Consider the following 57,671-nt stretch of genomic DNA (forward strand, 5'->3'; position numbering starts at 1 on the left):
GATCCTGGGACGGGGCAGCGCCGGCACGGTGTGGCTGGGCGAGGGACCGGACGGACCCGTCGCCGTCAAGCTGCTGCGCGAGGACCTCGCCTCCGACGAGGAGCTCGTGGGCCGCTTCGTGCAGGAGCGCACGGCACTCCTCGGCCTGGAGCACCCGCACGTGGTGTCCGTACGGGACCTGGTGGTCGACGGCAACGACCTGGCCCTGGTCATGGATCTCGTGCGCGGCACGGACCTGCGCACCCGCCTCGAACGGGACAGGCGGCTCGCGCCCGAGGCCGCCGTGGCGATCGTCGCGGACATCGCCGAGGGACTGGCCGCCGCGCACGCGGCCGGGATCGTGCACCGCGACGTGAAGCCCGAGAACATCCTGCTCGACATGCAGGGTCCGCTCGGCCCCGGCGGCTCGCACCGCGCGCTGCTGACCGACTTCGGCGTCGCGAAACTGATCGACACCCCCAAACGGACCCGCGCCACGAAGATCATCGGCACGCCGGACTACCTGGCGCCGGAGATCGTGGAGGGCCTGCCGCCGCGCGCCTCGGTGGACATCTACGCCCTGGCGACCGTGCTGTACGAGCTCCTCGCGGGCTTCACACCGTTCGGCGGAGGCCACCCCGGCGCGGTGCTGCGCCGTCACGTCACGGAGTCCGTCGCCCCGCTCCCCGGCATCACGGACGAGCTCTGGCAGCTCATCGTGCAGTGCCTGGCGAAGGCGCCGGCGTCCCGGCTGCGGGCGTCCGAGCTGGCGGCGCGGCTGCGGGAGCAGCTGCCGACACTGGCCGGGATGCCGCCGCTGGACGTCGACGAGCCGGACCCGGAGCAGGAGGAGGGCGAGCCGGCCGAGACCGCGCCCTCCGCGTCCTCTCCCGCGGCTCCCTCGGGGAAGGCACGGCGCGGGTCGGTCCCGCTGGTGCCCGGCGCGAAGCCGGACTCCAACCGGGACACCCATACCTCGATGCGGGTGCCCGCGCCGGACGAGCTGGCGGGCGGGGCACACGGCACGGCACGGGTGCCGAGGGCGGCCGGCGCGCCGCGCCCCGGCTCGGCACGGAACCGTTCCGCCACCCGACGGCGGCGGATCACGCTGAGCGTGGCGGCGGTGGCGTTGGTCGCCGCGGCGGGATTCGGCACCTGGGCGGCCACCTCCGGCGACGACGCGGGGGCGACCCCGCAGGACACGAAGAACTCGGCGCCGACGTCACCGTGATCCCGGGGCCGCCGCCCCCGGACCTCCGTTTCGGCCCTGAAGGGGCCTCGTCCTCGGGCTCCCCCGGAGGGGGCGCCCCCGGACGGGCGGTGGGTGGGCACAGGCCGGGGATCCGGGGGCGGGGCCGGCAGGGACCGGCCGCGGGCGGTGCCCGGCACTCCCCGGTTGGCGGAGCCGTTACGCTGGAGGCGTGGCAGTCGTCGATGTATCCGAAGAGCTCAAGTCCCTCTCCTCGACCATGGAGTCGATCGAGGCCGTTCTGGACCTCGACAAGCTGAGGGCAGATATCGCCGTGCTCGAGGAGCAGGCGGCCGCGCCGTCCCTGTGGGACAACCCGGACGAGGCGCAGAAGATCACCAGCAAGCTGTCCCACCTCCAGGCCGAGGTCAGGAAGGCGGACGCGCTGCGCGGCCGGATCGACGATCTCTCCGTGCTGTTCGAGATGGCCGAGGAGGAGGACGACCCGGACACCCTCGCCGAGGCCGAGTCCGAGCTCACCTCCGTCAAGAAGGCGCTGGACGAGATGGAGGTCCGTACGCTGCTCAGCGGTGAGTACGACTCCCGCGAGGCGCTCGTGAACATCCGCGCCGAGGCCGGTGGCGTCGACGCCGCCGACTTCGCGGAGAAGCTCCAGCGGATGTACCTGCGGTGGGCGGAGCAGAAGGGCTACAAGACCGAGATCTACGAGACGTCGTACGCCGAAGAGGCCGGCATCAAGTCGACCACCTTCGCCGTGCAGGTCCCGTACGCCTACGGCACCCTCTCCGTGGAGCAGGGCACCCACCGGCTCGTGCGGATCTCCCCCTTCGACAACCAGGGGCGTCGGCAGACCTCCTTCGCGGGTGTCGAGATCCTTCCCGTGGTGGAGACCACCGACCACATCGAGATCGACGAGTCCGAGCTGCGGGTGGACGTCTACCGGTCCTCCGGTCCCGGCGGCCAGGGCGTGAACACCACGGACTCCGCGGTGCGCCTCACCCACCTCCCCACCGGCATCGTCGTCTCCTGCCAGAACGAGCGGTCGCAGATCCAGAACAAGGCGTCCGCGATGAACGTCCTCCAGGCCAAGCTGCTCGACCGGCGCCGGCAGGAGGAGCAGGCCAAGATGGACGCGCTCAAGGGAGACGGCGGCAACTCCTGGGGCAACCAGATGCGTTCGTACGTCCTGCACCCGTACCAGATGGTCAAGGACCTGCGCACCGAGTACGAGGTCGGTAACCCCGAGGCCGTGTTCAACGGTGAGATCGAGGGTTTCCTGGAAGCCGGAATTCGCTGGCGCAAGCAGCAAGAGAAGTAGTTTTGTCGACAAGGCAACCGCCCCTGATTCAGGGGCGGTTGCCTTTTTATGTCACATTCACAGTACCAACATCGCGCAAAGCGCCCCGACTTGGACATTGCGTACGCAAACGACCTTGACGCTGCTTTGAAAAATGGGGAAGGTGCAGTGTGGCATGCGTATCTCTGGGGCGCATGTGAACCGGGGCTTCAGCTGCTTCTCAGCTACCTCCGTCGATCACAACCCCGGGCGCGGCCTCATCGACGATTCAGCTACTGGGGGTAGCAGCTATATGACCAAGAAGACGCGGATCCGTTTCGCGCGCATAGCCGCCGGCGCCGTGATCGCCGCGGGCGCCTCGCTGACGGTGGCCGGGGTCGCCTCGGCCGCCGGTGACGAGGGTGGCCTCAGCGGCCTTGTGTCGACGTCCGGCGAAGTGACCCCGCAGACGGGCGAGGAGCCCTGCCCGATCGGGATCTGCACCGACGGCGGCACGTCGACGGGTACGTCGGAGGGTACGTCCGCCGGTACGTCGGAGGGTACGTCCGCCGGTACGTCGGAGGGCACGTCCGCCGGGACCTCGACGGGTACGTCCGCCGGTACGTCGGAGGGCACGTCCGCCGGGACCTCGACCGGCACGTCCGCCGGCACCTCGACGGGTACGTCCGCCGGTACGTCGGAGGGCACGTCCGCCGGCACCTCGACCGGCACGTCCGCCGGCACGTCGGAGGGCACGTCCGCCGGGACCTCGACCGGCACGTCCGCCGGCACCTCGGCGGGCACCTCGAGTGGCAGCACCACCACGGGTGGCAGCACCACGACCGGTGGCAGCACCACGACCGGTGGCAGCTCGACCACCGGCGGTTCCAGCACCACCGGCGGCGACGACTCCACCGGCGGTTCGGGCACGACCGGTGGTTCGAGCACCACCGGCGGCGGCTCCGCCACCGGTGGTACCGACACCGACGGCACCTCCACCCAGGAGGAGGGCAGCTCCGCGCTGACCGACACCTCGGACGCCGTCGACACCAGCGCGCAGGGTGGCGGCAAGGAGCTCGCCGAGACCGGTGCCGGTGAGACCACGTTCCTGATCATCGGTGCGGCCACGATGATCGCCGGCGGCATCGGCTTCCGGGTGCTGCCGCGCCTCGCGGCCGGCCGCGGCGCCGCTGCCTGACGCCAGGTAGTCGCGTCCGTACGTGACGTACGCGCGAAGGGGCCCGGAGCGATCAGCTCCGGGCCCCTTCACCTATGTGTTCCAGGGGTCACGCGGTCTGGTGGGCCAGCAGCGCCAGCGCCGCCACCAGCACCGCGAGCAGCGCGATCAGCGCCATCGGGTTCAGCCCCGCGAAGAAGTTGTCCTGTTGCTGCAGCCGCTCGCGGTTCGCGCGGCACACCGGGCACCGGCCCTCGCTCACGGGCGCGGCGCAGTTAGCGCACACCAGCCGGTCGTACGTCATGCGCTCGCCCTCCTTGCACCGGTTCCATGTACACAACGCCTCGGGGAACGGGAACGTTCCCCCTCCACTGTGCCAGGTTCCTCCGGGGGCCGCGCGGCTCACCCGGAGAGCGGGGGGCGTACAAAGTCCCGCACAAAAACGCACAAGCCCCACTCAACCCCTCCCGACGCCTGCGCCGCCCTCCCCGGTTCGCGTATGGTCACGCTCATCTACCCCCGGCGACCCGTGGTGCATCCGTGATCCGATTCGACAACGTCTCCAAGGTCTACCCCAAGCAGACCCGCCCCGCACTCAGGGATGTCTCCCTCGAGGTGGAGAAGGGCGAGTTCGTCTTCCTCGTGGGATCCTCCGGCTCCGGCAAGTCCACCTTCCTGCGGCTGGTCCTCCGCGAGGAGCGCACCAGCCACGGTCAGGTGCACGTTCTGGGCAAGGACCTCGCACGCCTCTCCAACTGGAAGGTGCCGCAGATGCGCCGCCAGCTGGGGACGGTCTTCCAGGACTTCCGGCTGCTGCCGAACAAGACGGTGGCGGAGAACGTCGCCTTCGCGCAGGAGGTCATCGGCAAGTCGAAGGGCGAGATCCGCAAGTCCGTGCCGCAGGTGCTCGATCTCGTCGGGCTCGGCGGCAAGGAGGACCGGATGCCCGGTGAGCTGTCCGGCGGTGAGCAGCAGCGCGTCGCCATCGCGCGGGCCTTCGTGAACCGGCCCAAGCTGCTGATCGCGGACGAGCCCACCGGCAACCTCGACCCGCAGACCTCCGTCGGCATCATGAAGCTGCTCGACCGGATCAACCGGACGGGCACGACCGTGCTGATGGCCACGCACGACCAGAACATCGTGGACCAGATGCGCAAGCGCGTCATCGAGCTGGAGCAGGGCCGCCTCGTCCGCGACCAGGCGCGCGGCGTCTACGGCTACCAGCACTGACCGCCCCCGCCATCGCCTCCGCCCTCGCGGACGTCCCCGGAAAGGCCTGAACAACTCGCCATGCGCGCCCAGTTCGTACTGTCGGAGATCGGTGTCGGTCTCCGCCGCAACCTGACGATGACCTTCGCCGTCGTCGTCTCCGTCGCCCTGTCCCTGGCGCTCTTCGGCGGGTCGCTCCTGATGAGCGACCAGGTCACCACGATGAAGGGCTACTGGTACGACAAGGTCAACGTCTCGGTGTTCCTCTGCAACAAGAGCGACGCCGAGTCCGACCCGAACTGCGCCAAGGGCGCGGTGACCGCGGACCAGAAGAAGCAGATCAAGTCCGACCTCGACAAGATGGGGGTCGTCGAGAAGGTGACGTACGAGTCGCAGGACGACGCGTACAAGCACTACAAGGAGCAGTTCGGCGACTCCCCGCTGGCCAGCTCCCTCACCCCGGACCAGATGCAGGAGTCGTACCGCATCAAGCTGGAGGACCCGGAGAAGTACCAGGTCATCGCGACCGCCTTCGACGGGCGGGACGGCGTGCAGTCCGTGCAGGACCAGAAGGGCATCCTGGACAACCTCTTCGGGCTGCTCAACGGCATGAACTGGGCGGCGCGGGCGGTCATGGCGCTGATGCTCGTCGTGGCGCTGATGCTGATCGTCAACACCGTGCGCGTCTCGGCCTTCAGCCGACGGCGTGAGACGGGGATCATGCGGCTCGTCGGCGCCTCCGGCTTCTACATCCAGGCGCCGTTCATCGCCGAGGCCGCGGTCGCCGGGCTGATCGGCGGCACGGTCGCCTGCGGATTCCTGGTGATCGCCCGGTACTTCATCATCGACCACGGCCTGGCCCTGTCCGAGAAGCTGAATCTGATCAACTTCATCGGCTGGGACGCCGTGTTGACGAAGCTTCCGCTCATCCTCGCCACGAGCCTGCTGATGCCCGCGTTGGCCGCGTTCTTCGCGCTGCGCAAGTACCTCAAGGTGTGACGTACGCCCCGAGGGCCGTACGGTCAACCGACCGTGCGGCCCTTCGCGTTCCCCTAGACTCACCGCCATGTCAGGCCGTGACCTGTTCTGCCAGCCCCGCCGTTTCGGCCGCGGGGCCGCCCTGACATTGGTGTTCGCGAGCGTGCTCGTCGCCGGCGCCGCCACCGGATCCCTGCCGGGGGACCCCGGAGAGGGCGGGCGGAGCGCCTCGGGCGCGGCCCCCTCCCCGGCCCCCGCCGGCCACTCCGAGGACGTGACGCGGGCCGCCGAGGAGGCCGCCGCGGACGGCAAGTCCCCGATGGAGGCCGCCGAGCGCGCCGTCAGCCGCAGCGGGGACCGCTGGGCGGCCGTCTACTCCGAGGGCGAGTACGAGGAGTTCGAGGCGTCCCTCGACGGCCGGTACACCGGCGTCGGCCTGGAGGCGCGGGGCGACCGGGACGGCCGGATCGAGGTGACCAAGGTGCAGTCGGGATCGCCCGCGGCCGCCGCCGGGGTCCGCGCGGGCGACCGGCTGCGCAGCGTCGACGGACGGTCCGTCGAAGGCCTCCCGGTCACCGACGTCGTCTCCTTACTGCGCGGTGACGCCACGGGCGCGACCGCCGGCAGCACCGTCCGGCTCGGCCTGGAACGCGCCGCGCGCGCGTGGACCGAGACCCTGCGCCGGGCGCTCCTGTCCACGGACTCCGTCACCGTCCACCGGCTTTCCGACGGCACCACCGTCATCACCGTCGCCGCGTTCACCAAGGGCGTCGGTGACAGTGTGCGCAGCGCCGTCCGCCGGGCCCCGGCCGGCGCCGGGATCGTCCTCGATCTGCGCGGCAACTCCGGCGGCCTGGTCACCGAGGCCGTCTCCACCGCCTCCGCCTTCCTCGACGGCGGCCTCGTCGCCACCTACGACGTCGACGGCGACCAGCGCGCGCTGCACGCCGATGGCGGCGGCGACACCACCAGCCCCCTGGTCGCACTCGTCGACGGCGGCACGATGAGCGCGGCCGAGCTGCTCACCGGCGCCCTCCAGGACCGTGGCCGCGCGGTCGTCGTGGGTTCCCGCACCTTCGGCAAGGGCTCGGTCCAGATGCCGAGCAGGCTGCCCGACGGCTCCGTCGCCGAGCTGACCGTCGGGCACTACCGCACCCCCTCCGGTCACGGTGTCGACGGCCGGGGCATCACCCCCGACCTGGAAGCGGACGACGGGGCGCTGGAGCGGGCCGAGACCGTGCTGAGCGGACTCGGGGACGTGTCCTGAGCATCCGGTAATCGACTTTCCCTTCGGCCCCCTCGGGGTGCGAAACTGGCTGCACTATGAGCAAGGGAATGTACGTACCGAAGGAGTCCCAGCCGAAGCAGGGCGGGGCGGCCGTGTCCGGCAAGGTCAAGGACGGCAAGCGCAAGATCGTCGCGCAGAACAAGAAGGCCCGGCACGACTACGCGATCGTCGATGTCTACGAGGCCGGTCTCGTCCTCACCGGCACCGAGGTGAAGTCGCTGCGCGAGGGCCGCGCCTCGCTGACCGACGGCTTCGTCCAGATCGAGGGGAACGAGGCGTGGCTGTACGCCGCGCACATCCCCGAGTACTTCCAGGGCAGCTGGACCAACCACTCCGCGCGCCGCAAGCGCAAGCTGCTGCTGCACCGCGAGGAGATCGACAAGCTGTCGGTGAAGTCCGAGGAGACGGGTCACACGATCGTGCCCCTCGCCATCTACTTCAAGGACGGCCGGGCGAAGGCCGAGATCGCGCTGGCGCGCGGCAAGAAGGAGTACGACAAGCGGCAGACCCTGCGCGAGCAGCAGGACCGCCGGGAGACGGACCGGGTGATCGCGGCGGAGAAGCGCAGGCAGCGGCACGCGTAGCCCCTGCACACGTGGCGGCGGGGAACACAGTGGCATCGACGTGCGTTGGTCACGTACGATGGCACTCGTGCTCCACAGCGGGCACGCGGTTTGAAAAATCAACATGGGGATGATCGGTTTCGACAGCGACTGTTGAAGCAGGGGAAGCGTGTCGAGGAAGCGGCAATGATCTCGTAAACCATATGTCGCAAAAAATAATCGCCAATATCAAGAGCGATTCCCAGTCCTACGCCCTCGCTGCCTAATAAGCAGTGAGTGTAGGACCCATATGGGTGTCAGCCCGGAAGTGTTCCCGATCCGGATCCTGGCATAATCTAGGGGACTAAACCATCGAGCCCGGTCACGGGGTTCGATGGGAAATCAAACAGTGACTGGGCCCGTCGGCGACTTGTTCGCGTGATCACCGGGGCCGAGAAAATCACAGCGAACTGCACACGGAGAAGCCCTGATTCTGCACCGTTGGACGCGGGTTCGATTCCCGCCATCTCCACTCATCCCATGTGAACAAGAACCCCGTCGCTCCCGAGCGGCGGGGTTCTTGCCGTAACGACAGAAGGAGGGCCCGGTGGACGACTCGCTGCACATCACGCTCCTGGGCGAGTACCACGCGCGCCCCCTCCGCAGGGGCAGCGGCTCCTACGACGACTTCGCGCCGGACGACCCGGGGGCCGCCCTCGGCCTTTCCGACGTCCTGGCCGCCGATCTGTCCGCCTGGGCGAGGGACATCGACGCCGCCATGAACACCTGGCTGGCCGACCGCGACGACATCCGCTGGGACGCCGCGCGCCTGCGCCTGCACGAGGAGGGCGAGACGCTGGCCGAACGCCTCGCCCGGGAACTCGCCCCCGGTCGGACCGTGGGCTACGAAGGCGTCCAGGGCGTGTCCTGCGCGCTCCTGGGGACCCGCCTCGGCAACCCGGTCAGCGTGGACTGACCGTCCGCGGCGCCGTGCTCGCCCGCCGGGTCATCGTCGGCGGCAGCAGCGTCGCCTCGGGCACGGTCTCGCCGTCGAGCTTGCGCATCAGCAGCCCCACCGCCCGCTCGCCGACCTCCGCCGACGGCAGCGCGACGGAGGTGACGGGCACCCGGAGCCCCGCCGCGAGCCCGTCCGGGCAGATCGCCGTGACCGACAGGTCGCCGGGGACCCGCAGCCCCAGCTGCTCGAACGCGTCGATGAGGGGCTCCAGGACCGCCTCGTTGTGGACCACCACCCCCGTCAGTGCGGGTTGCTCGCGCAGGAGCTGTTCCGCCACCCGGCGGGCCGCCGCCGGGGTCGCCTCGCAGGGGTGGACGGCGGAGGCGAGCCCCGCCCGGTCGGCGGCCGCGGTGAACCCCTGGACCACGCGCTGCGCGAAGGCCGTCCCGCGCACGTACACCTCCGGCGGCGACCCGACCAGCCCGACCACCCGGTGCCCGAGCTGCGCCAGATGCTCCACGCACCGCTCGCCCGCCGCCCGGAAGTCGAGGTCGATGCAGGTCAGCCCGTCGGCCTCGAGCGGGAAACCGATCATCACGGACGGCCGGTCCAAGGAGCGCAGCAACGGCAGCCGGGGGTCGTGGAGTTGGACGTCCATCAGGATCAGGGCGTCGACCAGGGCCGTGTCCGCGACCCGGCGCAGCCCCTCCTCGCCCTCCTCCTGGGTCAGCAGCAGAACGTCGTGGTCGTGCCGGCGGGCCGCCGTCACCACCGACACCGCGAACTGCATGACGACCGGGACATGGATGCCGGTCCGCAGCGGCACCACCAGTGCCAGCACGTTCGAGCGGCTGCTGGCCAGCGCGCGGGCGCCGGCGTGCGGCCGGTAGCCCAGCGCGCGGGCGGCCTCCTCGACCCGCCGCCGGGTCTCCTCGGAGATCGGCCGCTTGCCGCTCAGCGCGTACGACACCGTGCTGGGGGAGACCCCGGCGTGCCGCGCCACATCGGTGATCTTCGCCATCAGACCGGCTCCCGGTCGTCCTGGGCCTGCGGGGCCGGGGTCTCCAGGGTCAGGAACCCGGTGCCCGCCGCCGCCCGCGCGACCCGGTCGCCGGCCGCCAGCGCCCATGGCGCCGAGGGGTCGCTCGCGGACGCCCGCAGCGTGTCCCCCTCCCGTACGACGGTGAAGGTCACGTCGCCGATCCGGACCGTCACCTGGGCGCCGCGCTCCAGGCCGTACGTGCGCAGGGTGACGCCGTCGGCGTGCGGGTAGTCCGGCCGGTCGGCGTGGGCGCCCACCGGGAGCACCGCGCCCGGCCGCACCAGCAGCGGAGCGCTGAGGAACCCGTGGCGTTCGCGTACCCAGCGCGGCCCGGTCACCGTCCGCCCGGTGAGGTAGTGGGTCCAGGCGCCTTCGGGGACGTAGTACGTCACGTCCCCCTCGTCGTCGAACACCGGCGCGACCAGCAGGTCCGGGCCGAGCATGTACTGCCGTTCCAGGTGCGCGCACCCGGGATCCGCCGGGAACTCCAGCACCATCGCCCGCATCATCGGCGTGCCCTCCTCGTGGGCGGCGCGGGCGGCCTCGTACAGGTAGGGCATGAGCCGCAGCTTCAGCCGGGTGAAGTGCCGGGCCACGTCCACCGACTCCTCGTCGAACAGCCAGGGCACCCGGTACGAGGAGCTCCCGTGCAGTCTGCTGTGCGAGGACAGCAGGCCGAAGGCCAGCCAGCGCTTGAACAGGGCCGGCGTCGGTGTGCCCTCGAAGCCGCCGATGTCGTGGCTCCAGAAGCCGAACCCGGACAGGCCCAGGGACAGCCCGCCGCGCAGCGACTCCGCCATGGACGCGTACGTCGCCTCGCAGTCGCCGCCCCAGTGCACCGGGAACTGCTGGCTGCCGGTGGTCGCCGACCGCGCGAAGACGACCGCCTCCCCCTCGCCCCGGTGCCCCCGCAGCACGTCGAAGACGGTGCGGTTGTACAGGTAGGTGTAGTAGTTGTGCATCCGCTCCGGGTCCGAGCCGTCGGACCAGGTCACGTCGACCGGGACGCGCTCGCCGAAGTCGGTCTTGAAGCAGTCGACGCCCTGCGCGAGAAGTGCCTCCAGCTTGGCCGCGTACCAGTCGCGCGCGGCGGGGCTGGTGAAGTCGACGAGGGCCATGCCGGGCTGCCACAGGTCCCACTGCCAGACGCTCCCGTCCGGCCGCCTCAGCAGATGACCGAGCGCCCTGCCCTCCTCGAAGAGCGGTGACCGCTGGGCGATGTACGGGTTGATCCACACGCTGACGTGCAGGCCCTTCGCCTTCAGCCGGGCGAGCATGCCCTCCGGGTCGGGGAACACCCGTGGGTCCCAGCGGAAGTCGCACCAGTTGAACTCCCGCATCCAGAAGCAGTCGAAGTGGAAGACGGAGAGCGGGAGTTCGCGCTCGCGCATGCCCTCGATGAAGGAGGTCACCGTCTCCTCGTCGTAGGAGGTGGTGAACGACGTCGAGAGCCACAGGCCGAACGACCAGGCGGGCGGGAGCGCGGGGCGGCCGGTGAGGGCGGTGTACTTGCGCAGGATGTCCTTCGGGGTGGGGCCGTGGATGACGTAGTACGTCAGCTCCTGGGTCTCGGCGCTGAACTGGACCCTCGAAACCGCCTCCGAGCCGACCTCGAAGGACACCTTGCCCGGGTGGTCGACGAAGACGCCGTAGCCCGCGTCCGTGAGGTAGAACGGCACGTTCTTGTAGGCCTGTTCGGTCGCCGTGCCGCCGTCGGCGTTCCAGATGTCGACGACCTGGCCGTTCCTGACCAGTGGTCCGAAGCGTTCGCCGAGGCCGTAGACGGAGGTCCCCACTCCCAGGTCGAGCTGCTCGCGCAGGTAGTGGGCGCCGGTGCCCGCGTCCCGCATGATGCCCATGCCCTTGGGGCCGCTGGACGTGAGGGTGCGGCCGTGGGCGAGGAACTCCACGTGCCAGGGGCCGGAACGGGCGACCTTCACGGAGAGCGCGCCGGAGGTCAGGGTCGCGTAGGCGTCGTCGTAGGAGAGCTGGGGGGCCGGCTCCGCCTCGGTGAGGCCGAAGGCGGGCTCGCGGGGCCGCTCGCCCGTGAAGTGGGTGAGGGTGAGGCCGACGACGTCGGGCATCGGGGTGTGGGCGGTGATCGTCATGACCGGTCCCGTCATCAGGTCGCCGCGGCTGCGGATGGGCCGGGTCGGCGCGTGGATCTCCAGGCCGCCGTGCGACTCGGTGACGTCGAGGACCTCGGCCGGGTGGGCGGCCGTGATGCCCTCCCGCAGCAGCCAGTAACCGTCGGTGAACTTCATGGGTGCGGGGTCCTTACTGCTCGGTCCTCACTACTTCACGGCACCCACGGCGATGCCACGGGTGAGGGTCCGCTGGAAGACGAGGAAGAAGACGAGGGCCGGGAGTACGCCGAGGAGGGCGGCCGCGTTGGTCATCGTGGCGTCCATCAGGCGCTGCCCCTGCAGGACGCCGAGGGCCACCGACACGGTCTGGTTGTCGTTGGAGATCAGCATGACCAGCGGGAGCAGGAACTCGTTCCAGGTCCAGATGAAGAAGAAGACCAGCAGCACGCCGAGGGTGGGGCGGCTGACGGGGACGACGATCCGCCACAGGACCTGCCACTTGTCGGCGCCGTCGATCCGGGCCGCCTCGATGATCTCGCGCGGGAACCGGCTCAGCACGGACGAGAGCAGATACGTGCCGAAGGCCGCCTGGATCACCGTGAAGACGATGATCACGCTGAGCCGGGTGTCGTACAGGCCGGCCTGCTTGCTCAGGTAGTACACCGGGTAGACCAGCGCCTCCTGCGGAAGCATGTTGGCCAGCACGAAGAAGGCCAGGATCCAGGTGCGGCCCCTGATCCGCCCGATGCCGATGGCGTACGCGCTCAGCACCGACAGGACGACCGCCCCCACCGCCACCGAGCCGCTGATCAGGACCGAGTTCAGCAGCTTGCGGCTGTAGTCGACGCGTTCCCAGAAGTCCTTCAGACCGTCCAGGTACAGGCCGTCGGGCAGGCTCAGCGGGCCGTTGCGGGAGTACTCCGCCGGGGACTTGACCGCGTTCACGGCGACGACCAGAAACGGCACGATCATGAAGAGGGCGGCCAGGCAGAGGGCCAGGAGGACCGGGTAGCGGCGCAGGGCTCGGGCGGCCTTCATGTGCGCGGTCCTTCCTCCGCGTCCTCCGCCCTGGTCTGCAGCCTCAGGCCGACCAGGGAGAGGGCGAGGATGATCACGGTGAGCACGGTGGAGATCGCGGCGCCGTAGCCGACCTGCGTCTTCTCGAAATACGTGGCGAAGGAGAAGTAGGAGGGGACGTTCGTCGCGCCGCCGGGGCCGCCCTTCGTCAGGACGTACACCGCGCCGAACACCTTCAGCGCGGCGATCGTGCACCAGGTCAGGACGACGTAGATCTCCGGGCGGATCTGCGGCAGCGTGATGTGCAGGAAGCGACGCCACCAGCCGGCGCCGTCCAGCTCGGCCGCCTCGTACAGCTGCGGGTCGACGCGTTCCAGCCCCGCCATGAAGACGACCAGCGGGAAGCCGAGCTGTACCCACACCATCACGCCCATGACGCTGTAGAGCGCGAGGTCGGGATCGCCGAGCCAGTCCTGCCGCCAGGAGCCGAGACCGACGGCCCGCAGGAGCGCGTTGAGCGAGCCGTCGTCGGGCGCGAGGATCCAGCTCCAGACGATGCCGGCGACCGCGATCGGCAGCACCTGCGGAAGGTAGAAGCAGGCGCGCAGGACGGCCGCCGTGCGGCTGCCGAAGTGCTTGCCGACGTGATCGAACAGGGCGGCGGCCAGGACCAGTCCGACGGCCGTGGGGAGCGCCGCCATCGCGACGACCATGAAGAGGCTGTGCCGGAAGCTCTCCCAGAACTCCGCGTCGTCCATCAGCTCGCGGTAGTTGGCGAGCCCGGACCACCGGGGGCTGCCCACCCCCTGCCAGTCGGTGAAGCCCACCCAGGTGTTCATCAGGAACGGGACGACGATCACGGCGAGGAAGGCGAGAGCGCCGGGGAGCAGGAACAGGGTGTAGGAGTTCCGGGCGGGGCGCGGGGAGACGGCCCTGTGCTGCTTGCCGCTCACCCGCCCGCCGCGTTCGACGGTCACCGTCATGTCTTCGGTACGCCCTTGTCGTACGCCTTCTGCAACGCGTCCAGATAGCCGTCCGGCTGCTCGCTGCCGGTGATCAGCTTCTGGGTCTCGGAGACGAGGACGTCGTAGAAGCCGGGGACCGGCCAGTCCGGGTAGAAGGCCAGGCCGTCGCGGCCGGACAGGGTGTTGAAGTGGGCGATGAGTTCCTTGGCCTTCGGGTCGGTGACGGCCGCCGTGTCCGCCGCGACCGGGACGCCGCCCTTGTTGCCGAGCAGGTTCTGGATCTTCTTCGACATGGTGATGTCGATGAAGTCGTAGGCGAGCTCCTTGTTGTGGGCGCTCTCGGGGACCACCCACAGGTTGCCGCCGGAGCCCGGGGTGAGGTTCGAGCCGGGCCACAGGGTGGTGCCCCAGTCGAACTTCGCCTCGTCCTGGAAGCGGCCGTACCACCAGCTGCCGGAGAACAGGATCGGCGCCTTGCCCTGGAGGAAGGAGACGCCCGCGTCCTCCGCCTTGGCGCTGGTGGAGCTCTTGCCGATGTAGCCCTTGTTCACCCAGTCGGCGAAGGTGTCGGCCGCGTACGTCCAGGCCGCGTCGTGGAAGTCGGTCTTCTCGCCCTGGTACAGCTCGTAGGAGTCGACCCAGGAGCGGTCCGCCTTGGACAGGGCCAGCTGGTAGACGTACTGCTGGGCCGGGTACTCGGCGCCGGAGTTGGCGAGCGGGGTGATCTTGTTGCTGGCGAAGGTGTCCATCGCCGTGACCAGGTCGTCGAACGTCTTCGGCTCGGCGAGGCGGTACTTCGCGAACAGGTCCTTGTTGAAGTAGACCATCGTGTACTCGGCGTAGTTGGGCACCCCGTACCACTTGCCGGAGCCCATCACGCCGTTCGCGTCGTACCGGCTGGTGGTGCGCACCCCCGGGCTGAGCAGCTTGTCCCAGCCGCGCTTCGTCACCTCGGCGGACAGGTCGGTGAGGAGCCCCTGCTTGGAGAGCAGGCCCGCCGTCGCGTTGCCCTTGTTGTACTCCATGAGGTCGGGCGCGTCGGAGGAGTTGAGGACCATCGGGGCGGTCTTCTGGATCTGGTCGAAGCTCTTCTCCTCGAACTCCACCTTCACGCCCGGGTGCTGGGCCTCGAACTCCTTGACCGCGGCTGTCCAGGCCGCGCCCATCGCGCTGTTCGGGGCCTCGTAGTGCCACAGCCGCAGGGTCCTGGCGTCGGAGGTGCCGCCGTCGTCCGAGCCGCCGCAGGAGGCCAGGAGCAGTGACCCGGCGACGACCGCTGCCGCGCACGCGGTTCCCCGTCGTGCCTTCACACGCCTTCGTGCCGTCAACATCCTGTTCCTCCAGGGGAGTCGGATGGATCTGAGGGCGTCACGGTGCGTCCATCGAATCGATTCGATGGGTGACGTCGAAGCGCTTCGACGGGGGAAGTTATGTGGCTGCTGTGGTCACGTCAATGGGGCGGGTGAGGAAAACGGGCAATCCGGTGTCGGCGCCGATGAACTTTCCGGCCATGCCTGGAGCGGATCTCCGCCCGTTCCGCAGAGCTTTCGCTTTGTCGTCCTATGTCACTGATGTGATGAAAGGCTCACATCACTTCGATCTTCGATGTGCATCGGGGGTCACTTTCGGGATCGGGGTGATCGGAGTGCGACCGTCAAGGCTCAGGGAGGGTCGGTTTCCAGCCATGGACATAGGCGTGATTTCTGTCCATGTATGACACATCGCGAACGCAGGGCCCAAGCCTGCGCTAGATTCGTGGACCTGAGCGCAATGGGATAAATGGGGCGCTGGAACCGGGTGGGGGCCTGGTTTCGCCGACGTGTGCTCAGGGTCGTCGGCGCACCCGGAACAGTTCCGTGGGGGGAAGTACGCACATGAAGAATTGGCGAGAAGACGCCCAACCGACCTGGCCGGAGGCGGCATCGCCGACCCGGGATGCGCCGGTCGTGGGGGCAGGGTCCCAGGGCTTTCCCGGAGCCGGACGGCAGCCGCTGACGTCCATGGCGGGAGAGAGCACCAGATACCGGTCATTAATGGATGTACCGCGTGACAGCGGCCTGCTGCCGGCCTCGGACGCCTCGAACGGTCTTTCCGAAAACGAACGGTCGAGCGATCTCCGCGATCCCTGGGGAGAGCAGCCCGGCGGCGCGGACGGGAAGGGGAGCGACCCGGGTGAGGTGACCGTCCAGCTCGACCCCCTGAAGAAGGGGCGGCCCGACGGTGCGGAGGCCGCCTCCGACGTCCCGGTGTTCGTCGACGAGTCGGGCCGGCGCAGTCGTACGTTCCGCCGTATCGGCATCGTCGTGGGGATCGCGTGCGGGGCGTACGCCGTCGTCATCGTGGCCGCGCTGCTCTCGGGCAACGCGGGCGCGCCCTGGCTGCCGGTTCCCGTGCCGGGCCAGGCCGACGACAAGCCGGCGGCCGGCAAGGTGGACGGCACGTCGGCGCCCGACGAGTCCGCGAGCCCGCGCCAGGGGGTGCCCGGCGGCAAGGTTCCGGGCGGCTCGGGTGCCACCGCCACCGCGTCCGGCGGCGTTTCGGGCAAGCCGGGCGCGAGTACGGCGCCGGGCGCGTCGGGGAGCGCGGCTCCGTCGAGCGGGACGTCCCCGGCGGCGCGGCCCTCGGCGACCGGGTCCGTCCGTCCCAGCGCGGGCCCCACGCCCACGGCCCCCTCGACGTCCGGCCCGAGCAGTCCGGTGGTCGCACCGACGCCGTCCACGCCGCCGCCGGCCTCCTCACCCGCCGCCTCTCCTTCGACGCCTTCCTCGCCGTCCCCGGCCGGAGGAGCCTCCACCACGGTCGCCGACGGTCCGCCGGAACCGGTCCCGGCGGCATCGAGCCCGGCAGCCTGAACGGGTTCCCGTGAGAGCCGCCGGCCGCCAGGCCTCACGGGCGTCACCGGCCTCGGCGCGCGTGCGGACCCCGCCGACGGCGACCGGCGACCGGCCTCGGCGGACACGGCTTCGCCGGCCATGCCGGCGGCTGCGCCTTCGGACACCTGGGCCGACGGGCCCCGGCACGCCTTCGGGCGCGCCGGGGCCGCGACCGGGCCCGGGCCGGGGGCGGCGCTTCTCCAACACCGTCACCGGGCTGCCCGAGTCCGGTCACCGGGCGGGGGAGGGCGTCCGCCACCGAGCCGGAATCCCGGGCCCCGCGGCGCGGAGCCCGACGCAACGGGGCCCGACGCAGGGGGCCTTGGCAACGAAGTCCCACCTTTGTCAGCGACGTCTCGATAGCGATGTCTCGATACTCGCTCCTCGCCGCTTCAGCTCGCGGCGCGTACCTTCGCCCGACCTCGTCCCCGGAGAACCACCTCTCATGGCACCACGCACCAGCCGCCGCTCGACCCGACGGTCAGCTGTCGGGCAGCCCGCGCACTCGTCCGGCGGCCACGCCGCGTCCGCTCCACCGTCGACGGGGGACGCGCCAGGAGGTGAGTCGGCCGGCGGGCCGCGCGGCAGTGGGCGGCGGTCCTCCGGCCGGCGGTCCGGCCCGAGGAAGGGCCGGGGCCGGGCCCCGGGGCGCGCCGCAGGCGGCTCCGCGCACGCCGCGCCGCCGTCACCCGACCGCCGGCGTCTGGTCTCGCTCCGGCTGCGTCATCTGCTGCCGCTCGTCGTGCTCCTCGCGATGATGGCGATGCTGATGCTGCGCGGCTATGTGCACAGCGAGATCCTCGCCGACTACCGCATCCGCCCCGAGGCCGCCGCCGACAAGGTGCCGCAGAAGGTGCTCGAAGGCGGGCCGGTCGTCGACACCCGGCACGGGCAGCAGACCACCCTGGACGTGCCGGACCACCGGATCGTGCTGACCTTCGACGACGGGCCCGACCCGAAGTGGACCCCCGAGGTCCTCGACGTCCTGAAGAAGCACCACGTACATGCCGTCTTCTTCATCACCGGCACCATGGCCTCCCGCTACCCGGACCTGGTCCGGCGGATGGTGGACGAGGGCCACGAGATCGGGCTGCACACCTTCAACCACCCCGATCTGTCCTACCAGTCGAAGAAGCGCATCGACTGGGAGCTCACCCAGAACCAGCTGGCCCTGGCGGGAGCCGCGGGGATCCGGACGTCGCTCTTCCGGCCGCCCTACTCCTCCAGCACGGACGCCCTCGACAACGCCTCCTGGCCGGTCACCCGGTTCGTCGGCACCCGTGGCTACCTCACCGTCTTCACCACCGCCGACAGCGAGGACTGGCGCAGGCCCGGGGTCCGGGAGATCATCCGCAACTCCACGCCGCAGGGCGGCAAGGGCGCGATCGTCCTCATGCACGACTCCGGCGGCGACCGCCACCAGACGGTCCGGGCCCTCGACACCTACCTTCCCGAACTCCAGCGCAAGGGCTACACGTTCGAGAACCTCACCGAGGCCCTGAAGGCCCCGAGCGCGCACACCCCGGTCACCGGGCTCGACCTGTGGAAGGGCAGGGCCTGGGTCTTCCTGGTCGAGGCCTCCGACGACATCACCGCCGTCCTGGTCGTGGGCCTCGCCGTCATCGGCGTCCTGGTCTTCGCCCGCTTCGGGCTGATGCTCCTGCTCTCCGCGATCCACACCCGCCGTACCCGCCGCAAGGGCTTCGCCTGGGGACCCGACGCGCCCGTCACCGAACCGGCGTCGGTGCTCGTCCCGGCCTACAACGAGGCCAAGTGCATCGAGAGCACGGTGCGTTCGCTGATGAAGAGCGAGCACCCGATCGAGATCCTCGTCATCGACGACGGCTCCAGCGACGGCACCGCCCGGATCGTCGAGGATCTGCACCTGCCCGGCGTCCGCGTGGTCCGCCAGCTCAACGCGGGCAAGCCCGCCGCCCTCAACCGGGGCATCGCCAACGCCCGGCACGACCTCATCGTGATGATGGACGGCGACACGGTCTTCGAGCCCTCCACGGTCCGTGAACTCCTCCAGCCCTTCGCCGATCCGCAGGTCGGCGCGGTCGCCGGCAACGCCAAGGTCGGCAACAAGGACACCCTGATCGGCGCCTGGCAGCACATCGAGTACGTGATGGGCTTCAACCTCGACCGCCGGATGTACGACGTCCTGCGCTGCATGCCCACCATCCCGGGGGCCGTCGGGGCGTTCCGCCGCACCGCGCTCGACCGGGTCGGCGGCATGAGCGACGACACCCTCGCCGAGGACACCGACATCACGATGGCCATCCACCGGGACGGATGGCACGTCGTGTACGCGGAGAAGGCGCGCGCCTGGACCGAGGCGCCCGAGTCCGTCCAGCAGCTGTGGTCGCAGCGGTACCGCTGGTGCTACGGCACCATGCAGGCGATCTGGAAGCACCGCCGCGCCCTCGTCGAGGGCGGACCGTCGGGCCGCTTCGGCCGCGTCGGACTCCCGCTCGTCTCCCTCTTCATGGTCGTCGCCCCGCTCCTCGCCCCGCTCATCGACCTCTTCCTCGTCTACGGCCTGCTCTTCGGCCCGACCGGCAAGACGATCGCGGCCTGGTTCGGCGTCCTCGCCGTCCAGGCGGGCTGCGCGGCGTACGCCTTCGTCCTGGACCGCGAACGCCTCGCCCCCCTCATCTCCCTCCCGCTCCAGCAGCTCCTCTACCGCCAGCTGATGTACATCGTCCTGCTCCAGTCCTGGATCACCGCCCTCACCGGCGGCCGGCTGCGCTGGCAGAAACTCCGCCGCAAGGGCCAGGTGGCGGCCCCGCCCGGTGCGACGGCGGCGACCGCGGACGGAGGAGCGGCCTGATGAGCACCCACCCGACGGACGCCACGGCCGAGTTGCCCGAGCTGCCCCACCCGCCGGCCCGGAACGCCGGGCCGGAGCAGCGGAGTCTGGAGCAGCAGGGTTTTGATCAGCAGGGTTCCGAACCGCAGAGTTCCGAGAAGAAGGACGCCGGGAAGAAGGGCGGGGGACGGGACCGCTACTTCGACCTGCTCCGGGCCATCGCCCTGTTCCGGGTCGTCTTCTACCACCTGATGGGCTGGGCCTGGCTGCCCGTCGTCTTCCCCTCCATGGGCGTGATGTTCGCGCTCGCCGGCAACCTCATGGCCCGCTCGCTGGCCAAGCGCCCCGCGCTGGGAGTCGTGCGCGGCCGGCTGCGCAGGCTGCTGCCCCCGCTGTGGCTGCTGGGCGCGGTCGGTGTGACGGGCATGCTGGTGGCGGGCTGGAGCCCGGACGACGAGGGGCACCCCGGCTGGTGGTGGCTCCACCTCGCCTACTGGATCCTGCCGCTGAGCGACCCGCCGTACGGCGAGGGCCTGCCCGGCGCGCACGGGCTGATCAGCGACGGCTGGGCCGTCGACCTGGGCGTACCCCTGTGGTACATCCGCGCCTACCTCTGGTTCGTGCTGCTCTCCCCGCTCCTGCTGCGCGCCCTGCGCCGGCTGCCCTGGCCGACGATCCTCACGCCCGTCGCGCTGTCCGCCGCCCTGGAGTTCGGCGCGCTGTCGGTGCCGGGCTGGCGGCTGGAGGCCCAGCTCAGCGACTTCGGCGCGTTCGGCGCGTGCTGGCTGCTGGGCATGGCGCACCAGGAGGGCGTCCTGCGCCGCCTGCCCCGTTACGTGGTGCCGTCCCTGGCGCCCGCGGTGGCGGGAATCGGCCTCTGGTACACCCTGACCCATGACCTCAGGGAGGGGCACGACCTGGACGACATGCCCTTCGCCCAGTCCCTGTGGTCCTTCGCCGCGGTGCTGCTGCTCCTGCACATCAGCCCGTCGTGGTCCGAGTGGCCGGGCCGGCTGCGCCGCTGGGACCGGCTGATCACCCTGCTCAACTCCCGGGCCGTGACGATCTACCTGTGGCACAACGTGTGCATCGGAGTAGTGGAGGCCCTGTGGGACCGGCTGTGGGGCATCTCGTGGCTGGAGACGAACGGGACCTGGGTCCTGGAGAGCCCGTGGCCGCAGCTGCCGGCCGTCTGGCTGCTCACCGCGGCCTGCGTGGTCTGCTTCGGCTGGGTCGAGGATCTGGCGGCCCGCCGCAGGCCACGCCTGTGGCCGGACGGACGGGTCGGCGCCGGAACACACCGGTCCTGAACGGCGCCCTCGGCCCCGAACCGGATCTCGTGCGCGCATTCGTACGCCGCTGTACGCCGCCGTACGCCGTTCGCCCGGTTCGGGGTGCGTCCCTCCGAAGCCCTGGTGAGTATGGCCCGGTATACCCGTCGATCGGACGGGGCGGAGCCCAGGGTTTCGGGATGGAGGAACGTGAGCAGGATGCGCCGGACCATCGTTGTGGCCATGACGGGAGTGCTGACCGCGGCGCTCTCGGTCGGGACGGCCCTCGCGGGGACCGCGTCCGACGGCGGAGGGCCGAAGCCGCCGGGGGCGAGCTCTCCGCCAGGGACCCCGCCCTACGGCGAAGGCCCGAAGCCGCCGGGGCCGACCCCTCCGCCACCAGGGACCGGTAACCCCAACGGTGAGGCATGGGCATGGACCCAGCTGACCAGCCGGGGTGCCCAGGTCCGCTATGTGACCACCGACACCTCCGGCACGTGCCCCTCCGTGCGGTACACCATGGGCACCGTGAGGACCGCCTACCGGATGCGGCTGCTGAGCCGTCCCGCGCTGCCGCAGTTCCCCACCACGGTGTGCGAGTTGGTCGTGCCCCTCGGGGCCTATGACGCGGTGCTCGCGCAGTCGACGGTCGCCGCGGCCGTGGTGCACCCCGCGAACCGTCAGCTTCCCCTGCCGAACTGGACCGCGAACACCCGTCCCGGCACCATCGCCGTCATCGGCGACTCGGGGTGCCGCGTCACGACGGCGGGTCCCGATCAGGACTGCGCCAACCACCAGACCGGCTGGCCGTTCCCGCAGATCGCGAACAGCGCGGCCAAGGTGACACAACCGGACCTCGTGATCCATGTCGGCCACTACCTCTACCGTGACGACCCGGCTCAGGCCAACGACAAGGCGGCGAATCCGGGCTGCACGACCTCGGCGGACAGATTCACCTGGGCCTGTGTGGTCGCCGACTTCTTCAGGCCGGCGGAGAAGCTGCTGGCCATGGCGCCGGTCGTGTTGACGCGGGGCAACCACGAGGACTGCCGCACCCCACCCGCGACGGGCGGCGCGGGGGCCGCGTGGTTCCGCTACCTCGCCGACGAACTCAGACCCAACGGATCGTGCTCGTTCTACCCCGATCCGGTGGAGATCAGGGCAGGTGTCCTGCACCTTCTCAACGTGGACTCCTCGTTCGCCGACCCGGCCGACAGCGGAAGCCTCGCGCAGCAGGCGATCTACACCCGGCAGTTCGAAACCGTGAACCAGGTCGCGGCGCAGCAGACCGGCCACGACTACTTCGTCGTCACCCACAAGCCCGTGTGGATGGTGAGATCGGTCGGCCCACCGCTGGAGACGTTCACCCCGGTCCTCGAAAGGGCCGTCGCCGGGACGACCCTGGGGCGGCTGGCGGACAACATCCGCATGGTGGTCTCCGGCCATGCGCACCTCTACCAGATGATCGATTTCAACACCACGCGGCCACCGCAGGTGACGGTGGGCTTCTCCGGGGGAGCCCCTCTGGAGCAGGGGCCGAACGACGCCGGCGTCATCGGGAAGACAGTCGGGACGCCGCTGCAGCCCGTGAATCACTCCGTCACCCAGGGAGGGGTCTTCGGGTACGCGGCCCTGAGCCGCAACGCCGGGACCTGGGACCTCACCGCTCACGACCCGGCCGGTGCGGTCCGCGGTCAGACCTGCACGTTGAGCGGGAGCACCGCCAACAAGGAGTTCGTCTGCCACTGAAGGGCCCCGCGGGCCTCGACGGATGCGCCCCCACCCCCGGTCCGGCGGGGGGTGGGGGCGCTTCGGGTACGCGTACGCGGCCGTCCCGCGCGCCGCCTCACGCAACAGCACCCCCGTCCCGGCCCGTACGCTCAGGCTCGGGCCACAACCTCTCACCGGCCCTGCGCGCAAGGTGAGAGCAACGTTCCTTTCCGGTCACCCACAGCCACAGCGTGGAAACGCGCCCTCCCTACCTTCGGGACTCATCACCGCTCATCCCCCCGAATCACCCGAGTCCCGGAGCACCGTGGAGGCGTCATGACAGCCCCGAGTACAGCCCCCGCATCCCCGCCCCCCACGAAGAAGGGGAGCCACTGGATCGAGGAGTGGGACCCGGAGAACGAGGCCTTCTGGAACGAGAAGGGCGAGAAGATCGCCCGCCGTAACCTCCTCTTCTCCGTCCTCTCCGAGCACATCGGGTTCTCGATCTGGACGATGTGGTCCGTGCTGGTGCTCTTCATGGGCCCGGAGTACGGCCTCACCCCGGCCGACAAGTTCCTGCTGACGTCGATGGTGACGCTGGTCGGTGCGGTCGTGCGGGTGCCCTACACCTTCGCTGTCGCGATCTTCGGCGGCCGGAACTGGACGATCATCTCGGCCGGCCTGCTGCTGATCCCCACGATCGCCGCGTTCACGGTGATGGAGCCGGGGACCTCCTTCAACACGTTCCTCCTGGTCGGCCTGATCGCGGGCATCGGCGGCGGCAACTTCGCCTCCTCGATGACCAACATCAACGCCTTCTTCCCCCTCCGCAAGAAGGGGTGGGCGCTCGGGCTCAACGCGGGCGGCGGCAACATCGGCGTGCCGGTCATCCAGCTGATCGCCCTCGCCGTCATCGGCGCGAACGGCGGGCCGCGCGTGCTGCTGGGGATCTACATCCCGTTCATCGTCGCCGCCGCCACCCTCGCCGCGCTGTACATGGACAACCTGGCCTCCGTGAAGAACGACACGGGCGCCGCGATCGACTCCGCGAAGGACGCCCACACCTGGATCATGTCCTTCCTCTACGTCGGCACCTTCGGGTCGTTCATCGGCTACAGCTTCGCCTTCGGGCAGGTCCTGACGAACCAGTTCGGCCGGACGCCTCTCCAGGCGGCCTACCTCACCTTCATCGGCCCGCTGCTCGGCTCCCTCATCCGTCCCGTCGGCGGCTGGCTCGCCGACCGCTACGGCGGTGCCCGCATCACCCTGTACAACTACGTCGGCATGGCCGCCGCGACCGCCGTCCTGGTCTTCGCCAGCATGCAGAAGTCGCTGCCGCTCTTCGTCTCCGTCTTCGTGGTGCTGTTCGTGCTCAGCGGCCTCGGCAACGGGTCGACGTACAAGATGATCCCCGGCATCTTCCAGACGAAGGCCGTCGCCAAGGGGCTGGCGGGCGAGGAGGCGGCCGCCTACGGCCGGCGTCTCTCCGGTGCCTCCATGGGACTGATCGGCGCGGTCGGCGCGCTCGGCGGTGTCGGGATCAACCTGGCCTTCCGTCAGTCCTTCCTCTCCTACGGTTCCGGAACCGGCGCCTTCGTCGCCTTCCTCGCCTTCTACGCGGCGTGCTTCGGGGTCACCTGGGCCGTATACCTTCGCCGCCCGTCCGGCAGGATCACTGCTGGAAGCACCGCTTCCGAGGCGAAGCAGCAGCTCAGCTACGCCGAGGTGTGACGTAACACCGGCGACACGTGGCCGAACCGAGCCTGTCACGCACCGTTGACAGGCTCGTCGGCATGTAGGTGCAAACGCGACTCGAGCGGGACGAGAGTGATGTACGAGCAACAGCAGCGATCCGACGCCGGTCCCCAGGGTGTTGTCGAACACGGGCCCCTCGCGGGCTTCACCGTGGGCGTGACGGCCGCGCGCCGGGCCGAGGAACTCAGCGTGCTGCTCCAGCGGCGGGGTGCGGCGGTGCTGCACGCGCCCGCACTGCGGATCGTGCCGCTCGCCGACGACGGTGAGCTGCTCGCCGCCACGAAGGAACTCATCGAGCAGGTGCCGGACGTCGTGGTCGCCACCACGGCCATCGGTTTCCGCGGCTGGATCGAGGCCGCCGACGGCTGGGGGCTCGGCGAGCAGCTGCTCGAGCGGCTCGGCGGCGTCGAGCTGCTGGCCCGCGGCCCCAAGGTCAAGGGCGCCGTACGGGCCGCCGGGCTGAAGGAGGACTGGTCGCCGTCCAGCGAGTCCATGGCCGAGGTGCTCGACCGGCTCCTGGAGGAGGGCGTCGACGGGCGCCGGGTCGCCGTCCAGCTGCACGGTGAGCCGCTGCCGGGGTTCGTGGAGTCGCTGCGGGTCGCGGGCGCGGAGGTCGTGGGGGTGCCCGTCTACCGGTGGATGCCGCCGGAGGACGTCTCGCCGCTCGACCGGCTCCTCGACGCCGCCGTCTCACGCGGACTGGACGCGATCACCTTCACCAGCGCGCCCGCCGCCGCGTCCCTGCTGTCGCGCGCGGAGCAGCGCGGGCTGCTGCCCGAGCTGCTCGCCGCCCTCTCCCACGATGTGCTGCCCGCCTGCGTAGGGCCGGTCACCGCGCTGCCGCTCCAGTCGCGGGGCGTGGACACCGTCCAGCCGGAGCGGTTCCGGCTCGGGCCGCTCGTGCAGTTGCTGTGCCAGGAGCTGCCGTCGCGGGCCCGGGCGCTGCCGGTCGCCGGGTACCGGGTGGAGATCCGGGGGCACGCGGTGCTGGTGGACGGGTGTCTGAAGCCGGTGCCTCCGGCGGGGATGTCGTTGCTGCGGGCGCTGTCCCGGCGGCCGGGATGGGTCGTGCCGCGCTCCGATCTGCTGCGGGCGTTGCCGGGCGCGGGGCGCGACGAGCACGCTGTCGAGACGGCGATGGCCCGGCTGCGGACGGCCCTCGGGGCGCCGAAGTTGATCCAGACGGTGGTGAAGCGGGGGTACCGGCTGGCGCTGGACCCGGCCGCGGACGCGAAGTACTCGGACGAGTAGGCGGGTTCCGCCCCGTCGTCCCTACCCGTCCCGTCCCCGGGGGCTGCCGCCCCCGGACCCCCGCTTCGGCCTGGACGGCCTCGCCCTCAAGCGCCGGGCGGGCTGGTTATTGGCACCCTGCGCTGGCACTGTGAAGGGACGGTTTCCTCGAGCAGTGCCTCTCGGCAGGCGGTGACGCGCGCATGGACGAGCTCCGGTTCGACGCCGGGCGGATCTGTCTCGACCTGCTCGCGACCGCGCATCCCCTTGAACGGCTCGACGCCGTCGGGCCGTTGTGCGCGTGGATCCGCGGTTGCGGACTCGTCCCGCCGGACACCCCGCTCGCTCACGCCGACGCCTCCTGGCCGCCCGCCTTCCGCGAACTGCGGCGGAACACCGGACAATTGGTGCACGGGTGGCTCGCCCGCAACGAGGCCGGGTCGTACGACCTCGCCCTGACCCGGGTCAACGACGCCGCCCGGGCCGTGCCCCCGGCCCCCCGTGCCGTGCGGGGCGAAGACGGTGGGCTCGTGCGCGAGTTGGCCGGGCCGCCGGCGTGTGCCGCGCTGCTGGCCGCCGTGGCCCGGGACGCGGTGGAGCTGCTCACCGACTCCGTCGCGCGGGCGGGGCTGCGGCAGTGCGCGGGGGACAACTGCCCGATCGTGTATGTCGACATGTCCCGGGGGCGACGGCGGCGCTGGTGTTCCAGTGAGGTCTGCGGGAACCGGGAGCGGGTGGCGCGGCACCGCCGGCGGGCGGCGCTCGCCTCCCGGTCGTAACTCCCCTGCCTGGTATGCGGCTTTCGTAGAGGTGTCACCGAGTGATTGTCGAAGTGATTTCGATTACACGCCGTTTACCTGCCCCGCTCGCCGGGCAGTCGGCCCGATCTTGTCGATGTGGCGAAAGTGTAAAGAAAAAGCGGTGGGAATGTGCCGTCATGTCCCTGCTCGTCATGACACTCCGAAGAAAAGTGTCTCCCCGGTTTGAACGCTCAACACCCCGCTTCCGTACCCGTCGTCGAGCGACCGACTGGGGGAACCCCCGGACACCGGAGGTGGGCGTGCGCAAGGATGCGGCCGTGGCCAATGAACGTGGATCGAGGGCCCGACATCGCATGTCCCAGCCCTCGGAACCTGACGAGGAGCTGATGCGTGCTCTGTATCGGGAGCATGCCGGACCCCTGCTTGCGTATGTCCTGCGCCTGGTTGCCGGAGACCGGCAGCGCGCCGAGGACGTCGTGCAGGAGACGCTCATCCGTGCCTGGAAGAACGCCGGTCAGCTCAATCGTGCGACCGGATCTGTACGCCCCTGGCTGGTGACGGTCGCACGCCGCATCGTCATCGACGGCCACCGCAGCCGGCAGGCCCGGCCGCAGGAGGTCGACCCGTCGCCGCTGGAGGTCATTCCTGCGGAGGACGAGATCGACAAGGCGCTGTGGCTGATGACGCTGTCCGACGCGCTCGACGACCTGACCCCGGCCCACCGGGAGGTGCTCGTCGAGACGTACTTCAAGGGGCGTACCGTCAACGAGGCGGCCGAGACGCTGGGTATACCCAGCGGCACCGTGCGCTCACGGGTCTTCTATGCCCTGCGGTCGATGAAGCTGGCTCTGGAGGAGCGGGGGGTGACGGCGTGATGAGCGTTTACGGGGGATTCGGAGCAGGTGGTTCGGGTATGTCTGGACCCATGCAGGGATCTACGGGATCTCCGAGCCCGAGCGAACACGAGACCGTCGGCGCCTACGCCCTCGGGATTCTCGACGACGCCGAAGCAACCGCTTTCGAGACGCATCTCGCCGGCTGCGAGTGGTGCGCCCAGCAGCTCGACGAGCTCGCCGGCATGGAACCCATGCTGGCCGCCCTCGCGGACCTGCCGGGCACCGGCACCCCCGCGATCGGCGAGTCCCTGTCCGCCCGCCCCAGCCCGCGGCTCGCGGAACGGCTGGTCGACGAGGTGTCCGAGCGCCGCGCGGTCAAGCGCCGCCGCTCCTTCTTCCTGGTGGCGGCCGCGGCCGCGCTGATCATCGGCGGCCCGCTCACCGTGCTGGCGGCGACCGGCGGCGACAGCGGGACCAAGGGGACCGAGGCGAGCTCCACCAAGTCCGCCAACTCCGCCAAGACCACCTTCGCGACGCTCACCGACCGGGTCTCCGCGACCGACTCCGCGAGCAAGGTCTCCGCGACCGTCGCCATGGGCGAGAAGGCGTGGGGCACGGAGATCGGCGTCGAGCTGAAGAACGTGACGGGCCCGGAGAAGTGCTCGCTCATCGCCGTCGGAAAGAACGGCGAGCGCGAGACGGTCTCCTCCTGGTCGGTCCCTGAGTGGGGCTACGGCATCGCGAACGCCAAGACCGAGCAGGCCAAGAACCCGCTCTACGTCGTGGGCGGCGCCGCCTTCAAGACCAATGAGATCGACCACTTCGAGGTCATGACCTTCGATGGCAAGAAGCTCGTCCAGATCGACGCGTAACTTCCTACAGCGGGTCCCCTTCGCGTACGGTTGACGGCTGCCCAGCACGTCAGAAGGGGGCCCGGTGGCCGTTCAGGCACAGCAGGAAACCGCGGTCGGATCGGTTCGGCATTCCGCGCCGGATTCGGTGCGGGACCGAGAGATCGGCATCGAACAGGAACACCTCGACCGGGTGTACCGGCGTCTCGAGGAGAAAATCCACGAGGCGGAGTTCCTCATGCACGACGCGGCCAAGCGCGGGCAGGTCGGCACGCCCGGCGCCCTCGCCGAGCGGGACGCCCAGGTGTTCCGCGCGGGCGTCCACCTCAACCGTCTCAACAACGAGTTCGAGGACTTCCTGTTCGGGCGGATCGACCTGCTCGCCGGGAAGGACGGCAAGAAGGGCCCGGACGGCGCCTACACCGCCGTGGAGCCCGCCGAGGGGGCCGTCCGCCCCGACAACACCGCGGACATCGCCGAAACGCTCCACATCGGCCGTATCGGCGTCCTCGACTCCGACTACTCCCCGCTGGTCATCGACTGGCGGGCGCCGGCCGCGGCGCCCTTCTACCGGTCCACCCCGGTCGATCCGGGGCGCGTCGTACGGCGCCGGGTGATCCGCTCGAAGGGGCGTCGCGTCCTCGGCGTCGAGGACGACCTGATGCGTCCCGAGCTCACGGCGGTCCTGGACGGCGACGAACTGCCCGTCATCGGCGACGGCGCCCTCATGGCCGCCCTCGGACAGGCCCGCAGCCACACCATGCGCGACATCGTCGCCTCCATCCAGGCCGAGCAGGACCTGGTCATCCGCGCCCCCGCCGCCTCCGTGACCTACGTCGAGGGCGGGCCGGGCACCGGAAAGACCGCCGTCGCGCTGCACCGGGCCGCCTATCTGCTCTACCAGGACCGGCGCCGGTACGCGGGCGGCATCCTGATCGTCTCGCCCACGCCGCTGCTGGTGGCGTACACCGAGGGCGTGCTGCCCTCGCTCGGCGAGGAGGGCCAGGTCGCCATCCGCGCCATCGGCTCCCTCGTCGACGGCGCCGAGGCCACCCTGTACGACTCCCCGGCGGTGGCCCGGGCCAAGGGGTCGCACCGGATGCTGAAGGTGCTGCGGAAGGCGGCGCGCGGCGCGCTGGAGAACGGCGGCCGGGCCGCGGCGCAGCTGACCCTCGGCGAGCCCGACGAGGTCCCCGCGCCCTCGGCGACCCCCACCCGGCTGCGGGTCGTCGCCTTCGGCCGCCGGCTGGAGCTGGAGTTCGCCGACCTGGACCGCGTCCGGCAGAGCGCCCTCAGCGGCACCGCCCCGGTGAACCTCCTGCGCCCCCGCGCCCGCAAGCTGCTGCTGGACGCCCTGTGGGAGCGCTCCGGCGCGGCCGGCCGGCACAGCGACCCCGAGCTCGCCGCCGAGCTGCGCTCCTCCTTCGACGAGGACGTGACCACCGAGGACTCGTTCATCGCGTTCCTCGACGCCTGGTGGCCCGAGCTGACCCCGGAGGCGGTCCTCACGGCCATGGCCGACGAACGGCGGCTCGGCCGCTGGGCCCGGCGCATCCTCAACCCGGGCGAGGTGCGCAAGGTCGCCCGGGCCCTCAAGCGGGACGGCCGCTCGGTGCACGACATCGCCATGCTCGACGAGCTCCAGGCGATCCTCGGCGCCCCGCTCCGCCCGCGGAAGCGGCGCGAGTACGACCCGCTGGACCAGCTCACCGGTCTGGAGGAGCTGATGCCGGTGCGCGAGGAGACGCAGCGCGAGCGCGCCGAGCGGCTCGCCCAGGAGCGCACCGAGTACGCGCACGTCATCGTGGACGAGGCGCAGGACCTCACCCCGATGCAGTGGCGCATGGTCGGCCGCCGCGGCCGGCACGCCACCTGGACGGTCGTCGGCGACCCGGCCCAGTCCTCCTGGTCCGACCCCGACGAGGCCGCCGAGGCCCGTGACGAGGCCCTCGGCACCCGCCCGCGCCGCCGCTTCGAGCTGACCGTGAACTACCGCAACCCGGCCGAGATCGCCGAGCTGGCCGCGAAGGTGCTGGCCCTGGCCATGCCCGGCGCCGAATCCCCGTCGGCGGTCAGGTCGACGGGGGTCGTGCCCCGCTTCGAGGCCGCCACCGGCACCCTGGGCGCCACCGTGCGCGCGGAGGCCGGGCGGCTTCTGGAGCGGGTCGACGGCACCGTCGGCGTCGTGGTGGCCATGAACCGCCGCGAGGAGGCGAGACGCTGGCTCGCCGGGCTCGGCGACCGGGTGGTGGCCCTCGGCAGCCTCGAGGCCAAGGGCCTGGAGTACGACGCCACGGTCGTCGTCTCACCGGCGGAGATCGCGGACGAGAGCCCGGCCGGCCTGCGGGTGCTGTACGTGGCCCTCACCCGGGCCACGCAGCAGCTCACGGTCGTCTCCGGGGACCGTGACGAGCCGGACGCGAACGGGGTCCCGGACCTTCTGAGGGACTGAACAGCTGACGGTTTCCTGTGAAGTCCCCGGACGGGAATGGTCTTCGGGCATCCGTTTGTTAGCCTGGTCGTGACACCGGCTCGATCCAAGCCCCCGGGCCCAACCTTCGTCGCTACGAGCGACCACTTGCCGCGAGGCGAGCATGGCGGGTCGGTGTCATGAACACGAGAGAGGCCCACGTCACCTGTGATGTGGGCCTCTCTCGTTGCCTTCTCCCGGGTGCATCCCGGTGCCCTCGGCGACTTGATTGAGAACAAAACGATCGCAATCCGGGGCGGCTTTCACGTACTCGTGGGTAGGTGCGACGATCGGACGGCAAACCCGCGACCCAGCAGTGCAGAGGAAGTCGGCCATGGCAACGGCGCCCAGCGTCTCCTACTCGATCACGGTCCGTCTGGAGGTGCCCGCGAGCGGAACGGCGGTCTCCCAGATCACCACGGCCGTGGAGTCCCACGGAGGCTCGGTGACCGGCCTCGACGTCACCGCGTCCGGCCACGAGAAGCTCCGCATCGACGTCACCATCGCCGCCACCTCCACCGCCCACGCCGACGAGATCGTGGTGCAGCTGCGCGGCATCGAGGGCGTCACCCTCGGCAAGGTCTCCGACCGTACGTTCCTGATGCACCTCGGCGGCAAGATCGAGATGGCGTCCAAGCACCCCATCCGCAACCGTGACGACCTCTCGATGATCTACACGCCGGGCGTGGCCCGTGTCTGCATGGCGATCGCCGAGAACCCCGAGGACGCCCGTCGCCTCACCATCAAGCGCAACTCCGTTGCGGTCGTGACGGACGGCTCGGCCGTGCTGGGCCTCGGCAACATCGGCCCGAAGGCCGCGCTGCCGGTGATGGAGGGCAAGGCGGCCCTCTTCAAGCGGTTCGCCGGCATCGACGCCTGGCCGCTGTGCCTGGACACCCAGGACACCGACGCGATCGTCGAGATCGTCAAGGCCATCGCCCCCGGCTTCGCCGGCATCAACCTCGAGGACATCTCGGCCCCCCGCTGCTTCGAGATCGAGGCCCGGCTGCGCGAGGCCCTCGACATCCCCGTGTTCCACGACGACCAGCACGGCACCGCCATCGTCGTCCTCGCCTCCCTCACGAACGCCCTGCGTGTCGTGAACAAGGGCATAGGGGACGTGCGCGTCGTCATGTCCGGCGCCGGCGCGGCCGGCACCGCCATCCTCAAGCTGCTGCTCGCGGCCGGCGTGAAGAACGCGGTCGTCGCCGACATCCACGGGGTCGTGCACGCGGACCGCGCGGACCTGGTCGACGCGGCCCCGGACTCGGCCCTGCGCTGGATCGCCGACAACACCAACCCCGAGGGCCTCACCGGCACCCTGAAGGAGGCCGTGCGCGGCGCGGACGTCTTCATCGGCGTCTCCGCCCCGAACGTCCTCGACGGCGACGACGTGGCCGCCATGGCCGACGGCTCGATCGTGTTCGCGCTCGCGAATCCGGACCCCGAGGTCGACCCGGCGATCGCCCGCCAGACGGCCGCCGTCGTCGCCACCGGCCGCTCCGACTTCCCCAACCAGATCAACAACGTGCTGGTCTTCCCGGGCGTCTTCCGCGGCCTGCTGGACGCGCAGTCCCGCACCGTCAACACCGAGATGATGCTCGCGGCCGCGAAGGCCCTCGCGGAGGTCGTGAGCGACGACGAGCTCAACCCGAACTACATCATCCCGAGCGTCTTCAACGACAAGGTCGCCGGCGCGGTGGCGGGTGCGGTGCGGGAGGCCGCGAAGGCGGCGGGAGCGTCGGCCTCGTAGGCTCGGGGCACCGGGTGCGGGGGTTGTGAGGCTCGCCACGGCGGCCCCCGTCACGGCGCGTCGCGGAACCTCGCGCCGCGGACGGCCCTCTAGGGTTGCGCCCGACCCAACCGCCCATCGTGTGACTCCCAAGGGTTGTCATACGACTCCGTGCGGGTGCCGGATTGGCTTTCGCGCCGCTGGTAGGGGCAGGATGCGTCTCTGGGCGCGTGCACAACGACTTTCGCTGTGCCCAACATGCGGCTCCGCCGCGTGGCACGCCGCAACGGCAAGAAGAACACGGGAGTAACAACATGAACCGCAGTGAGCTGGTGGCCGCGCTGGCCGACCGCGCCGAGGTGACCCGCAAGGACGCCGACGCAGTGCTGGCCGCGTTCGCCGAGGTCGTCGGCGACATCGTCTCCAAGGGCGACGAGAAGGTCACGATCCCCGGCTTCCTGACCTTCGAGCGCACCCACCGTGCCGCTCGCACCGCCCGCAACCCGCAGACCGGCGACCCGATCCAGATCCCGGCCGGCTACAGCGTCAAGGTCTCCGCGGGCTCGAAGCTCAAGGAAGCGGCAAAGGGCAAGTGACCTTGCCGTCTACGCCTCACCGGACGGTGCACGGCGCGTAGGCAACGTGATGGGGCGGCACCCGGTTTTCCGGGTGCCGCCCCATCGTTGTGCGCTGACAGACGGCCTCGAGCGCCGGCCGGGCCGGTTTCCGCCGGCCCGGCCCGACGCGTGCTAGCCCAGTGCCTTCCCCGGCAGCTCGACCTTCGCGCCGAGCTCCATGAGTTTCTCCATGAAGTTCTCGTAGCCGCGGTTGATGAGGTCGATGCCGTGGACCCGGGAGGTGCCCTGGGCCGCGAGGGCGGCGATCAGGTACGAGAAGCCGCCGCGGAGGTCGGGGATGACCAGGTCGGCGCCCTGGAGCTTCGTGGGGCCGGACACGACCGCCGAGTGCAGGAAGTTGCGCTGCCCGAAGCGGCAGTTCGAGCCGCCCAGGCACTCGCGGTACAGCTGGATGTGGGCGCCCATCTGGTTGAGCGCGGAGGTGAAGCCCAGGCGGGACTCGTAGACCGTCTCGTGGATGATCGACAGGCCCGTGGCCTGTGTCAGGGCGACGACCAGCGGCTGCTGCCAGTCCGTCTGGAAACCGGGGTGGACGTCCGTCTCCAGCGCGATGGACTTCAGCTGGCCGCCCGGGTGCCAGAAGCGGATGCCCTCGTCGTCGATCTCGAAGGCGCCGCCCACCTTGCGGTAGGTGTTCAGGAACGTCATCATCGAGCGCTGCTGGGCGCCACGGACGTAGATGTTGCCCTCGGTCGCCAGCGCCGCGGACGCCCAGGAGGCGGCCTCCAGACGGTCCGACAGGGCGGCGTGGTTGTAGCCGCCGAGCTTGTCGACGCCGGTGATGCGGATCGTGCGGTCGGTGTCCATCGCGATGATGGCGCCCATCTTCTGGAGCACGCAGATGAGATCCTCGATCTCCGGCTCCACCGCCGCGTTCGCGAGCTCGGTGACGCCCTCCGCCAGGACGGCCGTCAGCAGCACCTGCTCGGTCGCGCCGACCGACGGGTACGGCAGCACGATCTTCGTGCCGCGCAGCCGCTGCGGGGCCTCCAGGTACTGGCCGTCCTCCCGCTTCTCGATCTTCGCGCCGAACTGCCGCAGCACGTCGAAGTGGAAGTCGATGGGCCGGCCGCCGATGTCGCAGCCGCCCAGGCCCGGGATGAACGCGTGGCCGAGGCGGTGCAGGAGCGGGCCGCAGAACAGGATCGGGATCCGGCTCGAGCCCGCGTGGGCGTCGATGTCGGCGACGTTGGCGCTCTCCACGTAGGTCGGGTCGAGCACCAGCTCGCCCGGCTCCTCGCCCGGCCGGACCGTCACACCGTGCAGCTGGAGCAGGCCGCGTACGACCCGCACGTCACGGATGTCCGGAACATTGCGCAGCCGGCTCGGCTCACTGCCCAGCAGGGCGGCGACCATGGCCTTGGGTACGAGGTTCTTCGCACCGCGGACACGGATCTCGCCCTCGAGCGGGGTGCCGCCGTGGACAAGCAGTACGTCGTCAGAGCCGTTGACGGTCATGTATCTCGCGTTCCATGGATGGTGGATTGGGGCAGGGGCCGTTGGTGTCGGGGGCAGGGCCAGATGAGACAGGGTAATCGCCGCCGCCCCCTGTCCCGTAAGCCCAGGGACCGCCCAGGTAGGTCATAGCTGTGTCACAACACGAACCGTTTCCCACCGGGCACATGGGGTCACCACCGGCCGCCCGGCGGGCCTGTGCGCCCGGCCCGCGCCCGTGCGCGACCCGTGTGCCCGCATTGCCTCCCCACTTCGCGGGAAGATGCGGGATCATGTCTGGCATGACCGAGGTGTCCTCGCTCACAGGGCGGCTGCTCGTGGCAACGCCCGCCCTGGCGGACCCGAACTTCGACCGTGCGGTGGTGCTCCTTCTCGACCACGACGAGGAGGGCTCCCTCGGCGTCGTCCTCAACCGGCCCACGCCGGTGGGCGTGAGCGACATCCTGGAGGGCTGGGCGGATCTCACCGGTGAACCCGGCGTCGTCTTCCAGGGCGGCCCGGTGTCCCTCGACTCGGCCCTCGGGATCGCCGTCATCCCGGGCGGCGCGGCCGTCGACGGCACCCCGCTCGGCTGGCGCCGGGTGCACGGCGCGATCGGCCTCGTCGACCTGGAGGCCCCGCCGGAGCTCCTGGCCTCGGCCCTCGGCTCCCTCAGGATCTTCGCCGGATACGCCGGCTGGGGTCCGGGCCAGCTGGAGGACGAGCTGGGCGAGGGCGCCTGGTACGTCGTGGAGTCCGAGCCCGGCGACGTCTCCTCGCCGGCCCCCGAGAGACTCTGGCGCGAGGTGCTGCGCCGCCAGCGCAGCGAGCTCGCGATGGTGGCGACGTATCCGGACGACGCCTCGCTCAACTGACGGGTGTGAGCTTCGGGACCCGGCTTCAGTACCCTTGGCGCCATGAGCACTCTTGAGCCTGAGACCCAGCCCCAGCGAGGCACTGGGACGGGAACCCTCGTAGAGCCGACGCCGCAGGTGTCGCACGGCGACGGGGACCACGAGCGCTACGCCCACTACGTCCAGAAGGACAAGATCATGGCGAGCGCCCTCGACGGGACGCCCGTCGTGGCGCTGTGCGGCAAGGTCTGGGTGCCCGGCCGCGACCCGAAGAAGTACCCCGTCTGCCCCATGTGCAAGGAGATCTTCGAGTCGATGGCCGGTGGCGGCGACGGCAAGGACAAGGGCGGCGACAAGAAGTAGCCGTAGGGGCTTTCCGAGGCCCCCGGGGCGCGCTGCGACGCGTCCCGGGGGCCTTCGCGCATTTCGAGACCTTTCGGCCGCCTTTGTCGTCGCACGGGGTGCGTCCGATGGTCACGCAGTGGTCGAGACCTCTTGTCGGCGTGTTCCTGTAGTCCCTAGCCTCCGATGTGTTGTGCAGAGCGAAACAGTCATTGCGTATGTTGCAACGCTCGGAGGATCGCGCCATGAAGCTCCCCACCCGACCGGCCGCGCTCGCGGCCGCCGCCCCGGTCGTCACCGCCTGCGCCCCCAGGCAGCCGACAACTCCTCTTCCGGCACGGACGACAAGACGGGCACTCTGCGCGTCCGGCTCTTCCGGGAAGTCGGCAACAAGCCCAAGGAGCAGGTCGTCGACTCGGCCGTCGCCGCCTTCGAGAAGGCCCACAAGGGCGCGAAGGCCGACGTCGAGTACATCCCGATCGACACCCGCGCCCAGCGCGTCAAGGCGGCGTTCAACGACGCCGGGTCCGCACCCGACGTCATGGAGTACGGCAACACCGACACGGCCGGCCACGTCCACGACGGCGGACTCCTGGACGTCACCGAGGACTTCGGCGACTGGAGCGAGGCCAAGGCGGCCGACCCCACCGCCGAGCAGTCCGTCACCGACGACAACGGTCCCGACGACAACTGCGCGGGCACGGGCGGCAACGACACTTCAAGGTCTTCACCCAGATCTACCTGATGACGAACGGGAGCGGCATCGCCGGGCAGAACCTCGTCCTGAACGTCTACGCCTACCGACAGGCCTTCGCGTCCTCGCGGTACGGCCTCGGCTCGGCGATGGGCGTCGTGATGCTGCTGATCCTGCTCGCCGTGACGCTGGTGTACCTGCGGCTGCCGCGCCGGCAGGGGAGGAGCTGTGAAGGGAAGAGGCGGGAGTTCCGTGCGGGGCCTGGTGGCCCGTCCGTGGCGGCATCGCCGTCGAGGCCTGCGCGCTGCTGGTCGCGGTGGTCGTCGCCTTCCCGCTCTACTGGATGGCGCTGGGCGCCTTCGAACCGGCCGGGGAGTTCCGCTCGAGCGAACCACGGCCGTGGTTCGCTCGCGCCCTCTCCGGATTCTTTCCGGCGCGTCTTCGGGCAGCAGGAATTCGGCCGCTACTTCCTCAACAGCCTTGTCCTGGCAGGCGCGGTGGTGATCGCCTCCGGGGCGATCGCGTTTCTCGCCGCGACCGCCATGACCCGATTCCGGTTCCGCTTCCGGACCACCCTGCTGATCATGTTCCTCGGCTCGGACGGCGTCCGTGGAGGCGCTCACGATCCCCTTGTTCTTCCGCATGCGGGACTTCGGCCAGTTGAACACCCTGGGGTCCCTGATCCTGCCTCACATCGCCTTCTCGCTGCCCTTCGCGATGTGGATGCCGAGAGGGTTCGTGAAAGCGGTTCCGGAGGCGCTGGAGGAGGCCGCGTACCTCGACGGGGCGAGCCGCGCACGCTTTCTGTGGCAGATCCTTTTCCCGCTCGTCCTGCCGGGTCTGGTGGCCACGAGCGTGTTTTCCTTCGTCTGCGCCTGGAGCGACTTCCTGTTCGCCGAGTCCTTCGTCATCAGCGACACCTCGCAGTCGACCCTGCCGATGGCCCTGCTGGTCTTCTGCAAGCCGGACCACCCCGACCGGGGCGGTGTGATGGCGGGCTCCAAGGTCATGACGATCCCGGTTCTGGTGTTCCTCGTACTCGTACAGCGACGGCTGGTCTCCGGGCCGGGCGGAGCGGCAAAGGACTGACATGACTTCACTGATCCCGGTGCCGCGCCGCGTCGTCGCCGGCTCCGGCGAGGTACGGCTCACGGTGCGCTCCCGGCTCTACGCCGGCACCGCGACAGAGGGCGTCGGCCGGTGGCTGCGTGCCGTGCTCTGGCAGGCGACCGGCCTGCCGCTCCGCGAGGGGCGCGAGCTCGACGACACCGACGGCGATGGCATCGGGCTCCAACTGGACCCCGGGCTCGGCCCCGAGGAGTACCGCCTCGTCAGCGACAGGACCGGCGTCCTCATCGAGGGCGGCAGCGCGGCCGGGGTCTTCCGGGGCGCCCAGACCCTGCGGCAGCTCCTCGGTCCCGACGCGTACCGCAGGGCCCCGCTCGGTCGCGACCGCCCCTGGGTCGTGCCGCACGTCACGATCGAGGACGCCCCCCGCTTCCGCTGGCGCGGCCTGATGCTCGACGTCGCCCGGCACTTCATGCCCAAGGACGGCGTCCTGCGCTACCTGGACCTGATGGCGGCGCACAAACTCAACGTCTTCCACTTCCATCTGACGGACGACCAGGGCTGGCGGATCGAGATCGAGAGGTACCCCCGGCTGACCGAGGTCGGTTCCTGGCGGGCGCGCACGAAATTCGGCCACCGGGCCTCACCGCTGTGGGAGGAGAAGCCGCACGGTGGCTTCTACACGCGCGACGACATCCGGGAGATCGTCGCCCACGCCGCCGAGCGGCATATCACCGTGGTCCCCGAAATCGACGTCCCCGGCCACTCGCAGGCCGCGATCGCCGCGTATCCGGAACTCGGCAACACCGACGTCGTCGACACGACCGCCCTCTCCGTGTGGGACACCTGGGGGATCAATCCCAACGTACTCGCCCCCACCGACAACACCCTGCGCTTCTACGAGGGGGTCTTCGAGGAACTGCTGGAGCTGTTCCCCTCGGAGTTCGTTCACGTGGGGGGCGACGAATGCCCCAAGGACCAGTGGCGGCGGTCGCCGGCCGCACAGGCCCGCATCAGGGAACTCGGACTCGCCGACGAGGACGAGCTCCAGTCCTGGTTCGTCCGGCACTTCGACGAGTGGCTCTCCGCGCGCGGGCGCCGGCTCATCGGCTGGGACGAGATCCTGGAGGGCGGGCTCGCGGACGGGGCGGCCGTGTCGTCCTGGCGCGGCTACGCGGGCGGGATCGCCGCCGCGCGGGCCGGGCACGACGTCGTGATGTGCCCCGAGCAGCAGGTGTACCTGGACCACCGGCAGGACGGCGGCGCGGACGAGCCCGTGCCGATCGGGTTCGTGCGCACCCTGGAGGACGTCTACCGGTTCGACCCCGTTCCCGCGGAGCTGACATCCGAGGAGGCGGAGCATGTGCTCGGCACGCAGGCCAACCTGTGGACGGAGGCGATGGAGGACCACGCGCGCGTGGACTACCAGGCCTTCCCCCGGCTCGCGGCCTTCGCCGAGGTCGCGTGGAGCGCCCTGCCCGCCCCGGAGGAACGGGACTTCGCCGACTTCGAGCGACGGATGGAGGCCCACTACGAGCGGCTGGACGCGCTGGGCGTCGGCTACCGCCCGCCCACCGGCCCCAGGCCGTGGCAGCGGCGGCCGGGCGTCCCGGGGCGTCCGATCGGCGGCCCGCCCCCGAACCGGTGATACCGCGCGTCCTGGACCAACCCCGCCATATTCACCGAAGAGTGGCAATTCGCCTGCACCGGTGATGCCGTACAAAACGGACCATCTCCTCGGTGAGGTGGGCGAATGCCTCCTAGCGGACCCCCGCGTTCGGGTGTTGCGAAGATGTGCCAGAGTTGCCACGTCCGCCCTGTCAGCACGTACCGTACGGCAGCACAGGTGGGACCAGGTGGGGCAGCGGGAAGGGGCAGCCGGTTTTGACCACGCACGCACCGCAGGCGGGGCAGGCCGTCACCCTGCCCACGACGCTGGACGAGGCCGTGGCGGCGCTGGCCGCCATGCCCGCCGCCGTGCCCGTCGCCGGCGGCACCGACCTCATGGCCGCCGTCAACTCGGGACAGCTCAGGCCCACCGCGCTGGTCGGTCTCGGCCGCATCAGCGAGATCCGCGGCTGGCAGTACCAGGACGGCCACGCGCTGCTCGGCGCCGGACTCACCCACGCGCGCATGGGCCGCCCCGACTTCGCCGCCCTGATCCCGGCGCTCGCCGCGGCCGCGCGCGCCGCGGGCCCGCCGCAGATCCGCAACGCGGGCACCCTCGGCGGCAACATCGCCTCGGCCGCTCCCACGGGCGACGCGCTGCCCGTGCTGGCCGCGCTGGAGGCGACCCTGATCATCGTGGGCCCGGGTGGAGCCCGCCGTGAGATGCCGGTGTCGCACCTGCTGGCCGGCATGGAGATGCTGCGCGGCGGCGAACTCATCGGGTACGTGCGCGTGCCGCTGCTGCACGCGCCGCAGATCTTCCTGAAGGCGACCGGCCGCACCGGCCCGGGCCGTGCGATGGCCTCCGTGGCGCTGGTCCTCGACCCCGCCCGGCGTGGCGTCAGGTGCGCCGTCGGGGCCATAGCGCCGATGCCGCTGCGGCCGCTGGAGGCCGAGCAGTGGGTCGCCCGGCTCATCGACTGGGACAACAGCCGCACCATCGTCCCCGAGGCGCTGGCCGCCTTCGGGGAGTACGTCGCCGCCGCCTGCATCCCCGACCCGGTGCCGGGCGTGGACGGCTCCGTACCGGAACTTCCGCCCGCCGTACTGCACCTGCGGCGCACTGTCGCCGCGCTGGCCCGACGAGCACTGGGGAGGGCGCTGTCGTGAGCGACGACCAGCACGGACCCGGACACGGACACGGACAGGAAGACGGGCAGGGCCAGGGCGCGCCGCAGGGCGGCGGCCGCTGGGACCCGCTGCCCCAGGGGGACTACGACGACGGCGCGACCGCCTTCGTCAAGCTCCCCGAGGGCGGCATCGACGCCTTCCTGGCCGCCCGCGGCGACAGTCCGCTCGCCGCGCCCGGCCACGGGTACGTGCCGCCGCAGATAGCGGTGGCGCCCCCCACGGACGGCACCGGAACCTGGGCTGCCCCGGCCGGCGGCTCCGACTGGCCCGCCCCGCAGGACACCCCGCAGACGGTGGGCGACGACCGGTTCACGTACCACCCCGGCGCGACCGGTCAGTGGGCCTTCGAGGACACCTCCGGGCAGTCGGGCGCACCGCGGTCCGCGCCCGGCCACGACGTGACGGGCCAGTGGTCGATCCCCGTCGCGGGCGGCGACCTGCCCGACGAGTCGGGCGAGTTCACCACCTCGGCCCTGGTCGAACAGTGGGGCGGCACGCCCCCGGCCACCCTGCCCGGCGGCGCGTCCGCGCCCTGGGCGACGGAACCGGCCGGCCCGGCGGACCACGGCGTGGGCGATCAGGCGTGGGGGCAGCACCCCGACGAGGCCGACACGGCCGCGCGGCCGGCGACGGACCTGCCCGCGTACGGGCACGCGCCGGAGCGCGGCCCGGTGTCCGTGGACCCCGACCGGCACCGCCCCGCAGCCGAGTACACCGGGCAGGAAACGCACCCGACCGGGACGTTCGCCCCGGAGATCTCCGCCGAGGCGTACACGGTGGCCCCGAACGGCCCCCTGGAGACCCCCCGGCGGGACGCTCAGCGGGCCGCTGAGGCCGAGGGGACCGCCGAGGCGCCCGAGGACGCCGAGCGCGCCCACGAGGCCGCTCACGAGCCCGCCGAGGCCGCCCACGGCCCCGCGGAGCCGGCCACCGAACCCGCTGCCCCGCACGGAGCCGCACGCGGCCCGGCCGAGGCGCCCGAGGACCGGTCCGCCGCCGCGGACCCTCCGCACGATCCCGAGGCGGACAAGGCCCACGACACCGCCACCCCGCGGCACACCGAGGCCACCGGGTCCGCCGAGCCCGACGGGCCCGCCGAGGAGACCGACGACGCCCCGGCGCCGTTCCACGAGGAACACCCCCTCGCCGCCTACGTGCTCCGCGTCAACGGCTCCGACCGCCCCGTCACCGACGCCTGGATCGGCGAGTCGCTGCTCTACGTCCTGCGCGAGCGGCTCGGCCTCGCGGGCGCCAAGGACGGCTGCTCGCAGGGCGAGTGCGGGGCCTGCAACGTCCAGGTGGACGGGCGGCTCGTCGCCTCCTGCCTGGTCCCGGCCGTCACCACCGCCGGCAGCGAGATCCGCACCGTCGAGGGCCTGGCCGTCGACGGACAGCCCTCGGACGTGCAGCGGGCGCTCGCCCGGTGCGGTGCCGTGCAGTGCGGCTTCTGCGTGCCCGGCATGGCGATGACCGTGCACGACCTGCTGGAGGGCAACCCGGCCCCCACCGAACTGGAGGCCCGCCAGGCCCTGTGCGGCAACCTGTGCCGCTGCTCCGGCTACCGGGGCGTCCTGCGGGCCGTCAAGGACGTCGTCGCCGAACGCGAGGCGACCGCCGCCGCCGACGCCGAGACGGACGGCGACGAGGCACGTATTCCGCACCAGGCGGGACCGGGCGCCGGAGGCGTCCACCCGTCGGCGTTCGAGAACCCTGCACAACCCCACCCGCATGATCCGGCATACGGACAGAGCCAGGACGGAGGCCAGGCGTGAGCAACGAGACAGTCACCGCGACGACCCCCGTGGATCCCGCCTCGGCCCCCGAGCCGATCCCGCACGGCCTCGGCGCCTCCCTGCAGCCCGCCGACGCGCGCGCCAAGACGGAGGGCACCTTCCCGTACGCGGCCGACCTGTGGGCCGAGGGCCTGCTGTGGGCGGCCGTGCTGCGCTCGCCGCACCCGCACGCGCGCATCGTGTCCATCGACACGTCACACGCGCGTGAGATGCCCGGCGTCCGGGCCGTCGTCACCCACGAGGACGTCCCCGGCCGCATCCTGCACGGGCGTGGCAAGGCCGACCGCCCGGTGTTCGCCTCCGACGTCGTACGTCACCACGGCGAGCCCATCGCGGCCGTCGCCGCCGACCACCCGGACACCGCGCGGATGGCCGCCGCGGCCGTCATCGTCGAGTACGAGGTGCTCGACCCGGTGATCGACCCCGAGCAGGCCTTCGAGGCGGAGGCGCTGCACCCCGACGGCAACCTGATCCGGCACATCCCGCTGCACCACGGCGACCCGTCCGCGGCCGGCGAGGTCGTCGTCGAGGGCCAGTACCGCATCGGCCGCGCCGACCCCGCTCCGATCGGCGCCGAGGCCGGCCTCGCCGTGCCCCGTCCCGACGGCGGGGTGGAGCTCTACCTCGCCTCCACCGACCCGCACGCCGACCGGGACACCGCCGCCGCCTGCTACGGCCTCGAACCCGAGCGCGTGAAGATCGTCGTCACCGGGGTGCCCGGCGCCACCGCCGACCGCGAGGACCAGGGCTTCCAGCTCCCGCTCGGCCTGCTCGCGCTGAAGACCGGCTGCCCGGTGAAACTCACGGCCACGCGTGAGGAGTCCTTCCTCGGCCACGCCCACAGACATCCGACGCTGCTGCGCTACCGCCACCACGCCGACGCCGACGGCCGGCTGGTGAAGGTCGAGGCGCAGATCCTGCTGGACGCGGGCGCGTACGCCGACACCTCCGCCGAGGCCCTGGCCGCCGCCGTCTCCTTCGCCTGCGGCCCCTACGTCGTCCCGAACGCCTTCATCGAGGGCTGGGCGGTACGCACGAACAACCCGCCGTCGGGCCATGTGCGCGGCGAGGGCGCGATGCAGGTCTGCGCCGCCTACGAGGCGCAGATGGACAAACTGGCGAAGAAGCTCGGCGTCGACCCGGCGGAGCTGCGGCTGCGCAACGCCATGGCGACCGGGGACGTCCTGCCGACCGGCCAGACGGTGACCTGCCCGGCCCCCGTGGCCGAACTCCTCCAGGCCGTCCAGGAGTTCCCCCTCCCGGCGCTTCCCAAGGACACGCCCGAGGAGGACTGGCTGCTGCCCGGCGGCCCTGAGGGCGCGGGCGAACCGGGCGCGGTGCGCCGGGGCGTCGGCTACGGCCTCGGCATGGTGCACATGCTGGGCGCGGAGGGCGCCGACGAGGTCTCCACGGCGACCGTCAAGGTCCAGGACGGTGTCGCGACGGTCCTGTGCGCCGCGGTGGAGACCGGTCAGGGCTTCACGACGCTGGCCCGCCAGATCGTCCAGGAGACGCTGGGCGTCGACGAGGTCCACGTGGCCCCCGTCGACACCGACCAGCCCCCCGCGGGCCCCGGCTGCCGGAGCCGCCACACGTGGGTCTCGGGCGGCGCGGTGGAGCGGGCGGCGAAGATGGTCCGCACGCAGTTGCTCCAGCCCCTGGCGCACAAGTTCGGCATGTCCACGGAGCTGCTCCAGATCACGGACGGCAAGATCACCTCGTACGACGGCGTCCTGTCGACGACCGTCACCGAGGAGATGCACGGCAAGGAACTGTGGGCGACGGCCCAGTGCCGCCCGCACCCGACCGAGCCGCTGGACGCGGCCGGCCAGGGCGACGCCTTCGTCGGCCTCGCCTTCTGCGCGATCCGCGCGGTCGTGGACGTCGACATCGAGCTCGGCTCGGTCCGGGTCGTCGAACTGGCGGTCGCCCAGGACGTCGGCCGGATCCTCAACCCGGCGCAGCTCACCGCCCGCATCGAGGCCGGTGTGACGCAGGGCGTCGGCATCGCGCTCACCGAGAACCTCCGCACGCCGAGGGGCCTGATCCGCCACCCCGACCTCACCGGCTACGCGCTGCCCACGGCCCTGGACGCCCCGGACATCCGGATCGTCAAGCTGGTCGAGGAACGCGATGTGGTCGCCCCGTTCGGCGCGAAGGCCGCCAGCGCGGTCCCGGTGGTGACCTCGCCCGCGGCGATCGCCTCCGCCGTGCGGGCCGCGACGGGCCGCCCGGTGAACCGGCTGCCGATAAGGCCCCAGGCGGCGGTGGTGACGGACCGGTGAGCGAGCGGCGTCCGGAGCCGGAACCGGATTCCCTCGTGGATTCCGGTTCGGGTTCCGGTTCGGACTCGGACCCGGACTCCCGACGGTACGAACCTCCGCCCAGCGTGGGCAAGTTGCTGGGCTGGGTCCTGCTGTTCGTGGTGGCGGCGGTGGTCGTGGTGCTCGGCGGCGTGTACCTCACCTGAGAGGCGATCGGGGCGGAAAGGGAACTCGCGGGGCCGCCCTGACGTCTGTCAGTTCGGGACCGGTGTCGGGTGTGTTGGGTGCTGTCGCTGGTCAGAGTCGTTGTCAGTGGTGCCGCATAGGCTGCGGAGCAGTGGGACGGCGCACGCAACTTTCCGCACGGGGGACCCGATGGGCACGACCAGGACCACCACCGCCACGACGAAGATCATCTTCACCGAGGACGAGCTGTACCCGTACGTCACGCACGCGCCGACGCGCCGCTGGCTCACCGGCCCCGGCCTGCCCGCGACTCCGGGCGACGCCGGTTTGCTGACGTTCGAGGCGCTGCGCACGGACGGCCTGCGCACGGTCGGGGACTCCACGGGCGACCCCGAAGGCCGGCTGGCGGCGGAGCTGCGCGACCGGCTGGTGATAGGCGGGCTCCTGGGCGCCGACGGCCGGGAGACGGAGTCCGTCCTGCTCGACGGCATCACGGGCGAGATCTCCACGACGTACTTCCTGCACGACCGCCCCGACCTGATGGACCTCCGCCCGCTCGCGCCCTCCCTGGAGAAGCTGGTGCGCTTCGCGACCGCGGTGGACGAACTGGCGGCCCTGCGCGGCCAGTTCGCCTGCTACGCGAGCCGGCTCGGGCCGAAGGCGGTGGCGGAGGCGTCACGGCAGCTGCTGGCCGTCTTCGAGGAGGGCGCGAAGGACACGGGCGGCGCGTCCGGCCCCTTCTGGAAGCTGGCCGCGGTGATCCGCCCGCTGGCCCTGGTCGCGGGCCCCGGCACGACGTCCGGGCTGGCCCTGGACCTGCCGGTCCGTCTCCTGGACGAGGAGTTCGGCTCCGGCGAGGTCGTCCGCTTCGAGGACGTCGACTGCCCGAGGGCGCTCACGCACGCCCCGACCCGCCGCTTCCTGCGCGAGGTGGGCCTGCCGGAGGAGGTCGTCTGGTTCTCGCTGGAGACGGACATGCCGCTCCAGACCCTCGCCGAGTACTGCGCGGACGACCGTGGCGGCGCCCTCACCGAGGAGCGGCTGCCCGCGAACGCCGACCGGCTGATCCGCCTGGGCCATCTCCTGGAGGACATCAGCCTGGTCGTCGACGGCGCCACGGGCGCGGTGCTGAGCTGGAGCGAGCCGGACCTCGGCCTGCGCCCGCTCAACGCCGACATCTCGACGCTGGCGTTCACCCTGTGGCTGATACGCCGTGAGCGGGCCCTGGACGCGGTGCACCGGCTGACCGAGGCCTACGACCAGCTCGCCGAGACGATGGCCCGCACCCTGGCCGCGGTCGACCCGGTCGCCTGCGACCCGACCCCGGTACCGGCCGTCCCCACGGACGACGGCCGGCGGTACTGGCCGGGCGCCTTCGAGGACGAGGCGGGCGGAGGCCTGTACGCGTAGCCCCGCGCCCGCACCGCTGTCCTGCTCCGCGGTCAGCCCCTGCGGCACCGGCTGACGTCGATCCGCACGACCTGCGGGTCGTGGTCGCTGGCCTGGTCGGCGAACTCGGCGTTGATGTGCACCACGTCGTAGTCGTAGTGCGTGACGGCGGGGCTCGTGAGGATGTGGTCCAGGGTCTGCGAGTTGCCGTCGTAGACGTAGGTGTACCGCTCGGCGGCGGGCAGGGTGGTGATCAGCGGGGTGAGGACACGGCCGGCGGTGAGGGTGCCGACGGTCTGGGAGAACCCGTAGTCGTTGAGGTCGCCGAGCACCACGGTCTTGGCGTTCTTGTCCGCCGCGAGCAGGGACTTGACGAAGGAGTTCACCTCGGCCGCCTGCGCCTGGCGCTGCGTCTCGGAGCTGCGCGACGGCGGCTGGTAGCGGCCGTGCAGGGGCTGGTCGCCGCCCTTGGAGGTGAAGTGGTTGGCGATCACGAAGACCGTCTCACCGTGGAAGACGAACTCGCCGGCCAGCGGCTTGCGGCTGTTGTCCCAGGCGTCCGAGGCCGGGTCGATGCGCCCGGGGGAGGCGGTGAGCCGCACTCCCTTCCTGGTCTTCACCACGCTGGTGGCCGTGACGGCGTCACCGCCGGCCCGGTCGGTGAAGGAGACCCGCTTGGGGTTGAAGAGGAAGACCTGACGGATGTTGCCGCCGGGCTCGCCGCCGTCCTGGTTGTCGGTGGGGGCGATGTACCGCCACTGGTAGCGGGGGCCGCCGGCGGCGCGGATGGCGTCGGTGAACCGCTTCAGGGTGGCCTCGGAGGTGACGGTGCCGTCGTTGGTGGCGCCGTTGTCGTCCTGGATCTCCTCCAGGGCGACGACATCGGGGGAGTTGAGGTTGACGGCGACACCGTGCGCGAGCCGGTCGATCTTCTCCTGGGCGTCCAGCGCGTCCAGGTTCTCCACGTTGTACGTGGCGACCGCGAGCTCGTCGCTCTTCTGCCGACGGGTCACTTCCTGCTTCAGCCCGTTGTCGACCAGGGTGCCGAGCTGCGTGGCCTGGACGTTGTAGCCGCCGTAGGTGGAGTAGTCGAGCGGCCCGGTGGTGGTGCCGGACAGCTCGTCGCCGACGTCGGCGGAGGGGAAGGCGGCGGTGGTGTCGAGCGACATGACCTCCAGCCGACCGGTGCCCGGCTGGTCGTAGGAGGAGTAGAGCGTCCCGCCGCGGGCCGTGGCGTTCTCGTCCGGCTTGACGGTCACCCACAGCTCGCCGTACGCGTCGCTCGCGCCGACGACACGGGCGTCGGAGAACGTGACCCGCATCCCCTCCGTCGACTCGTAGAAGTCCTGCGCGTACACGCCCGGTTCGAGGGCGAGCGACTCGATGCTGCCGCCACCGGCGGTGGGGATGTACGCGGCGGGCACGTCGGCGGCGTTCAGGGCGACGGCGGCGGGCGGCGCGTTGCCGCCGGCCAGCACGGTCGCGGTGGGCGCGGTGATTTCGGTGACCGACTGGCTGGTGCTGCTCGGGTAGTACTCACTGACCTTGCCGCTGACCAGTACGGAGTCACCGACGGCGACGGTGGGCGTGGCGGACCCGGTGTACACGAACACGCCTTCGCTGGTGCGGGAGTCGGTGTCCGCCGCCGGATCCTGGATCCAGTACCCCTTGGACCCGGAGGTCCGCACCCCGGTGACGATGCCCGGCACCCGGCTGACGGTCTGCCCGGCGAGCGGGGAGAGCCGGGTGGTGCCCTGGATGTCGTGGACGCGGACGGTACCGGGCGTGGTCGGATCGCCACCGCCGTCGCCGCCGTCCCCGCCGTCCCCCGAACCAGGTGTCTGCCCGGCGGAGTTGACCGGCGAGGGGGTGCCGGCCGCGAGGTCGGCGGCGTTGTCGTCGGTGTCGCCCAGGGCGGCGCCCCGCGCGACGGCGGCGGTGTTGGAGGCCCCGGTGGCAGGCCCGCTGCCCTCCCGTACGAGGGCGCTGCCGTAACCGACGAGGTCGACGATCCGCCCGTCGGCGGCGCAGTCCGCGGCTGTCTTGCACGTCAGGGCGGTGGTGCCGGATACGAGCGCGATGGTGCCGCTGGTGGCGCTCATGGCGACGGACCCGGTGGCGTCGGCGGTGGGCAGCGCGGTGCTCCCACCGGTGCCGGCGGCCTCGGCGACGAGGAAACGCCCGCCGGGCGCGACGGCCCCGCTCAGCGCCGTCACCTGCCACAGCGAGGACGCCGAGGGCGTACCCGGCAGGTACTGCACGCTGTACCCGGCCAGGTCATAGGCCGCCGACCCCGCATTGCCCAGCTCGACGAAGTCCCGGGTCAGGGTCGCCCCCGAGTTCCCGCCACCGCCGTACACCTCGGAGATCACCGCGGTGGCGGACGGCGTCGCGTAGGCGGCGGGCAGCGAGGTGATGGCGAACGCGCTCGCCACACCCACGGATATGAGCGCGTAGGCGGCACGGCGGGGTCTGTTCCCTACGGATCTGGACACGCTGGAGGTCTCCTCGTACGTCGTCGTGTACGGCCGGTGGCGGTGTGGGGGAGTCGGCTCAAGTTACGCGCGTAGAGAGGGGCTTGTTAAGAGGTCGTAGGTTAAATCGGGGGAACGGAAAGGTGTGTTGCCCGTGCTGAGGCGAACTCCCTCGGCATGAGGCGCGTTCACCCCCGCGATCGAGCGGGTCCACGGCCGACTGCGCCCGGCAGGCCGCCCACTGCGGCAGGGGTCGTCGGACGAGTACCGGTCCGCCCCCTCGTCCTGCCTGGTCAGGCCCGGTAGCACACTCCCGAGGGGGCCCACAGGCTGGTCGTAGGGGGTCGGCATGGTTCGATCCGAGGAGCCCTTCATGAGGAAGAGCAGAAAGGGCGCCTGGCGCGCGACGGGAGTCGTCACCGCACTCGCCACGGCCGCCGCGATCGCCTCGGTCGCACCGGTTCAGGCTCAGTCCACCGCTCAACTGTCCGCGTGGGTCAGCGACGGCTGGGGCGGCGGAACCCTCACCAGCCGGCCCGCCGGGATCAACTGCCACCAGTCGGCGTGGGACCCGTACGCGGCCGGCGAACCGCAGCCGTACCCGACCGGCACCTGCACCGCGAGCTTCGAGGTCGGAACGACGGTCACCTTCACCGCCACCCCCGACTCGGGTTCCTACGCCAACGACGGCCCCACGCCGAATCCCGTCACCATCCGAACCGGCTACAACTTCACCTGGGTGATGTTCTGCCCGGACGGCGGCCTCTGCTCCGCAGGCTGAGCCGGAGAGGGCGGCACTCCTGATCAAGATTTGCATCTTACGCAACTCGGATCAGTCGACTCATGCAACCTAAGCAACTCTGAAGTGCCAAAAATGGGCAGTTGGCAGATAATGCGCATAACTCCTCCCCTTCGGAGATAGATCTCCATCAGGAGACAGGTGATTTCGAAGGGGTCCCGGATGCCGGTCGAACCATGGTCCGTAGCTACGCTGGCAGCGCGCGCCACCATGACGGCTTATGGTCAGCGGCAGGAAATAGCTTCCGCCTGGCACAAAATCATCACGAAGATCATGCGGAGGCAGTCTTCGATAGCTATTACCGGCGTGGGAGGCGTAGGGAAAACGGTGCTTTCCGACCATCTTTCGGGCGAAGGGCTGAAGATCGACTATGCGGCGCCGGGAAGGTCGGTCAATCGGGAACGCAAGGAGCTCTATTCCAGCAGGAGGCTGACAGCGCTCACTGTCGTCCCCGGGCAAGTCTCCCCACAGAAAGACAAGAGCCTGGATGAACTCTTCGACGGGCAGCGCCGGGTAGACGGAGTAATTCACGTCGTCAGTAACGGATTCATCACCCTGCGGGAGCAGGATGCGAGGGAGCTGGCACAGGAGCACAACGATCTGGAACGGTTTCGGGAGTTCCAGAGGAACAAAGAGGTGGACGATTTCAAGGAGTTGATCGGTCACGTCAAGTCGTCGCACAGGAAGGGGAAAGGTCCTTCTTGGCTGTTGCTGGCCGTGAATAAGGTCGACCTGTATTACGAAGACACCAGTCTCAGGAGTGCCTACCGGCACTATGCCGCCCCCGGTGGGCAGTTCTTCGCATGCTTGGATCAACTTGGCGCATCCTTGGGGCGGACCGACTTCGAGTGGGATGCCCTGCCGGTGTGCGCCGCGCTGGATCATTTCATCTGGGAGGAGGAAGGTGTCCCGTCAATGCTCCTCCCCGGCCAGCGCAACAAACTCCTCCTGGGCCTCTTGAAGGCCATCGACGACCGGATCTCCACGCCATGAATTCGGACGAAGAATGGCATGATGTACAGAAGATGCTCGAACTTGCCGAAGAAATGCAGGAGAAGATCGATCGGAGCAGTCGACTCTCCACGGCCGGTGAAAGTCTTTTCACGCTTCTGGCGGCCGCTTCAATCGGCGGCGCCGTGTTCCTGACCTCGAACCCGAAAGCCCTTGTGTCGATAGATCCGGCCTACTTCGTCGCCTGGACGGCTGCTCTGACCGGCTCCCTTTTTCAGTGGCTTCAGCGAAGAAGCATGAATCGGCGAGTTTTCCGCCGAGAGGGGCGAGCCATGGCGCGTGTTCTGGACCTCCTGCACGAGGTCGACGCGTCCCTCAGTCTGAGCAAACTACAGAAAGCCGAGCTGCGCATCAGGCTGGCGAGGCTGGACATGACGGCCAGTTCCGGCGAGGGGTTCGTCGGTCGCGCGATTCGAGCACTGCTGGAATCTCCTGAGGCTCCCGGTACGGCAAAAGACAAAGATCCGTACAATCGAATGTGATTCCACAGGAATCGCGAGTCGGGGTGCGAAGTCGTGACCTGTCCGAGGGCGGCCCTCAGGGCATCCGGCAGCGGGCGGGCCTCGTTCGCCGGAGCGGCTACAAGCACTCCGCCCAAGTGGCTGACGCGCCACGGGACGCCACGACAACCCGTGTCCAACGGGCTGCGTCGCTCCCCGCCCCGTCGCCGGACCTCTGAGGTCAACCGAGACGGAAACCGAGACGGAAACCGAGACGGACGCCCGAGAGGGCGGCACCCCCGAAGGAGTGCCGCCCTCTCGTTCTGCCTGGTCGGGCCAGTCAGAGGCCGTGGCGGGAATTGAACCCACGTACCTCGCTTTGCAGGCGAGTCCCTAAGCCACTCGGGCACACGGCCGTTCGCCGAGTTCTTCTCCCTGCACGGCCGTGGTGGGAACGGGACCCACGTATCTCCCCGCGAGCGGAGCTCGCTGATGGATGCGGCGCAGGCGAGTCCCTGAGCCACCCGGGCACACGGCCAGGTCGGGTATGGGGTGTTGGCCCCGTTCCGAACTTGGTAGGTCGACCGTACGGGCGGGGTGGGAAAGGGATCAAGGGGGACGCGGGGGCTGCAATGGGACTGCCACACGCCGTTCACGAAACGGGGGGGCGGGGTGGTGGTCGTAGGACCATCGTCCCGGGCGTGGACCCGTCTTCCGACAGGGGTCAGAGTCGGTTGTGGACCTTACGCTGGCGACCATGGCTGCCCTCGAACCCCGCGACACCGGTGTCGCCGACGATGTCCTGTCCTCCGCTGCCGTGGAGCGTGACGGGGAGACCGGCGGGACCGGTGAGATCGGGAGGACCGGCGAGACCGCCGGGACCGGCCAGACCGGCCAGACCGGTGAGACCGGTGAGACCGTCCTCGGGCGTTCCCATCGGTCTCTGACCATCGGGATCGTCTCCGTGGTGCTGCTCATCGCCTTCGAGGCGACCGCCGTGGGGACCGCGATGCCGGTGGCGGCGCGGGAGCTCGACGGGGTGGCGTTGTACGCGTTCGCGTTCTCCGGGTACTTCACCACCAGCCTGTTCGGGATGGTGTTCGCCGGGCAGTGGTCGGACCGGCGGGGCCCGCTCGGGGCGCTGGGCGGCGGCATCGCGGCCTTCGCTGCCGGGCTGCTCCTCTCCGGGAGCGCCGGGGGCATGTGGGTGTTCATCCTCGGGCGGGCCGTGCAGGGGCTCGGCGGGGGGCTGGTGATCGTCGCCCTGTACGTCGTCGTCGGGCGGGCCTACCCGCAGCGGCTGCGGCCCGCGATCATGGCCGCGTTCGCCGCCTGCTGGGTCGTGCCGTCCGTGGTCGGGCCGCTGGCCGCCGGTGCGGTGACCGAGCAGCTGGGGTGGCGGTGGGTCTTCCTGGGGATACCCGCCCTCGTCGTGCTGCCGCTCGCGCTCGCGCTGCCCCAGATACGGCGGCGGGCGGGCGGACCCGTGGCGGGCATGGCCGCGGGCGCCTTCGACCGGCGGCGGATCCGGCTCGCCCTCGGGATCTCCCTCGGCGCCGGACTGCTCCAGTACGCCGCCCAGGATCTGCGGCCGGTCTCCCTCGTCCCCGGCGCCGCGGGAATCGCGCTGCTCGTGCCCGCCGTGCTCGGGCTGCTGCCGCGCGGCACCTGGCGGGCGGCCCGCGGGCTGCCGTCCGTCGTGCTGCTGCGCGGGGTGGCCGCGGGGTCCTTCATCGCCGCCGAGTCCTTCGTGCCGCTGATGCTCGTGACGGAGCGGGGGCTGAGCCCGACCCTGGCCGGGTTCTCGCTCGCGGCCGGCGGCGCGACCTGGGCGTTGGGGTCGTGGGTGCAGTCACGGCCGTGGGCGGAGCCGTACCGGGAGCGGCTGATGGCGCTCGGGATGGTGCTGGCGGCTGCCGCGATCGCCGCCGCGCCCGGTGTCCTGCTCCCTTCCGTGCCGGTCTGGACCGTGGCCGTCGCCTGGGGCTTCGGATGCCTGGGGATGGGGCTGGTGATCTCCTCCAGCAGCGTGCTGCTGTTGCAGCTGTCCGCGCCCGAGGAGGCCGGGGCCAACTCCGCCGCGCTCCAGATCTCGGACGGCCTGTCCAACGTCCTGCTGCTGGCCGCGGGAGGCGCAGCCTTCGCGGCGCTCGGCGGCGGGAGCGTGGCGCACGCCACGTCGGCCACGACGTCCGCCGGTTCACATCCGGCCGCCTTCGCCGCCGTCTTCCTGCCGATGGCGGCCGTGGCGCTGTTCGGGGCCTGGGTGACGACGCGGCTGCGGTCGGAATCGCGGTGACACCACGTGGCACCGGCCGGTACCGTCGAAGCATGGCCGCACTGAACCTGCGTTTCACGGACGAGGAGCTCGACGCCCTGCGTGAGCGCGCACAGGCGGAGGGACGCAGCATGCAGGCCTTCGCGCACGACGCGGTGATCAAGGCCGTGAACGAGCACGCGCGGCTCTTCGAAGAGGCCGCCGAGCACGTGCTGAAGGCCAGCGCCGAGCTGAACCGGAGGCTCGCCTGATGCACCACCTCACCCTGTCCGAGCTGCTGGACCTCACCCAGCGGCTCGGGGCGGACGAGGTGCGCGACTACGGACTGCTGGACTCCGCGCTGGCCCGCCCCCGGGCGAGTGTGTTCGGGCAGGACGCCTACCCGGACGTATGGCGCAAGGCCGCGGCGCTCATGGAGTCCCTGGCCCGCAACCACGGCCTCGTCGACGGCAACAAGCGCATCGCCTGGTACGCGACCTGGGTCTATCTGCAGCTGGACGGTCATCCACTGGCCGCGGACTTCGATGTGGACGAGGCCGAGCGGTTCGTGCTGGACGTGTGTCAGGGCGCCCTCGACGTACCCGCGATCGCGGCCCGGTTGCCGCGCTTCGCCCGCTGATCCGTCGCCGCCCGTCGTCTGTGACCTGAGTCCCACCCACACGCGCCCCGGCCTTGTTCGCTCGTTGACGGCGTCGGGCCGCCGGTAGGGTGGCCCGGTTGTCATACGTAGCCGATAGCCGAACCACCCATCCGTCAGCCGTCCGTCAGCCGCCCCACAGCCCCGTCCGACGCGCTTCGCGCGGCCCCTCTGATTCGACCCCGAACCCGGAGACCGTGACTACCACCGCCGCTTCCTCCACCTCCCACTCCCACCACCTGTCACCGGCCTTCCCGGGCCGAGCCCCCTGGGGCACCGCGAGCAAGCTGCGGGCCTGGCAGCAGGGGGCGATGGAGAAGTACCTCCAGGAGCAGCCGCGCGACTTCCTCGCCGTCGCCACGCCCGGCGCCGGCAAGACGACCTTCGCGCTGACCCTCGCCTCCTGGCTGCTGCACCACCATGTCGTGCAGCAGGTGACCGTGGTCGCGCCGACCGAGCATCTGAAGAAGCAGTGGGCGGAGGCGGCCGCGCGGATAGGGATCCGGCTGGACCCCGAGTACAGCGCGGGCCCGCTCAGCAAGGACTACCACGGCGTCGCCGTGACGTACGCGGGTGTCGGCGTCCGCCCGATGCTGCACCGCAACCGGAGCGAACAGCGCAAGACCCTCGTCATCCTCGACGAGATCCACCACGCCGGTGACTCCAAGTCCTGGGGCGAGGCCTGCCTCGAGGCCTTCGAACCCGCGACCCGTCGCCTCGCGCTCACCGGTACGCCGTTCCGCTCCGACACCAACCCCATCCCCTTCGTGACGTACGAGGAGGGCAACGACGGGATCCGGCGCTCGGCCGCCGACTACACCTACGGCTACGGGGCCGCGCTCGCCGACCAGGTCGTCCGGCCCGTCATCTTCCTCTCCTACAGCGGCAACATGCGCTGGCGGACCAAGGCGGGGGACGAGATCGCGGCGCGGCTCGGCGAGCCGATGACCAAGGACGCGATCAGTCAGGCCTGGCGTACGGCGCTGGACCCGCGCGGCGAGTGGATGCCGAGCGTGCTGCGCGCCGCCGACCAGCGGCTCACCGAGGTCAGGAAGGCCATCCCGGACGCCGGCGCGCTCGTCATCGCCTCCGACCAGGAGTCGGCCCGCGCCTACGCCAAGCTGATCCGGGAGATCACCGGGACGAAGGCGACGCTCGTCCTGTCCGACGACACCGGCGCGTCCAGCCGCATCGACGACTTCAGCGGCAGCAACGACCGCTGGATGGTCGCGGTGCGGATGGTGTCGGAAGGCGTCGACGTGCCGCGGCTCGCCGTCGGGGTGTACGCGACGACCATCTCCACGCCCCTCTTCTTCGCCCAGGCCGTCGGGCGCTTCGTGCGGTCCCGGCGGCGCGGCGAGACCGCCTCCGTCTTCCTCCCGACCGTGCCCGACCTGCTCACCTTCGCCAACGAGATGGAGGTCGAGCGCGACCACGCCCTCGACAAGCCCAAGAAGGAGGGCGAGGAGGATCCGTACGCCGAGTCCGAGCAGGAGATGGACGAGGCGAACAAGGAGCAGGACGAGGACACCGGCGAGCAGGAGCAGTTCGCCTTCGAGGCGCTGGAGTCCGAGGCCGTCTTCGACCGGGTGATGTACAACGGCGCCGAGTTCGGCATGCAGGCCCACCCGGGCAGCGAGGAGGAGCAGGACTACCTCGGCATCCCGGGTCTGCTGGAGCCCGACCAGGTGCAGATGCTGCTCCAGAAGCGGCAGGCCAAGCAGATCGCGCACAGCAAGAAGCGGCCGGACTCCGAGGCCGATCTGCTGGAGCTGCCTGCCGAGCGGCGGCCGGTCGTCTCGCACAAGGAACTGATGGAGCTGCGCAAGCAGCTCAACACGATGGTCGGGGCGTACGTCCACCAGAGCGGCAAGCCGCACGGAGTGATCCACACCGAGCTGCGGCGGGTGTGCGGTGGTCCGCCGAGCGCGGAGGCGACGGCGGGGCAGCTGCGGCAGCGCATCGCCAAGGTGCAGGAGTGGGCGACCCGGATGAAGTGAGGTCGCCCTCGGCGGACCGTGCCCCCTGTCCCTGACAGGGGCGCGAGCCACGGCGTCACGCTCCGTACGTATCGGGATAAATCCAAGTAGTCCATACCGGCCAGTGACCGGATTCTGGACGGAGCCTTCCGCTCAGCGAACCTGCTTCGCTACTGTCCCGCTACGCACACGCCCCGTGGCAGCGCCGCCGCGGAGCGCAGCCGTGAAGCGACTGGGCCCGGACACGCCGGGCCCATCTGTCGATCGGCGGCCTCTGAAGCGCGTCACTGACGGGACTCGGTGACGCATCTGCCGCGACGGAGGTTGCCGGCCTCACCACTTAAGGAGTGGGCGTCGTGACCGCGGAGACCTCCCAGACGCTCGATCGAGGGCTGAAGGTCCTCAAACTGCTGGCCGATACCGACCACGGGCTGACCGTCACCGAACTTTCCAACAAACTGGGCGTCAACCGGACCGTGGTGTACCGGTTGCTCGCCACACTGGAGCAGCACGCACTCGTACGGCGTGACCTGGGCGGACGAGCCAGGGTCGGTCTCGGGGTGCTGCGGCTCGGCCGCCAGGTGCATCCGCTGGTGCGGGAGGCCGCGCTGCCCGCACTGCGGTCCCTGGCCGAGGACATAGGCGCGACCGCGCATCTGACCCTGGTGGACGGGTCGGAGGCGCTCGCCGTCGCCGTCGTCGAGCCGACCTGGACGGACTACCACGTGGCCTACCGGGCCGGGTTCCGGCATCCGCTGGACCGGGGCGCCGCCGGCCGGGCGATCCTCTTCGCACGGCAGAACCCGGCGCGGCCGGCCGACGAACCCGGTTACACGCTGACGCACGGGGAGCTGGAGGCCGGCGCGAGCGGGGCCGCGGCTCCGCTGCTGGGCGTGACCGGCGTCGAGGGCAGCGTGGGCGTGGTGATGCTGGCCGACGCGGTGCCCGAGCGGGTGGGCCCGCGGGTCGTGGACGCGGCGCGGGAGGTGGCGGAGGCACTGCGCTGACGCACTGCGCTGACGCACGGTGCTGACGTGCGGTGCTGGCGCGCGGTGCTGACGTGCGGTGCTGGCGCGCGGTGCTGGCGCACGGCGCCGATGCGCACGCCGACGTCGTGAGGGTCGGGGCGGACCGGACGAGGCAACGGGCAGGCGGCGGAGCGGGCAGGGGCTCGGTCGGCCGGACGACATCCAGCCGCGAGCCGGAACACGTCGTCACGTTAGATTGACCTCGTGCTCTCACGCCTCTCACGCCCCAAGGCCCTCACCGTCTGCGCTCTGCCGCTCGTGGCGCTGCTCGCGACGGCCGCGTTCGCGCCGCTGCCGTTCTCGGTGGCGCAGCCGGGCATGACGGCGAACGTCCTGGGTGAGAACAAGGGCAACCCGGTCATCACGATCACCGGCGCGCCCCTCCGGAGCACGAGCGGGCAGTTGCGGATGACGACGATCGAGGCGACCAACCCCGACACCGACGTCAGGCTCTCCGACGTCGTCGACGGCTGGTTCCGTGCCGACCAGGCGATCATGCCGCGCGACTCCGTCTACCCCAGCGGGGAGAGCACCAAGGAGATCGAGCAGCACAACACCGAGCAGATGCGGCAGTCCCAGGACGCCGCGACCGAGGCCGCGCTGAAGTACCTCGACCGCAGCGACGACGGCATCAAGGTCACGCTGAAGCTGTCCGACGTGGGCGGCCCCAGCGCCGGGCTGCTGTTCTCGCTCGGCATCGTCGACAAGCTCGACGGCGACGGCAGCGGCGGCGACCTCACCGGCGGTCGCACGATCGCCGGAACCGGGACCATCGAGGCCGACGGCACGGTCGGCGCGGTCGGCGGCGTGGCCCTGAAGACGCAGGCCGCCCGGCGGGACGGGGCGACCGTCTTCCTGGTGCCGAAGGCGGAGTGCTCCGACGCCAAGGCCGAACTGCCCAAGGGGCTCCGGCTGATCCCGGTCACCACCCTGAAGGGCACGGTGAGCGCACTGACCGCCCTGGAGAAGGGCAAGGGCTCGGTACCGAGCTGTTAGCGGTCCGCTGCCAGGTGAGCTGTCGGCGGTTAGCTACCAGGCGACGGCCGGGTTGTTCGCCCCGGGAGCCGCGGCGAGCCGCAGCCCCACCTCCACGAGGGTCCAAGTCCCCTCGTGGTTAGGCTGCTTGACGAAGTCCTGCTACTTGACGAAGCCCTCCTTCTTCATCCAGTCCAGGGCCACCTGGTGGGGATCCTCTCCGTCGACGTCCACCTTGGCGTTGAGGTCCTGGGCCACCGCGTTGTCCAGCTTCTTCGTCACCGGGTCGATGACCTTCGCGATCGCCGGCCACTTCTCGAGCGTCTTGGAGTTGATCACCGGAGCGGCGTTGTAGTTGGGGAAGAACTTCTTGTCGTCGGCCATCACCACCAGGTTCATGGACTTGATGCGCCCGTCGGTCGTGAAGACCTCCCCGTAGGTGCAACTCCCCTTCTGGACCTGGGTGTAGATGATCCCGGTGTCCATCTGCGTGATCCGTGACGCCGACACGGACATCCCGTACGCCTTCTCCATGCCGGGCAGCCCGTCCGCCCGGTTGG

At 70.8% G+C, this 57,671-nt stretch carries 46 protein-coding genes, 1 tRNA gene, 1 other RNA gene and 3 pseudogenes (2 of these 51 cut by a window edge); 41 read left to right on the plus strand and 10 right to left on the minus strand.

Going from position 1 to position 57,671, the window contains the following annotated elements:
• From ACFWBD_RS20650 to ACFWBD_RS20660, 3 genes are all read left to right on the plus strand, one after another.
• Positions 1-1,210, plus strand: the 3' portion of a protein-coding gene (locus ACFWBD_RS20650; protein ID WP_385668463.1) for a serine/threonine-protein kinase. Its footprint begins 38 nt before the window's first position; the window shows 1,210 of its 1,248 coding nt (coding positions 39-1,248); the start codon falls outside the window, past its left edge; the stop codon is at positions 1,208-1,210.
• A gap of 190 nt (positions 1,211-1,400) precedes the next feature.
• Positions 1,401-2,507 carry a peptide chain release factor 2 gene (prfB, locus tag ACFWBD_RS20655; RefSeq protein WP_385668466.1) on the plus strand — a complete coding sequence of 369 codons (1,107 nt, stop codon included), beginning with the start codon at positions 1,401-1,403 and terminating at the stop codon, positions 2,505-2,507.
• Between the two features lie 271 nt (positions 2,508-2,778).
• Positions 2,779-3,663 (plus strand): hypothetical protein, encoded by an 885-nt coding sequence (locus ACFWBD_RS20660; RefSeq protein WP_385668469.1) that lies wholly within the window; start codon positions 2,779-2,781, stop codon positions 3,661-3,663.
• 88 nt (positions 3,664-3,751) lie between these two features.
• Here the strand turns inward: ACFWBD_RS20660 and ACFWBD_RS20665 are convergent, their stop codons facing one another.
• Positions 3,752-3,946 carry a hypothetical protein gene (locus tag ACFWBD_RS20665; RefSeq protein WP_020132389.1) on the minus strand — a complete coding sequence of 65 codons (195 nt, stop codon included), beginning with the start codon at positions 3,944-3,946 and terminating at the stop codon, positions 3,752-3,754.
• 236 nt (positions 3,947-4,182) lie between these two features.
• Between ACFWBD_RS20665 and ftsE the strand changes: the two genes are divergently transcribed.
• From ftsE to ACFWBD_RS20695, 6 genes are all read left to right on the plus strand, one after another.
• Positions 4,183-4,872 carry a cell division ATP-binding protein FtsE gene (gene ftsE / locus ACFWBD_RS20670; protein WP_020132390.1) on the plus strand — a complete coding sequence of 230 codons (690 nt, stop codon included), beginning with the start codon at positions 4,183-4,185 and terminating at the stop codon, positions 4,870-4,872.
• Positions 4,873-4,932: 60 nt separating this feature from the next.
• Positions 4,933-5,850, plus strand: a complete 918-nt coding sequence (gene ftsX, locus ACFWBD_RS20675; protein WP_351764295.1) for a permease-like cell division protein FtsX — start codon at positions 4,933-4,935, stop codon at positions 5,848-5,850.
• Positions 5,851-5,917: 67 nt separating this feature from the next.
• Positions 5,918-7,096: a S41 family peptidase gene (locus ACFWBD_RS20680; RefSeq protein WP_385668473.1), complete on the plus strand. Its 1,179-nt coding sequence runs from the start codon at positions 5,918-5,920 to the stop codon at positions 7,094-7,096.
• Positions 7,097-7,164: 68 nt separating this feature from the next.
• Entirely contained in the window at positions 7,165-7,701 is a 537-nt protein-coding gene (gene smpB, locus ACFWBD_RS20685; protein ID WP_385668611.1) for an SsrA-binding protein SmpB, read from the plus strand.
• Between the two features lie 105 nt (positions 7,702-7,806).
• Positions 7,807-8,194: a transfer-messenger RNA gene (gene ssrA / locus ACFWBD_RS20690) on the plus strand.
• A gap of 72 nt (positions 8,195-8,266) precedes the next feature.
• Positions 8,267-8,635 carry a hypothetical protein gene (locus ACFWBD_RS20695; protein ID WP_385668476.1) on the plus strand — a complete coding sequence of 123 codons (369 nt, stop codon included), beginning with the start codon at positions 8,267-8,269 and terminating at the stop codon, positions 8,633-8,635.
• Here the strand turns inward: ACFWBD_RS20695 and ACFWBD_RS20700 are convergent.
• The 5 genes from ACFWBD_RS20700 to ACFWBD_RS20720 are packed head-to-tail and all read right to left on the minus strand — an operon-like array spanning position 8,622 to position 15,059.
• Positions 8,622-9,638: a LacI family DNA-binding transcriptional regulator gene (locus tag ACFWBD_RS20700; RefSeq protein ID WP_385668479.1), complete on the minus strand. Its 1,017-nt coding sequence runs from the start codon at positions 9,636-9,638 to the stop codon at positions 8,622-8,624. The two genes, ACFWBD_RS20695 and ACFWBD_RS20700, sit on opposite strands and share 14 nt — an antisense overlap.
• Positions 9,638-11,923, minus strand: a complete 2,286-nt coding sequence (gene yicI, locus ACFWBD_RS20705; protein WP_385668481.1) for an alpha-xylosidase — start codon at positions 11,921-11,923, stop codon at positions 9,638-9,640. Before yicI ends, ACFWBD_RS20700 begins: the two co-directional genes overlap by 1 nt.
• Before the next feature lie 30 nt (positions 11,924-11,953).
• Positions 11,954-12,784 carry a carbohydrate ABC transporter permease gene (locus ACFWBD_RS20710; RefSeq protein ID WP_385668484.1) on the minus strand — a complete coding sequence of 277 codons (831 nt, stop codon included), beginning with the start codon at positions 12,782-12,784 and terminating at the stop codon, positions 11,954-11,956.
• The gene (locus ACFWBD_RS20715; protein WP_385668487.1) at positions 12,781-13,746 is read right to left on the minus strand and encodes a carbohydrate ABC transporter permease; all 966 of its coding nucleotides are present in this window, start codon (positions 13,744-13,746) and stop codon (positions 12,781-12,783) included. Before ACFWBD_RS20715 ends, ACFWBD_RS20710 begins: the two co-directional genes overlap by 4 nt.
• The gene (locus ACFWBD_RS20720) at positions 13,743-15,059 is read right to left on the minus strand and encodes an ABC transporter substrate-binding protein (RefSeq protein WP_385668490.1); all 1,317 of its coding nucleotides are present in this window, start codon (positions 15,057-15,059) and stop codon (positions 13,743-13,745) included. The genes ACFWBD_RS20715 and ACFWBD_RS20720 overlap by 4 nt, the downstream gene beginning before the upstream one ends.
• Before the next feature lie 702 nt (positions 15,060-15,761).
• Between ACFWBD_RS20720 and ACFWBD_RS20725 the strand changes: the two genes are divergently transcribed.
• From ACFWBD_RS20725 to ACFWBD_RS20780, 12 genes are all read left to right on the plus strand, one after another.
• Positions 15,762-16,580 (plus strand): hypothetical protein, encoded by an 819-nt coding sequence (locus tag ACFWBD_RS20725; protein WP_385668493.1) that lies wholly within the window; start codon positions 15,762-15,764, stop codon positions 16,578-16,580.
• Positions 16,581-17,355: 775 nt separating this feature from the next.
• Complete coding sequence (locus ACFWBD_RS20730; RefSeq protein ID WP_385668614.1) at positions 17,356-19,434, plus strand: bifunctional polysaccharide deacetylase/glycosyltransferase family 2 protein; 2,079 nt, start codon at positions 17,356-17,358, stop codon at positions 19,432-19,434.
• Positions 19,434-20,723: an acyltransferase family protein gene (locus tag ACFWBD_RS20735; protein WP_385668497.1), complete on the plus strand. Its 1,290-nt coding sequence runs from the start codon at positions 19,434-19,436 to the stop codon at positions 20,721-20,723. The genes ACFWBD_RS20730 and ACFWBD_RS20735 overlap by 1 nt, the downstream gene beginning before the upstream one ends.
• A 435-nt stretch (positions 20,724-21,158) precedes the next feature.
• Positions 21,159-22,433 carry a metallophosphoesterase gene (locus tag ACFWBD_RS20740; RefSeq protein WP_385668500.1) on the plus strand — a complete coding sequence of 425 codons (1,275 nt, stop codon included), beginning with the start codon at positions 21,159-21,161 and terminating at the stop codon, positions 22,431-22,433.
• 297 nt (positions 22,434-22,730) lie between these two features.
• Positions 22,731-24,125, plus strand: coding sequence for a nitrate/nitrite transporter (locus tag ACFWBD_RS20745; protein ID WP_385668503.1), 1,395 nt, complete (start codon positions 22,731-22,733; stop codon positions 24,123-24,125).
• A 99-nt stretch (positions 24,126-24,224) separates the two neighbouring features.
• A complete protein-coding gene (locus ACFWBD_RS20750) occupies positions 24,225-25,400 on the plus strand; it encodes a uroporphyrinogen-III synthase (RefSeq protein ID WP_385668506.1) in 1,176 nt (391 codons plus the stop codon).
• Positions 25,401-25,582: 182 nt separating this feature from the next.
• Positions 25,583-26,158 carry an ABATE domain-containing protein gene (locus ACFWBD_RS20755; RefSeq protein ID WP_385668509.1) on the plus strand — a complete coding sequence of 192 codons (576 nt, stop codon included), beginning with the start codon at positions 25,583-25,585 and terminating at the stop codon, positions 26,156-26,158.
• Between the two features lie 335 nt (positions 26,159-26,493).
• The gene (locus ACFWBD_RS20760; protein WP_010039908.1) at positions 26,494-27,015 is read left to right on the plus strand and encodes a sigma-70 family RNA polymerase sigma factor; all 522 of its coding nucleotides are present in this window, start codon (positions 26,494-26,496) and stop codon (positions 27,013-27,015) included.
• A 50-nt stretch (positions 27,016-27,065) separates the two neighbouring features.
• A complete protein-coding gene (locus ACFWBD_RS20765) occupies positions 27,066-27,848 on the plus strand; it encodes an anti-sigma factor family protein (RefSeq protein ID WP_385668617.1) in 783 nt (260 codons plus the stop codon).
• 64 nt (positions 27,849-27,912) lie between these two features.
• Entirely contained in the window at positions 27,913-30,279 is a 2,367-nt protein-coding gene (locus ACFWBD_RS20770) for a HelD family protein (protein WP_385668512.1), read from the plus strand.
• A 352-nt stretch (positions 30,280-30,631) separates the two neighbouring features.
• Positions 30,632-32,050, plus strand: a complete 1,419-nt coding sequence (locus ACFWBD_RS20775) for an NAD-dependent malic enzyme (protein WP_385668515.1) — start codon at positions 30,632-30,634, stop codon at positions 32,048-32,050.
• A gap of 293 nt (positions 32,051-32,343) precedes the next feature.
• Entirely contained in the window at positions 32,344-32,625 is a 282-nt protein-coding gene (locus tag ACFWBD_RS20780) for an HU family DNA-binding protein (RefSeq protein ID WP_004000874.1), read from the plus strand.
• Positions 32,626-32,778: 153 nt separating this feature from the next.
• Here the strand turns inward: ACFWBD_RS20780 and murA are convergent, their stop codons facing one another.
• On the minus strand, positions 32,779-34,125 hold the full coding sequence (gene murA, locus ACFWBD_RS20785) for a UDP-N-acetylglucosamine 1-carboxyvinyltransferase (protein ID WP_385668518.1): 1,347 nt from the start codon (positions 34,123-34,125) through the stop codon (positions 32,779-32,781).
• Positions 34,126-34,403: 278 nt separating this feature from the next.
• Between murA and ACFWBD_RS20790 the strand changes: the two genes are divergently transcribed.
• The 11 genes and pseudogenes from ACFWBD_RS20790 to ACFWBD_RS20840 all read left to right on the plus strand — a co-directional run bounded on the left by ACFWBD_RS20790 (position 34,404) and on the right by ACFWBD_RS20840 (position 45,511).
• The gene (locus tag ACFWBD_RS20790) at positions 34,404-34,976 is read left to right on the plus strand and encodes a YqgE/AlgH family protein (RefSeq protein ID WP_385668521.1); all 573 of its coding nucleotides are present in this window, start codon (positions 34,404-34,406) and stop codon (positions 34,974-34,976) included.
• Between the two features lie 42 nt (positions 34,977-35,018).
• Positions 35,019-35,318: a DUF3039 domain-containing protein gene (locus tag ACFWBD_RS20795; protein ID WP_385668524.1), complete on the plus strand. Its 300-nt coding sequence runs from the start codon at positions 35,019-35,021 to the stop codon at positions 35,316-35,318.
• Positions 35,319-35,542: 224 nt separating this feature from the next.
• Positions 35,543-35,970, plus strand: a pseudogene (locus tag ACFWBD_RS20800) (ABC transporter substrate-binding protein); the annotation flags it as partial.
• 44 nt (positions 35,971-36,014) lie between these two features.
• Positions 36,015-36,212: pseudogene (locus tag ACFWBD_RS20805) on the plus strand (sugar ABC transporter permease); the annotation flags it as partial.
• Positions 36,213-36,243: 31 nt separating this feature from the next.
• Positions 36,244-37,080: pseudogene (locus tag ACFWBD_RS20810) on the plus strand (carbohydrate ABC transporter permease).
• A 1-nt stretch (position 37,081) separates the two neighbouring features.
• Complete coding sequence (locus ACFWBD_RS20815; protein ID WP_385668530.1) at positions 37,082-38,707, plus strand: beta-N-acetylhexosaminidase; 1,626 nt, start codon at positions 37,082-37,084, stop codon at positions 38,705-38,707.
• A 236-nt stretch (positions 38,708-38,943) separates the two neighbouring features.
• Positions 38,944-39,837 carry an FAD binding domain-containing protein gene (locus ACFWBD_RS20820; RefSeq protein ID WP_385668533.1) on the plus strand — a complete coding sequence of 298 codons (894 nt, stop codon included), beginning with the start codon at positions 38,944-38,946 and terminating at the stop codon, positions 39,835-39,837.
• The gene (locus tag ACFWBD_RS20825) at positions 39,834-41,630 is read left to right on the plus strand and encodes a 2Fe-2S iron-sulfur cluster-binding protein (protein WP_385668536.1); all 1,797 of its coding nucleotides are present in this window, start codon (positions 39,834-39,836) and stop codon (positions 41,628-41,630) included. Before ACFWBD_RS20820 ends, ACFWBD_RS20825 begins: the two co-directional genes overlap by 4 nt.
• Entirely contained in the window at positions 41,627-43,936 is a 2,310-nt protein-coding gene (locus ACFWBD_RS20830) for a xanthine dehydrogenase family protein molybdopterin-binding subunit (protein ID WP_385668539.1), read from the plus strand. Before ACFWBD_RS20825 ends, ACFWBD_RS20830 begins: the two co-directional genes overlap by 4 nt.
• Positions 43,933-44,121, plus strand: coding sequence for a hypothetical protein (locus ACFWBD_RS20835; RefSeq protein ID WP_385668542.1), 189 nt, complete (start codon positions 43,933-43,935; stop codon positions 44,119-44,121). Before ACFWBD_RS20830 ends, ACFWBD_RS20835 begins: the two co-directional genes overlap by 4 nt.
• A 169-nt stretch (positions 44,122-44,290) precedes the next feature.
• Positions 44,291-45,511 carry an SUKH-4 family immunity protein gene (locus ACFWBD_RS20840; protein ID WP_385668544.1) on the plus strand — a complete coding sequence of 407 codons (1,221 nt, stop codon included), beginning with the start codon at positions 44,291-44,293 and terminating at the stop codon, positions 45,509-45,511.
• 32 nt (positions 45,512-45,543) lie between these two features.
• Here the strand turns inward: ACFWBD_RS20840 and ACFWBD_RS20845 are convergent, their stop codons facing one another.
• On the minus strand, positions 45,544-47,931 hold the full coding sequence (locus tag ACFWBD_RS20845) for a lamin tail domain-containing protein (RefSeq protein ID WP_385668620.1): 2,388 nt from the start codon (positions 47,929-47,931) through the stop codon (positions 45,544-45,546).
• Positions 47,932-48,337: 406 nt separating this feature from the next.
• Between ACFWBD_RS20845 and ACFWBD_RS20850 the strand changes: the two genes are divergently transcribed.
• The 3 genes from ACFWBD_RS20850 (at position 48,338) to ACFWBD_RS20860 (ending at position 50,256) form a co-directional block, all read left to right on the plus strand.
• Complete coding sequence (locus tag ACFWBD_RS20850) at positions 48,338-48,745, plus strand: hypothetical protein (protein ID WP_385668547.1); 408 nt, start codon at positions 48,338-48,340, stop codon at positions 48,743-48,745.
• Between the two features lie 180 nt (positions 48,746-48,925).
• Positions 48,926-49,756 (plus strand): GTPase domain-containing protein, encoded by an 831-nt coding sequence (locus tag ACFWBD_RS20855; protein WP_385668550.1) that lies wholly within the window; start codon positions 48,926-48,928, stop codon positions 49,754-49,756.
• Positions 49,753-50,256 (plus strand): hypothetical protein, encoded by a 504-nt coding sequence (locus ACFWBD_RS20860; protein WP_385668553.1) that lies wholly within the window; start codon positions 49,753-49,755, stop codon positions 50,254-50,256. The genes ACFWBD_RS20855 and ACFWBD_RS20860 overlap by 4 nt, the downstream gene beginning before the upstream one ends.
• Before the next feature lie 302 nt (positions 50,257-50,558).
• Here ACFWBD_RS20860 and ACFWBD_RS20865 read toward each other — a convergent pair.
• Positions 50,559-50,630 (minus strand) — tRNA-Cys (locus tag ACFWBD_RS20865).
• Between the two features lie 341 nt (positions 50,631-50,971).
• Between ACFWBD_RS20865 and ACFWBD_RS20870 the strand changes: the two genes are divergently transcribed.
• The 6 genes from ACFWBD_RS20870 to ACFWBD_RS20895 all read left to right on the plus strand — a co-directional run bounded on the left by ACFWBD_RS20870 (position 50,972) and on the right by ACFWBD_RS20895 (position 57,132).
• Positions 50,972-52,513 (plus strand): MFS transporter, encoded by a 1,542-nt coding sequence (locus tag ACFWBD_RS20870; RefSeq protein WP_385668556.1) that lies wholly within the window; start codon positions 50,972-50,974, stop codon positions 52,511-52,513.
• Between the two features lie 32 nt (positions 52,514-52,545).
• Positions 52,546-52,743 carry a hypothetical protein gene (locus tag ACFWBD_RS20875; protein ID WP_385668559.1) on the plus strand — a complete coding sequence of 66 codons (198 nt, stop codon included), beginning with the start codon at positions 52,546-52,548 and terminating at the stop codon, positions 52,741-52,743.
• Positions 52,743-53,111: a type II toxin-antitoxin system death-on-curing family toxin gene (locus ACFWBD_RS20880; RefSeq protein WP_385668562.1), complete on the plus strand. Its 369-nt coding sequence runs from the start codon at positions 52,743-52,745 to the stop codon at positions 53,109-53,111. Before ACFWBD_RS20875 ends, ACFWBD_RS20880 begins: the two co-directional genes overlap by 1 nt.
• A gap of 215 nt (positions 53,112-53,326) precedes the next feature.
• On the plus strand, positions 53,327-55,129 hold the full coding sequence (locus ACFWBD_RS20885; protein ID WP_385668565.1) for a DEAD/DEAH box helicase: 1,803 nt from the start codon (positions 53,327-53,329) through the stop codon (positions 55,127-55,129).
• Between the two features lie 335 nt (positions 55,130-55,464).
• Positions 55,465-56,115, plus strand: a complete 651-nt coding sequence (locus ACFWBD_RS20890) for a helix-turn-helix domain-containing protein (RefSeq protein WP_314223256.1) — start codon at positions 55,465-55,467, stop codon at positions 56,113-56,115.
• Between the two features lie 225 nt (positions 56,116-56,340).
• Entirely contained in the window at positions 56,341-57,132 is a 792-nt protein-coding gene (locus tag ACFWBD_RS20895) for a S16 family serine protease (RefSeq protein ID WP_385668569.1), read from the plus strand.
• Between the two features lie 141 nt (positions 57,133-57,273).
• Here the strand turns inward: ACFWBD_RS20895 and ACFWBD_RS20900 are convergent, their stop codons facing one another.
• Positions 57,274-57,671: the final stretch of a glycine betaine ABC transporter substrate-binding protein gene (locus tag ACFWBD_RS20900; RefSeq protein ID WP_385668572.1), read on the minus strand. The gene runs 574 nt beyond the window's last position; the window shows 398 of its 972 coding nt (coding positions 575-972); the start codon falls outside the window, past its right edge — the gene reads right to left on this strand; its stop codon occupies positions 57,274-57,276.

Source organism: Streptomyces sp. NPDC060002, from assembly GCF_042737245.1.
In the GTDB taxonomy this organism is placed as follows: Bacteria; Actinomycetota; Actinomycetes; order Streptomycetales; family Streptomycetaceae; genus Streptomyces.

What these genes read in the sequence shown, in the direction of transcription:
- ACFWBD_RS20660 (WP_385668469.1), top strand. Translation starts at nt 2,779, where the DNA reads ATGACCAAGAAGACGCGGATCCGTTTCGCGCGCATAGCCGCCGGCGCC.
- ACFWBD_RS20665 (WP_020132389.1), bottom strand. Translation starts at nt 3,946, where the DNA reads ATGACGTACGACCGGCTGGTGTGCGCTAACTGCGCCGCGCCCGTGAGC.
- ftsX (WP_351764295.1), top strand. Translation starts at nt 4,933, where the DNA reads ATGCGCGCCCAGTTCGTACTGTCGGAGATCGGTGTCGGTCTCCGCCGC.
- ACFWBD_RS20680 (WP_385668473.1), top strand. Translation starts at nt 5,918, where the DNA reads ATGTCAGGCCGTGACCTGTTCTGCCAGCCCCGCCGTTTCGGCCGCGGG.
- smpB (WP_385668611.1), top strand. Translation starts at nt 7,165, where the DNA reads ATGTACGTACCGAAGGAGTCCCAGCCGAAGCAGGGCGGGGCGGCCGTG.
- ACFWBD_RS20700 (WP_385668479.1), bottom strand. Translation starts at nt 9,638, where the DNA reads ATGGCGAAGATCACCGATGTGGCGCGGCACGCCGGGGTCTCCCCCAGC.
- yicI (WP_385668481.1), bottom strand. Translation starts at nt 11,923, where the DNA reads ATGAAGTTCACCGACGGTTACTGGCTGCTGCGGGAGGGCATCACGGCC.
- ACFWBD_RS20710 (WP_385668484.1), bottom strand. Translation starts at nt 12,784, where the DNA reads ATGAAGGCCGCCCGAGCCCTGCGCCGCTACCCGGTCCTCCTGGCCCTC.
- ACFWBD_RS20715 (WP_385668487.1), bottom strand. Translation starts at nt 13,746, where the DNA reads ATGACGGTGACCGTCGAACGCGGCGGGCGGGTGAGCGGCAAGCAGCAC.
- ACFWBD_RS20720 (WP_385668490.1), bottom strand. Translation starts at nt 15,059, where the DNA reads ATGTTGACGGCACGAAGGCGTGTGAAGGCACGACGGGGAACCGCGTGC.
- ACFWBD_RS20725 (WP_385668493.1), top strand. Translation starts at nt 15,762, where the DNA reads ATGGATGTACCGCGTGACAGCGGCCTGCTGCCGGCCTCGGACGCCTCG.
- ACFWBD_RS20730 (WP_385668614.1), top strand. Translation starts at nt 17,356, where the DNA reads ATGATGGCGATGCTGATGCTGCGCGGCTATGTGCACAGCGAGATCCTC.
- ACFWBD_RS20735 (WP_385668497.1), top strand. Translation starts at nt 19,434, where the DNA reads ATGAGCACCCACCCGACGGACGCCACGGCCGAGTTGCCCGAGCTGCCC.
- ACFWBD_RS20745 (WP_385668503.1), top strand. Translation starts at nt 22,731, where the DNA reads ATGACAGCCCCGAGTACAGCCCCCGCATCCCCGCCCCCCACGAAGAAG.
- ACFWBD_RS20750 (WP_385668506.1), top strand. Translation starts at nt 24,225, where the DNA reads ATGTACGAGCAACAGCAGCGATCCGACGCCGGTCCCCAGGGTGTTGTC.
- ACFWBD_RS20755 (WP_385668509.1), top strand. Translation starts at nt 25,583, where the DNA reads ATGGACGAGCTCCGGTTCGACGCCGGGCGGATCTGTCTCGACCTGCTC.
- ACFWBD_RS20760 (WP_010039908.1), top strand. Translation starts at nt 26,494, where the DNA reads ATGTCCCAGCCCTCGGAACCTGACGAGGAGCTGATGCGTGCTCTGTAT.
- ACFWBD_RS20765 (WP_385668617.1), top strand. Translation starts at nt 27,066, where the DNA reads ATGCAGGGATCTACGGGATCTCCGAGCCCGAGCGAACACGAGACCGTC.
- ACFWBD_RS20775 (WP_385668515.1), top strand. Translation starts at nt 30,632, where the DNA reads ATGGCAACGGCGCCCAGCGTCTCCTACTCGATCACGGTCCGTCTGGAG.
- ACFWBD_RS20780 (WP_004000874.1), top strand. Translation starts at nt 32,344, where the DNA reads ATGAACCGCAGTGAGCTGGTGGCCGCGCTGGCCGACCGCGCCGAGGTG.
- murA (WP_385668518.1), bottom strand. Translation starts at nt 34,125, where the DNA reads ATGACCGTCAACGGCTCTGACGACGTACTGCTTGTCCACGGCGGCACC.
- ACFWBD_RS20790 (WP_385668521.1), top strand. Translation starts at nt 34,404, where the DNA reads ATGACCGAGGTGTCCTCGCTCACAGGGCGGCTGCTCGTGGCAACGCCC.
- ACFWBD_RS20795 (WP_385668524.1), top strand. Translation starts at nt 35,019, where the DNA reads ATGAGCACTCTTGAGCCTGAGACCCAGCCCCAGCGAGGCACTGGGACG.
- ACFWBD_RS20815 (WP_385668530.1), top strand. Translation starts at nt 37,082, where the DNA reads ATGACTTCACTGATCCCGGTGCCGCGCCGCGTCGTCGCCGGCTCCGGC.
- ACFWBD_RS20840 (WP_385668544.1), top strand. Translation starts at nt 44,291, where the DNA reads ATGGGCACGACCAGGACCACCACCGCCACGACGAAGATCATCTTCACC.
- ACFWBD_RS20850 (WP_385668547.1), top strand. Translation starts at nt 48,338, where the DNA reads ATGAGGAAGAGCAGAAAGGGCGCCTGGCGCGCGACGGGAGTCGTCACC.
- ACFWBD_RS20855 (WP_385668550.1), top strand. Translation starts at nt 48,926, where the DNA reads ATGCCGGTCGAACCATGGTCCGTAGCTACGCTGGCAGCGCGCGCCACC.
- ACFWBD_RS20860 (WP_385668553.1), top strand. Translation starts at nt 49,753, where the DNA reads ATGAATTCGGACGAAGAATGGCATGATGTACAGAAGATGCTCGAACTT.
- ACFWBD_RS20870 (WP_385668556.1), top strand. Translation starts at nt 50,972, where the DNA reads ATGGCTGCCCTCGAACCCCGCGACACCGGTGTCGCCGACGATGTCCTG.
- ACFWBD_RS20875 (WP_385668559.1), top strand. Translation starts at nt 52,546, where the DNA reads ATGGCCGCACTGAACCTGCGTTTCACGGACGAGGAGCTCGACGCCCTG.
- ACFWBD_RS20880 (WP_385668562.1), top strand. Translation starts at nt 52,743, where the DNA reads ATGCACCACCTCACCCTGTCCGAGCTGCTGGACCTCACCCAGCGGCTC.